The 57,671-nt window shown below is 74.5% G+C and carries 48 protein-coding genes and 2 tRNA genes (1 of these 50 only partly in view); 35 read left to right on the top strand and 15 right to left on the bottom strand.

Annotated features, from left to right (window positions below; translation table 11 throughout):
* From ACWIX6_RS00800 to ACWIX6_RS00765, 8 genes are all read left to right on the top strand, one after another.
* A protein-coding gene (locus ACWIX6_RS00800) for a DUF6049 family protein (protein ID WP_448614942.1) crosses the window boundary here: on the top strand, window positions 1-1,032 show its final stretch. 1,332 nt of this gene lie to the left of the window's left edge; only the last 1,032 of its 2,364 coding nucleotides appear in the window; its start codon lies beyond the left edge, outside the window; it ends in the stop codon at window positions 1,030-1,032.
* Window positions 1,029-3,248, top strand: coding sequence for a murein biosynthesis integral membrane protein MurJ (murJ, locus tag ACWIX6_RS00795; RefSeq protein ID WP_448614941.1), 2,220 nt, complete (start codon window positions 1,029-1,031; stop codon window positions 3,246-3,248). The genes ACWIX6_RS00800 and murJ overlap by 4 nt, the downstream gene beginning before the upstream one ends.
* A 49-nt stretch (window positions 3,249-3,297) precedes the next feature.
* Window positions 3,298-4,935: a hypothetical protein gene (locus tag ACWIX6_RS00790; RefSeq protein WP_448614940.1), complete on the top strand. Its 1,638-nt coding sequence runs from the start codon at window positions 3,298-3,300 to the stop codon at window positions 4,933-4,935.
* Window positions 4,936-4,997: 62 nt separating this feature from the next.
* Window positions 4,998-6,005 (top strand): thioredoxin-disulfide reductase, encoded by a 1,008-nt coding sequence (gene trxB / locus ACWIX6_RS00785; RefSeq protein ID WP_448614939.1) that lies wholly within the window; start codon window positions 4,998-5,000, stop codon window positions 6,003-6,005.
* A gap of 104 nt (window positions 6,006-6,109) precedes the next feature.
* Complete coding sequence (gene trxA, locus ACWIX6_RS00780; RefSeq protein WP_222048381.1) at window positions 6,110-6,436, top strand: thioredoxin; 327 nt, start codon at window positions 6,110-6,112, stop codon at window positions 6,434-6,436.
* 198 nt (window positions 6,437-6,634) lie between these two features.
* A complete protein-coding gene (locus ACWIX6_RS00775) occupies window positions 6,635-7,774 on the top strand; it encodes an N-acetylmuramoyl-L-alanine amidase (protein WP_448614938.1) in 1,140 nt (379 codons plus the stop codon).
* Between the two features lie 75 nt (window positions 7,775-7,849).
* A complete protein-coding gene (locus ACWIX6_RS00770; protein WP_448614937.1) occupies window positions 7,850-9,265 on the top strand; it encodes an aminotransferase-like domain-containing protein in 1,416 nt (471 codons plus the stop codon).
* The gene (locus ACWIX6_RS00765; protein WP_448614936.1) at window positions 9,262-10,260 is read left to right on the top strand and encodes a D-alanine--D-alanine ligase family protein; all 999 of its coding nucleotides are present in this window, start codon (window positions 9,262-9,264) and stop codon (window positions 10,258-10,260) included. The genes ACWIX6_RS00770 and ACWIX6_RS00765 overlap by 4 nt, the downstream gene beginning before the upstream one ends.
* A 73-nt stretch (window positions 10,261-10,333) precedes the next feature.
* Here ACWIX6_RS00765 and ACWIX6_RS00760 read toward each other — a convergent pair whose 3' ends face one another.
* The 8 genes from ACWIX6_RS00760 to rpmH form a co-directional block, all read right to left on the bottom strand.
* The gene (locus ACWIX6_RS00760) at window positions 10,334-11,437 is read right to left on the bottom strand and encodes a ParB/RepB/Spo0J family partition protein (RefSeq protein WP_448614935.1); all 1,104 of its coding nucleotides are present in this window, start codon (window positions 11,435-11,437) and stop codon (window positions 10,334-10,336) included.
* A 28-nt stretch (window positions 11,438-11,465) separates the two neighbouring features.
* Complete coding sequence (locus ACWIX6_RS00755; RefSeq protein ID WP_448614934.1) at window positions 11,466-12,509, bottom strand: ParA family protein; 1,044 nt, start codon at window positions 12,507-12,509, stop codon at window positions 11,466-11,468.
* A gap of 93 nt (window positions 12,510-12,602) precedes the next feature.
* Complete coding sequence (rsmG, locus tag ACWIX6_RS00750) at window positions 12,603-13,217, bottom strand: 16S rRNA (guanine(527)-N(7))-methyltransferase RsmG (RefSeq protein WP_448614933.1); 615 nt, start codon at window positions 13,215-13,217, stop codon at window positions 12,603-12,605.
* 83 nt (window positions 13,218-13,300) lie between these two features.
* Window positions 13,301-13,999 carry a Jag family protein gene (locus ACWIX6_RS00745; protein WP_448614932.1) on the bottom strand — a complete coding sequence of 233 codons (699 nt, stop codon included), beginning with the start codon at window positions 13,997-13,999 and terminating at the stop codon, window positions 13,301-13,303.
* Window positions 14,000-14,092: 93 nt separating this feature from the next.
* Window positions 14,093-15,259 (bottom strand): membrane protein insertase YidC, encoded by a 1,167-nt coding sequence (gene yidC / locus ACWIX6_RS00740; protein WP_448614931.1) that lies wholly within the window; start codon window positions 15,257-15,259, stop codon window positions 14,093-14,095.
* A complete protein-coding gene (yidD, locus tag ACWIX6_RS00735) occupies window positions 15,252-15,635 on the bottom strand; it encodes a membrane protein insertion efficiency factor YidD (RefSeq protein ID WP_448614930.1) in 384 nt (127 codons plus the stop codon). The genes yidC and yidD overlap by 8 nt, the downstream gene beginning before the upstream one ends.
* Window positions 15,632-16,015 carry a ribonuclease P protein component gene (gene rnpA / locus ACWIX6_RS00730; protein ID WP_448614929.1) on the bottom strand — a complete coding sequence of 128 codons (384 nt, stop codon included), beginning with the start codon at window positions 16,013-16,015 and terminating at the stop codon, window positions 15,632-15,634. Before rnpA ends, yidD begins: the two co-directional genes overlap by 4 nt.
* Before the next feature lies 1 nt (window position 16,016).
* Window positions 16,017-16,154, bottom strand: coding sequence for a 50S ribosomal protein L34 (gene rpmH, locus ACWIX6_RS00725; protein WP_056296149.1), 138 nt, complete (start codon window positions 16,152-16,154; stop codon window positions 16,017-16,019).
* 678 nt (window positions 16,155-16,832) lie between these two features.
* Between rpmH and dnaA the strand changes: the two genes are divergently transcribed.
* The 15 genes from dnaA to ACWIX6_RS00650 all read left to right on the top strand — a co-directional run bounded on the left by dnaA (window position 16,833) and on the right by ACWIX6_RS00650 (window position 37,200).
* A complete protein-coding gene (dnaA, locus tag ACWIX6_RS00720; protein WP_448614928.1) occupies window positions 16,833-18,905 on the top strand; it encodes a chromosomal replication initiator protein DnaA in 2,073 nt (690 codons plus the stop codon).
* Between the two features lie 682 nt (window positions 18,906-19,587).
* Window positions 19,588-20,751: a DNA polymerase III subunit beta gene (gene dnaN, locus ACWIX6_RS00715; RefSeq protein WP_448614927.1), complete on the top strand. Its 1,164-nt coding sequence runs from the start codon at window positions 19,588-19,590 to the stop codon at window positions 20,749-20,751.
* 135 nt (window positions 20,752-20,886) lie between these two features.
* Window positions 20,887-21,819, top strand: coding sequence for a phosphogluconate dehydrogenase (NAD(+)-dependent, decarboxylating) (gene gnd, locus ACWIX6_RS00710; protein WP_448614926.1), 933 nt, complete (start codon window positions 20,887-20,889; stop codon window positions 21,817-21,819).
* Between the two features lie 211 nt (window positions 21,820-22,030).
* Window positions 22,031-23,212: a DNA replication/repair protein RecF gene (gene recF / locus ACWIX6_RS00705; protein WP_448614925.1), complete on the top strand. Its 1,182-nt coding sequence runs from the start codon at window positions 22,031-22,033 to the stop codon at window positions 23,210-23,212.
* On the top strand, window positions 23,205-23,705 hold the full coding sequence (locus tag ACWIX6_RS00700) for a DUF721 domain-containing protein (RefSeq protein ID WP_448614924.1): 501 nt from the start codon (window positions 23,205-23,207) through the stop codon (window positions 23,703-23,705). The genes recF and ACWIX6_RS00700 overlap by 8 nt, the downstream gene beginning before the upstream one ends.
* Window positions 23,706-23,715: 10 nt before the next feature.
* Window positions 23,716-24,720 (top strand): hypothetical protein, encoded by a 1,005-nt coding sequence (locus tag ACWIX6_RS00695; RefSeq protein ID WP_448614923.1) that lies wholly within the window; start codon window positions 23,716-23,718, stop codon window positions 24,718-24,720.
* Between the two features lie 12 nt (window positions 24,721-24,732).
* Complete coding sequence (locus ACWIX6_RS00690; RefSeq protein ID WP_448617024.1) at window positions 24,733-26,502, top strand: ABC transporter ATP-binding protein; 1,770 nt, start codon at window positions 24,733-24,735, stop codon at window positions 26,500-26,502.
* Between the two features lie 125 nt (window positions 26,503-26,627).
* On the top strand, window positions 26,628-28,043 hold the full coding sequence (locus ACWIX6_RS00685) for an APC family permease (RefSeq protein WP_448614922.1): 1,416 nt from the start codon (window positions 26,628-26,630) through the stop codon (window positions 28,041-28,043).
* Between the two features lie 307 nt (window positions 28,044-28,350).
* Window positions 28,351-30,396, top strand: coding sequence for a DNA topoisomerase (ATP-hydrolyzing) subunit B (gene gyrB, locus ACWIX6_RS00680; RefSeq protein WP_448614921.1), 2,046 nt, complete (start codon window positions 28,351-28,353; stop codon window positions 30,394-30,396).
* Window positions 30,397-30,502: 106 nt separating this feature from the next.
* A complete protein-coding gene (gene gyrA / locus ACWIX6_RS00675; protein WP_448614920.1) occupies window positions 30,503-34,231 on the top strand; it encodes an intein-containing DNA gyrase subunit A in 3,729 nt (1,242 codons plus the stop codon).
* A gap of 143 nt (window positions 34,232-34,374) precedes the next feature.
* A complete protein-coding gene (locus ACWIX6_RS00670) occupies window positions 34,375-35,142 on the top strand; it encodes a DUF3566 domain-containing protein (protein ID WP_448614919.1) in 768 nt (255 codons plus the stop codon).
* Between the two features lie 203 nt (window positions 35,143-35,345).
* Window positions 35,346-35,419 (top strand) — tRNA-Ile (locus ACWIX6_RS00665).
* A gap of 93 nt (window positions 35,420-35,512) precedes the next feature.
* Window positions 35,513-35,653, top strand: coding sequence for a DLW-39 family protein (locus tag ACWIX6_RS00660; RefSeq protein ID WP_448614918.1), 141 nt, complete (start codon window positions 35,513-35,515; stop codon window positions 35,651-35,653).
* Between the two features lie 31 nt (window positions 35,654-35,684).
* A tRNA-Ala gene (locus ACWIX6_RS00655) sits at window positions 35,685-35,757 on the top strand.
* Window positions 35,758-36,414: 657 nt separating this feature from the next.
* Window positions 36,415-37,200 carry a HAMP domain-containing protein gene (locus ACWIX6_RS00650; RefSeq protein ID WP_448614917.1) on the top strand — a complete coding sequence of 262 codons (786 nt, stop codon included), beginning with the start codon at window positions 36,415-36,417 and terminating at the stop codon, window positions 37,198-37,200.
* Between the two features lie 40 nt (window positions 37,201-37,240).
* Here the strand turns inward: ACWIX6_RS00650 and ACWIX6_RS00645 are convergent, their stop codons facing one another.
* The gene (locus ACWIX6_RS00645; protein ID WP_448614916.1) at window positions 37,241-38,749 is read right to left on the bottom strand and encodes an AMP-binding protein; all 1,509 of its coding nucleotides are present in this window, start codon (window positions 38,747-38,749) and stop codon (window positions 37,241-37,243) included.
* 78 nt (window positions 38,750-38,827) lie between these two features.
* Between ACWIX6_RS00645 and ACWIX6_RS00640 the strand changes: the two genes are divergently transcribed.
* The gene (locus ACWIX6_RS00640; RefSeq protein ID WP_448614915.1) at window positions 38,828-39,484 is read left to right on the top strand and encodes a class II aldolase/adducin family protein; all 657 of its coding nucleotides are present in this window, start codon (window positions 38,828-38,830) and stop codon (window positions 39,482-39,484) included.
* On the top strand, window positions 39,481-40,434 hold the full coding sequence (locus tag ACWIX6_RS00635; RefSeq protein WP_448614914.1) for a carbohydrate kinase family protein: 954 nt from the start codon (window positions 39,481-39,483) through the stop codon (window positions 40,432-40,434). The genes ACWIX6_RS00640 and ACWIX6_RS00635 overlap by 4 nt, the downstream gene beginning before the upstream one ends.
* Window positions 40,435-40,449: 15 nt before the next feature.
* Here the strand turns inward: ACWIX6_RS00635 and ACWIX6_RS00630 are convergent, their stop codons facing one another.
* The 5 genes from ACWIX6_RS00630 to ACWIX6_RS00610 are packed head-to-tail and all read right to left on the bottom strand — an operon-like array spanning window position 40,450 to window position 46,071.
* A complete protein-coding gene (locus tag ACWIX6_RS00630; RefSeq protein ID WP_448614913.1) occupies window positions 40,450-41,466 on the bottom strand; it encodes an alanine racemase in 1,017 nt (338 codons plus the stop codon).
* A gap of 3 nt (window positions 41,467-41,469) precedes the next feature.
* Window positions 41,470-42,834 carry a D-arabinono-1,4-lactone oxidase gene (locus ACWIX6_RS00625; protein WP_448614912.1) on the bottom strand — a complete coding sequence of 455 codons (1,365 nt, stop codon included), beginning with the start codon at window positions 42,832-42,834 and terminating at the stop codon, window positions 41,470-41,472.
* The gene (locus ACWIX6_RS00620) at window positions 42,831-44,069 is read right to left on the bottom strand and encodes an aminotransferase class III-fold pyridoxal phosphate-dependent enzyme (RefSeq protein WP_448614911.1); all 1,239 of its coding nucleotides are present in this window, start codon (window positions 44,067-44,069) and stop codon (window positions 42,831-42,833) included. The genes ACWIX6_RS00625 and ACWIX6_RS00620 overlap by 4 nt, the downstream gene beginning before the upstream one ends.
* The gene (locus ACWIX6_RS00615; RefSeq protein ID WP_448614910.1) at window positions 44,066-45,139 is read right to left on the bottom strand and encodes a transketolase family protein; all 1,074 of its coding nucleotides are present in this window, start codon (window positions 45,137-45,139) and stop codon (window positions 44,066-44,068) included. The genes ACWIX6_RS00620 and ACWIX6_RS00615 overlap by 4 nt, the downstream gene beginning before the upstream one ends.
* Entirely contained in the window at window positions 45,136-46,071 is a 936-nt protein-coding gene (locus tag ACWIX6_RS00610; protein ID WP_448614909.1) for a transketolase, read from the bottom strand. The genes ACWIX6_RS00615 and ACWIX6_RS00610 overlap by 4 nt, the downstream gene beginning before the upstream one ends.
* 96 nt (window positions 46,072-46,167) lie before the next feature.
* On the opposite strand from ACWIX6_RS00610, the gene ACWIX6_RS00605 reads away from it, so the two are divergent.
* The 10 genes from ACWIX6_RS00605 to ACWIX6_RS00560 all read left to right on the top strand — a co-directional run bounded on the left by ACWIX6_RS00605 (window position 46,168) and on the right by ACWIX6_RS00560 (window position 56,939).
* The gene (locus tag ACWIX6_RS00605) at window positions 46,168-47,775 is read left to right on the top strand and encodes an ABC transporter substrate-binding protein (protein ID WP_448614908.1); all 1,608 of its coding nucleotides are present in this window, start codon (window positions 46,168-46,170) and stop codon (window positions 47,773-47,775) included.
* Between the two features lie 70 nt (window positions 47,776-47,845).
* Window positions 47,846-48,871 (top strand): ABC transporter permease, encoded by a 1,026-nt coding sequence (locus tag ACWIX6_RS00600; RefSeq protein ID WP_448614907.1) that lies wholly within the window; start codon window positions 47,846-47,848, stop codon window positions 48,869-48,871.
* On the top strand, window positions 48,871-49,878 hold the full coding sequence (locus ACWIX6_RS00595; protein WP_448614906.1) for an ABC transporter permease: 1,008 nt from the start codon (window positions 48,871-48,873) through the stop codon (window positions 49,876-49,878). The genes ACWIX6_RS00600 and ACWIX6_RS00595 overlap by 1 nt, the downstream gene beginning before the upstream one ends.
* Window positions 49,875-51,002 (top strand): ABC transporter ATP-binding protein, encoded by a 1,128-nt coding sequence (locus tag ACWIX6_RS00590; RefSeq protein WP_448614905.1) that lies wholly within the window; start codon window positions 49,875-49,877, stop codon window positions 51,000-51,002. Before ACWIX6_RS00595 ends, ACWIX6_RS00590 begins: the two co-directional genes overlap by 4 nt.
* Window positions 50,999-52,018: an ABC transporter ATP-binding protein gene (locus ACWIX6_RS00585; protein WP_448614904.1), complete on the top strand. Its 1,020-nt coding sequence runs from the start codon at window positions 50,999-51,001 to the stop codon at window positions 52,016-52,018. Before ACWIX6_RS00590 ends, ACWIX6_RS00585 begins: the two co-directional genes overlap by 4 nt.
* Window positions 52,015-53,256, top strand: a complete 1,242-nt coding sequence (locus ACWIX6_RS00580) for a CaiB/BaiF CoA transferase family protein (protein ID WP_448614903.1) — start codon at window positions 52,015-52,017, stop codon at window positions 53,254-53,256. The genes ACWIX6_RS00585 and ACWIX6_RS00580 overlap by 4 nt, the downstream gene beginning before the upstream one ends.
* The gene (locus ACWIX6_RS00575) at window positions 53,240-54,133 is read left to right on the top strand and encodes a FadR/GntR family transcriptional regulator (RefSeq protein ID WP_448614902.1); all 894 of its coding nucleotides are present in this window, start codon (window positions 53,240-53,242) and stop codon (window positions 54,131-54,133) included. Before ACWIX6_RS00580 ends, ACWIX6_RS00575 begins: the two co-directional genes overlap by 17 nt.
* 88 nt (window positions 54,134-54,221) lie before the next feature.
* Window positions 54,222-55,460 carry a S49 family peptidase gene (locus ACWIX6_RS00570; RefSeq protein ID WP_448614901.1) on the top strand — a complete coding sequence of 413 codons (1,239 nt, stop codon included), beginning with the start codon at window positions 54,222-54,224 and terminating at the stop codon, window positions 55,458-55,460.
* A gap of 61 nt (window positions 55,461-55,521) precedes the next feature.
* On the top strand, window positions 55,522-56,058 hold the full coding sequence (locus ACWIX6_RS00565) for a peptidylprolyl isomerase (protein ID WP_448614900.1): 537 nt from the start codon (window positions 55,522-55,524) through the stop codon (window positions 56,056-56,058).
* A gap of 137 nt (window positions 56,059-56,195) precedes the next feature.
* The gene (locus ACWIX6_RS00560) at window positions 56,196-56,939 is read left to right on the top strand and encodes a rhomboid family intramembrane serine protease (protein WP_448614899.1); all 744 of its coding nucleotides are present in this window, start codon (window positions 56,196-56,198) and stop codon (window positions 56,937-56,939) included.
* Here the strand turns inward: ACWIX6_RS00560 and ACWIX6_RS00555 are convergent.
* The gene (locus tag ACWIX6_RS00555; RefSeq protein ID WP_448614898.1) at window positions 56,936-57,340 is read right to left on the bottom strand and encodes a PH domain-containing protein; all 405 of its coding nucleotides are present in this window, start codon (window positions 57,338-57,340) and stop codon (window positions 56,936-56,938) included. The two genes, ACWIX6_RS00560 and ACWIX6_RS00555, sit on opposite strands and share 4 nt — an antisense overlap.
* Between the last annotated feature and the right edge of the window lie 331 nt (window positions 57,341-57,671).

The raw sequence follows: 57,671 nt of genomic DNA, 5'->3' as shown, positions 1-57,671 counted from the left end.
GTGCCCACCCCCGGCGGGGAGCTGTCGGCGCTGGTCGCCGACGGCGCGCTCGCCGACCTCGTCGCCGCTGCCGGGGCCGACCCGGAGGGCGCGCGGATGGCCGAGCAGCGCTACCTCGCAGAGCTGGGCGTGCTCACCGGCCAGCTGGCCGACGTCGACCCCACCGCGCCGCAGACGGTGCTGGTCGCCCCGCCCCGGCTCCTCGACGCCGACCCGGCCTGGGCCGGCGCGATGATCAGGGACACCGTGACCGAGCCCTGGCTGGGTGCGGTCTCGGTGTCCGGGCTGGCCGCCGGCCCGGTCCGCGACGCCGGGGAGCTGCAGTCCCCCGACGGCGACGGGGCCGGCCTGCTGCCGGAGGCCGGGCTGGTCGAGATCGCCCGGACCGCCGCCGTGCGGGACGACTTCGCCGCCGCCGTGGTCGGCGATCCGGCCACCGTGCTCGCCGGGTACGACGCCGCGCTGGCCCGGGCCGGCTCCGCCGCGTGGCGCACCGACCCGGAGGGCTTCGTCTACGCCACCGACGACCTGCGCGCGACGGTGGCCGACCTGCGCGACCAGGTCAGGCTGGTCGACCCCGCCGAGGGCACCTACAGCCTGGCGTCCCGCGACGCACCGCTGGTGCTCACCGTGCAGAACGACCTGCCGTTCGCCGTCGACGTGCGGGTGGACCTGCGGGCGCGGGCCAACGTGGGGCTGACCACCGAGGACGTCGGGGTCACCCGGCTGGAGCCGCAGTCCCGCACCACGGTCCAGGTGGCCACCGAGGTCCGGCAGTCCGGTGGCTTCACCGTCACCGCCACGCTCACCACCCCGGCCGGGGGTGCCCTGGGCGACCCGGTCCAGCTGCAGGTGAAGAGCACCGCCTACGGCACGATCACGCTGGCCATCACGCTGGGCGCCGGGGTGCTGCTCGGCCTGCTCTTCCTGCGCCGGCTGGTGCGCTTCCTGCTCGTCCGCCGCCGCGGCGCGGCCGCAGCCGGGGAACCGGCCGAGCCGGTCGCGCTGCCGCCGGTGCGGAGCCCGGTGTGAGCTCCGGCCCCTGGGCCGGCTCCGCGGAGCACCGACGCGCAGGGGACGGCGGAGGTCAGGACGACCGGCAGGACGACGACCGGCACGACGACGCGCGCCGGGAGTCCCCGCGCCCGGCACCGCTGCCCCCGCCGCCCTACCGCGCCGCTCCCCCGCCCGGTCAGGCACCCGCGGTGGGGGAGGCGCCGGTCCGGACGCCCCGGGTGTGGCCGCCACCCCCGCCGCCGGCGCGCCCGCCCGGCGGCCCGGTCTCCCGCCCCACGCCGGCACAGCAACCGGCCGTCCAGCCGGGCGCGGCCCCGCAGCCGGTCCCCGGGCCGCCGTCCGGTCAGCGCCCGCGGCCACCGGTGCCGCCGCTGCCCTCCGGCGGGCCTCCGTCCGGGCAGCAGCCGGCCTGGTCCGCCGCGGCCCCGCCGGTCGGCCGGCCGCGCCCGGTGCTGCCCCCGGTGCCGCCGCCCCGGTCGCGGTTCGTGCCGGGTCCGGACGACACGCAGCTGATCCCGACGCTGCCGCCGGTCCCCGCCCACGGCGAGGAGACCGCCGAGGAGGTCGAGGAGCGCGAGGGCGCCCCCGGCGGCAGCCGGGGCATCCTCCGCGCGGCCGGGACGATGGCGGTGGCCACGCTGGTCAGCCGGCTCACCGGCTTCCTGCGCACCGTCGTGCTCACCGCGGTCCTCGGGCTGGCGGCGGTCGGCGACGCCTACACGGTGGCCAACACGCTGCCCAACCTCGTCTACGAGCTGCTGCTCGGCGGCGTGCTCACCTCGGTCCTGGTGCCCCTGCTGGTCGGGGCGCAGGAGAAGGACGCCGACGGCGGGGTGCGCTACGCGCAACGGCTGCTCACCCTCGCCGTGGCCGGGCTCAGCGTGCTCACCGTCGTCGCGGTGCTCGCCGCGCCCGCCCTGACCTGGCTGATGGGGATCCGCGAGGGGTCCTCCGCCCCCGGGCAGGTCGAGCTGGCCACCTGGCTGGCCCGGATCCTGCTGGTGGAGATCGTCTTCTACGGGGTGGGCGCGCTGGCCACCGCGGTGCTCAACGCCCGCGGGGTCTTCGGGGCCCCGGCCTGGGCGCCGGTGCTGAACAACGTCGTCGTCATCGCCACCGGGGCGCTGTTCGTGCTGACCAGCGGGCCCGGCGAGCTCACCCCGCTGACCATCACCCCGACCCAGGTGTGGCTGCTGGGCATCGGGACGACGCTGGGGATCGCCGTGCAGGCGCTGGTCCTGGTCCCGCTGCTGCCCCGGCACGGCGTGCCGCTGCGGCCGCGCTGGGGACTGCGCGGCACCGGGCTGAGCGAGGTCGGCACGCTGGGCCTGTGGGTGGTCGGCTACGTGCTGGTCAGCCAGGTCGGCGTCGTCGTCACCAGCCGGGTCGCCAACCGGGCGGCGGACGAGGGCGGCCTGGGCCCGCTGGCGCTCAGCAACGCCAGCCTGCTGTTCCAGATGCCCTACGGGATCATCGGCGTCGCGCTGCTCACCGCACTGCTGCCCCGGATGAGCCGCGCGGCGTCCCGGGGCGACGTCGACGGCGTGATCGCCGACCTGTCACTGGGCACCCGGCTGTCCGCGGTGGGGCTGCTGCCGGTCACCGCGGTGCTCGTCGTCCTCGGGCCGGCGCTGGCCACCGTGGCGTTCGCGCGCGGCAACGCCAGCCTGGAGGACGCCCGCGGCGTCGGGACGGCGCTGGCCATCGGCGCGGTCGGGCTGCTGCCGATGGCGGTCACCCTGCTGCAGCTGCGGGTGTTCTACGCCATGAAGGACGCCCGCACCCCCACGCTGGTCCAGCTGGTGATGGTCGCCGTCCGGGTGCCGCTGGTCCTGCTGGTGCCCGTCGTCGTCGCACCGGACCACGTGGTGGCCGGGCTCATGCTGGTGACCAGCATCACCTTCGTCGTCGGCTGGGTCGTCGGTGACGTGGCCCTGCGCCGTCGGCTGGGCACCCTCCGCGGCCGCCGCGTGCTGGGGAGCCTCCTGCGGCTCGCAGCGGTGTCCCTGGTCGCCGGGCTGCTCGGCTGGGCCGCCGTGGCCGGCGTCGAGGACGTCCTGGGGCGCTCGGTGGTGGGGTCGCTCGGAGCCCTGCTCGTCGGTACCGTGGTCATCGGCATCGCGGTGGTCGCGGGAGCCGTGGCGGCGAGGGTCCCCGAGGTCACCGGGGCACTCGCCGGCGTCCGGGCGCGACTCGGCCGGGGACGCGGCCCGGACCGTCCCGGTGCCTGACCCGGGGACGCCGTCCCCGGCCGGAACGAGCAGGGGGTCGGCAGCGTCCGTGACGTCGACGACCACCGGCCTGCCCGACCGCTACCGCCCGATCGACCAGTCCGCACCGGACGAGGTGACCCGGACCGGCGTCATCCGGTCCTGGCGGGCCCGGGACCGGGTGCTCAACCGCGACGTCGCGCTGCGCGTGCACACCCCCGGTGGGCCGGCCGCCCGGGAGTGGATCACCCGGGCGCTGACCGCGGGCGGCCTGGCCACCCCCGCGCTCGCCATGGTCTACGACGCCGCGGAGGGCACCGGGGCCGACGGCCCGGGCGGCGCGGCGTACGTCGTCAACGAGTGGCTCGAGGGCGTCACGCTGCGGGAGCGGCTGGCGTCCGAGGGCCCGCTCCCCGAGCGGGACGCCTGTGCGCTGGTCCGCCGGCTGGCCGAGGGCGTCGCCGAGGCGCACCGGGTGGGCCTGGCCGTCGGCGGCCTCACCCCCGACCACGTCGTGCTGCGGCCCGGCGGCCTGGCCGGCCTGCTGTCGGTCCCGGCGGCCTCCGGCACCATGGACGGCGACATCGCCGCGCTCGGCGCGCTGCTGGAGCTGGCCCTGACCGGAGGCCCCGGCGCCGACGGCACCGTGCCGCCCGTCGCGTCCCCGGACCTCGCCGCCCTGGTGCGCCGGGCCCGGTCCACGGACCAGGCCAGCCGGCTGGCCAGCGCGGCGACCATGGTCACCCTGCTCGCCGAGCGGCCGCGCACCGGCCCCCAGGACCAGCAGCGCCCCGACGCCCTCAATGACAGCGGATGGCTGCGCCGGATGCGCGAGCGGCGGGACCTCCCCGAGGTCGCCGACGCCGCCGACCACACGGTGGCCGCCCCGGACGCCGGCGAGCGGTCCGTCCGGCTGCCCCGCGGGCTGCCCCCGGTGCCGGGGACCGGCGGCCCGCGGCCCGCGCTCCGCCGGCCGGCCGAGGAGGACGAGGACGACCTCGACTGGGACTCGACCTTCGTCCCGGACGACCACCCCGGCGACGGGCCCGCCGCGGACCCGGACACGGGCCGGTCGAACCGCCGGCGGCTGGCCATGGTCGGCCTGCCCCTGCTGGCCCTGGCCGTCGTCGTGGCCGTCGCGCTCTGGTTCGGCAACAACGTGCTGGACGTCGCGGCGTCCGTCGACACGACCGAGGGCAGCACACCGTCCATCAGCTCGTCGGCGGCACCGCCGGCCGAGGAGGAGCCCCCGCCGGCCACCGCCCCGGCCCAGGTCGCCGGGGCCGCCCTGTTCAACCCGTTCGGGGACGGCGACCCGGAGAACGACGACGAGGTCGGCCTGACCTTCGACGGCGACCCGGGCACCGCCTGGTCCACGGTTACCTACCGGGGTTCGGCGGCCTTCGGCAACCTCAAGCCCGGCGTGGGCGTGCTGTACGACCTGGGCAGCGAGCAGCGGTTGGCCGGCGTCACGGTGACCACCCCCACGCCCGGCGCCACGGTCGAGGTGCGCACCGGCGGGTCGGGGGACGGCGCGCTCGACGACTACGCCGTGGCGGCCAACGGCACGCTGACCGGCACCGACGAGCTGACCTTCGCCGAACCGGTGACCACCCGCTGGGTGCTGGTGTGGGTCACCGGGCTGGTCGAGTCCGGCGACGGGTTCAGCGCCGGCATCGCCGAGGTCGCCCCGCTCGCGGCCACCTGACGGGGGGCCGGAGGGCGCCGTCCCCCGGGAATGCCCGCCCCACCTCGTCCGTTGTGCCGCCCGTGACGACAGACCAGCCCACTCCCGGCCCCGCCGTCTCCACCGACGGGCCGCCGGCGATCCCGCCGGCCGAGCGCGACGGCGTCCGCGACCTGATCATCATCGGGTCCGGCCCGGCCGGGTACACCGCCGCCACCTACGCCGCGCGCGCGAACCTCCACCCGCTGGTGTTCGAGGGGTCGCAGTTCGGCGGCGCGCTCATGACCACCACCGAGGTGGAGAACTTCCCCGGGTTCCCCGAGGGCATCCAGGGCCCGCAGCTCATGATGGACATGCGCACCCAGGCCGAGCGCTTCGGCGCCGAGCTGGTCGCCCGCGACGTCAGCGAGGTCGACCTCGAGGCCACCCCGAAGGTGGTCAAGGTCGGCGACGAGGTGCACCTGGCGCACGCCGTCATCGTCGCCACCGGGTCGAAGTACCGGTACCTGGGCCTGGACAACGAGCAGCGGCTGCTCGGCCACGGCGTCTCCGCCTGTGCCACCTGCGACGGCTTCTTCTTCCGCGACCAGGACATCGTCGTGGTCGGCGGCGGCGACTCCGCGATGGAGGAGGCCACCTTCCTCACCCGGTTCGCCAAGTCGGTGACCGTGGTGCACCGACGCGCCGAGCTCCGGGCGTCGAAGATCATGGTCAAGCGCGCGCAGGACAACGAGAAGATCCGCTGGGCGCTGGGCAAGCAGGTGACCGACGTGCGCGGCGAGAACGCGGTGTCCGCGGTCGAGCTGACCGACGTCGCCACCGGGACCACCGAGGAGCTCCCGGTGACCGGCCTGTTCGTCGCCATCGGCCACGACCCGCGGACCGAGCTGTTCGTCGGTCAGTTGAAGCTGGACGACGAGGGGTACGTGGTCGTCGACCACCCGACCACCCGGACCAACATCGACGGCGTGTTCGCCTGCGGCGACGTCGTCGACCACATCTACCGCCAGGCGATCACCTCGGCCGGCACCGGTGCCGCCGCCGCGATCGACGCCGAGCGGTGGCTGGCCGACACGTTCGGCGAGCGGTAAGTAGAAGGACCCCGCTGCCTCCCACCGCTCGCGAGCTCGCGGCGGGGCCCTGCAGCGGGGCCGACCACAGGCTCTCCCATCCCATCCCACAGAAGGAGCTCCACATGGCAGGCAACACCGTGAAGGTCACCGACGACAGCTTCGCTGCTGACGTCCTGGGCAGCGACAAGCCCGTGCTGGTCGACTTCTGGGCCGAGTGGTGCGGACCGTGCAAGATGGTCGCCCCGGTGCTGGAGGAGATCGCCGCCGAGCACGGCGACAAGCTCACCATCGCCAAGCTCAACATCGACGAGAACCCGCAGATCGCCCGTGACTACCAGGTCATGTCGATCCCGACCATGACGGTCTTCTCCGGTGGGAAGCCGGTCAAGAGCATCATCGGGGCCAAGCCCAAGGGCGCGATCCTCTCGGACCTCTCCGACTACATCTGAGGAAGGACCCCGCTGCCCCCCACCGCTCGCAGGCTCGCGGCGGGACCCTGAACGGGGCCTGATGACCGGCCGGAGGCCCGCTCGTCCGATGGACGGGCGGGCCTCGTCGTCCGTGCGTCCCCCGGTGCGCGGGCGGCGACGGGGGCGGGACACAATCGACGCCGACACGTCCCGTCCCCCGAGGAGGAGCGGCCCCGTATGGAGATCCTGCGTCCCGGCAGCTCCGGTCCGGCCGTGGCCGAGGTGCGCGCCGTGCTGCGCGCGCTGGGCCTGCTCACGGTGGCCGCCGACATGGACGGCGACCAGGGGCCGGCGGTCTTCGACGCGGCGACCGAGCTCGCCGTCCGGCACTTCCAGCAGATCCGTGGCCTGTCCGTGGACGGCCGGGTGGGGGAGGAGACCTACCGGGCGCTCAACGAGGCCCGCTGGTCGCTGGGGGACCGGCTGCTCCGGTACGACCCCGAGCGCCCGGCCCGCGGCGACGACGTGCGCCGGCTGCAGGAGCTGCTGCTGGAGCTGGGCTACGACGCCGGCCGCGCGGACGGGATCCTCGGCCCGGAGACGGAGTCCGGGCTGCGCGACTTCCAGCGGGACTACGGGCTGAACGCCGACGGCACCTGCGGCCCGGCCACCCTGCGGGCGCTCAAGCAGCTGGGCCGCCGGGTCACCGGCGGCCGGCCGCAGCTGCTGCGGCAGAGCGCCTCCCTGGTCGACTCCGGCCCGCACCTGATCGGCCGGGTGGTCGTCATCGACCCCGGCCACGGCGGCGCGGACACCGGGTACACGGCGGGGGAGACCACCGAGGCCGACCTGGTGTTCGACCTGGCCTCCCGGATCGAGGGCCGGCTGGCCGCCGCCGGTGCCCGGGTGTACCTGACCCGCGGGCGGACCGGCGGTCCCGGCCCGGAGGAGCGCACCGCGTTCGCGAACGACGCCCGGGCCGACCTGTTCCTCTCGCTGCACATGGAGGCGCACGGCTCGGCGCACGCCCGCGGCGTGGCCAGCTACTACTACGGCACCGGGTCCGGGGCGAGCTCCACGGTGGGCGAGCAGTTCGCGAACCTGGCCCGCCGCGAGATCATCGCCCGGACCGGCATGCTGGACTGCGGGTCGCACGCCAAGACGTGGGACATCCTGCGGATGACCCGGATGCCGTCCGTCCGGGTCGACTGCGGGTACCTGTCCCACCCCGTCGACCGCCTGCTGCTGCTCGACGCGCGGCTGCGCAGCACGATCGCCCAGGCCATCGTCGCCTCGGTGCAGCGGCTCTTCCTGCCCGCCGAGGCCGACCCGCCCACCGGCACCTTCCTCCTGCCCGCGGGTCAGCGGGCCCCGTGAGGTGGATGTGACGGGACGGTCACTCACAGCGCGTCCCGCGCGGGTCCAGGAACAGAGCCGCCTAGACTCCGACGGGTGACCCCGAAAGCGTCCGACCCGACGGTCGGCTCAGGTCAGGTCGGGGCGCACTCCGCCGGTGCGTCCCCGCACGTCCACCACCGCCACCCGCGGCTGGACCCCCTGGCAGACCGCTACGCGGCCCGCACCCACGGGATGAAGAGCTCGGAGATCCGGGCGCTGTTCTCCGTGGTGAGCCGGCCCGAGGTCGTCTCGCTGGCCGGCGGCATGCCCGCGGTCACCGCCCTGCCGCTGGACGCGGTCGGCTCGATGATCGGCGACCTGGTCTCCGGCATGGGCGCACAGACCCTGCAGTACGGCTCGGGCCAGGGCGACCCCCGGCTGCGCGAGCGGATCTGCGACGTGATGGCCCTGGAGGGCATCACCGACGCCTCGCCCAGCGAGGTCGTGGTGACCGTCGGCTCCCAGCAGGGCCTGGACCTGGTCACCCGGGTCTTCGTCGACCCGGGCGACGTCGTCCTGGCCGAGGCGCCGTCCTACGTCGGTGCGCTGGGGGTCTTCCAGGCCGCCCAGGCCCGGGTGCGACACGTCGCGATGGACGACCAGGGCCTGATCCCGGAGGCGCTGGAGCAAGCGCTGCGGGAGTGCCGGGCCGCGGGGGAGCGGGTCAAGTTCCTCTACACGGTGCCCAACTTCCACAACCCCGCCGGCGTGACGCTGACCGAGCCACGCCGCGAGGCGGTCATCGCGCTGGCCGAGCAGTACGACCTGCTGGTCATCGAGGACAACCCCTACGGCCTGCTCGGCTTCGACCACGAGCCGATGCGCGCCCTGCGCGCCCGCAACGAGGACCGGGTCATCTACCTCGGCTCGTTCTCCAAGACGTTCTCCCCGGGCCTGCGGGTGGGCTGGGTGCTGGCCCCGCTGGCGGTCCGCGAGAAGCTCGTGCTGGCCACCGAGGCGCAGGTGCTCTGCCCGCCGTCGCTCACCCAGTACGCGGTCGCCCGCTACCTGGACACCCAGCCGTGGCGCGAGCAGATCAAGGTCTTCACCGAGCTCTACCGGGAGCGTCGCGACGCCACCCTGGAGTCGCTGCAGGCGCTGATGCCGGCCGGCACGACCTGGACCCGCCCGGACGGCGGGTTCTACGTCTGGCTGAAGCTGCCGCACGGCCTGGACGCCAAGCTCATGCAGCCGCGTGCGGTCGCCGCACACGTGGCCTACGTCCCCGGGATCGGCTTCTACGCCGACGGGAGCGGCCAGGAGTACATGCGGCTGTCCTACTGCTACCCCGAGCCCGATCGCATCCGCGAGGGCGTGCGGCGGCTGGCGCGGGTGATCGAGGCCGAGCTGGACCTGCACGCCACCTTCGACGCCGTGGACACCGGCACGTTCGCCGCCGTCCGGCCCGCTCCCGCTCCTCCGCCGGTCATCGGGCCGGCCAACAGCGACCAGACCGAGGACTCCGTATGAGCGACCCGGCCGCGGCCGCCGTCGACGGTGCCGCCCGCGGGGAGCACCCGCTGCGGGCACTGGTGCTGGCCGGCGGGCTCACCTTCGAACGCGAGGTGAGCCTGTCCTCCGCCGGCCAGGTGATGGAGGCGCTGCACCGGTCGCACGTGGAGGCCGAGCTGCACGACGCGGACGCCGAGCTGCTGCCCGGCCTGTCGGCGCACCCCGCCGACGCGGTGTTCATCGCGCTGCACGGCGCGACCGGCGAGGACGGCGCCCTCCGCGCGGTGCTCGACCTGGCCGGGGTCCCCTACGTCGGTTCCCCCGCGGCGGCCTGCCGGCTCGCCTGGGACAAGCCGGCGGCCAAGTCCGTCATCCGGAGCGCCGGGGTGACCACGCCGGACTGGGTGGCGCTGCCGCACAGCACCTTCCGTGAGCTCGGCGCCGGGGCCGTGCTGGACCTGATCGTGGCCCGGCTCGGGTTGCCGCTGATGGTCAAGCCGGCCTCCGGCGGGTCCTCGCTCGGTGCCCAGAAGATCAGCCGGGTCGAGGACCTGCCGGCGGCCATGGTGAGCTCCTTCGCCTACGGCGACACCGTGCTGGTCGAGCGCTTCGTCGAGGGCGTCGAGCTTGCCCTGTCGGTGGTCGACCTCGGCGAGGGGCCACAGGCGCTGCCCGCGGTGGAGATCGCGCCCGAGTCCGGCGTCTTCGACTACACGTCGCGGTACACCCCGGGGCTCACCGAGTACCACGCACCGGCCCGGCTGCCCGAGGACGTGGCTGCCCGGGCGGCGGAGGTCGCCCTGGCGGCGCACCGGGCGCTGGGGCTGGCCGACCTGTCCCGGACCGACGCCATCGTCACGCCGGACGGGGCGGTGCACTTCCTCGAGGTGAACGTGTCCCCCGGGCTCACCGAGACCTCGATGTTCCCGATGGCCCTGGAGGCCGCCGGGCTCGACCTCGGCGACGTCCTCACCCGACTGCTGACGCGACGCGCGAGCACGTCGTCGTCCTGACGGACAGCGCGGCCACCCGTCCGTCCCTCCTCAGGCCTTTTCCGTCAGTGACGCAACGGGCCTGAGGAGCTGCTCATTCGGTCGACGGGCCGTTGCCGCGCCCGGAGAGGTCCGGGGCCATCATGCCGATGATCCGCTGCAGGTCGTCGACGGACCCGAACTCCACCACGATCCGGCCCTTGGCCCGGCCGATCTGCACCTTGACCTTGGTCTCGAAGACGTCGGACAGCCGGCCGGCGAGGTCCTCCACGCCCGGCGCGTTGAGCCGGCGGTTGGTCCGGCGGGCCGCCGTCGGCGACGCGGCCACGGCGAGGGACACCGCCTCCTCCGTGGCCCGGACCGACATGCCCTCGGCCACGATCCGGGCAGCCAGCGCGTCCTGCGCGTCGGCCTCCGGGAGGCCGAGCAGGGCCCGGGCGTGGCCGGCGGAGAGCACGCCGGCGGCCACCCGGGTCTGCACCTTCACCGGGAGCTTCAGCAGCCGGATGGTGTTGGTGACCTGCGACCGGCTGCGGCCGATCCGGCCGGCCAGCTCCTCGTGGGTGGCGCCGAACTCCTCCAGCAGCTGCTGGTAGGCCGCCGCCTCCTCCAGCGGGTTGAGCTGGACCCGGTGGATGTTCTCCAGCAGGGCGTCGCGGAGCATCGCGTCGTCGGAGGTGAAGCGGACGATCGCCGGCACGGACTGCAGCCCCGCGGACCGGGCGGCCCGCAGTCGCCGCTCGCCCATGATGAGCTCGTAGCCGCCCTCGGGCGCCTCGCGGACCACGATCGGCTGGAGCAGCCCGAACTCGCGCACGGAGTGGGTGAGCTCCTCGAGCGCCTCGTCGTCGAAGACCGTCCGCGGCTGCTTGGGGTTGGGGACGACGTCGTCCACCGGGACCTCGCGCAGCTGCGCTCCGGGGACGCCCTGGACGCGCTCCAGCTCGGTGGCCTCGCCCGGCGCCGGCACCCGCTCGACGACGTCCGCCGGTCCCGTCGGCGAGGGGGCCGGCGGCGTGGCCCGCTCCGTCCAGCCCTGCGGCCCGGACGGCGCCGGGTCCGGCCGTTCCACCGTCCCGACGGCGGAGCCCGACTCGGCCGCCTCGGCCGCGCGGGCCGCGGGGGTGGCCGTGGGCGCCGGCGCGCTGGTGGGGATGAGGGCCGCCAGGCCCCGGCCGAGGCCGCCGCGCTTCGTCACGTGTAGATCTCCTCGATGTCGGTTGCCGTCACGCGCCGTGCCTGCCGGTGAGACCGGGGGTGGACACCGGTTCGCCCAGCACCAGGGCGGCCACCGGCGGGGCCGGCGGTGGCGGCGGCGGGGGAGGCGGCGCCGGGGTCAGCCGCGCGCCGCGCTCGGCGAGCTCCTTGGCCGCCTCGACGTAGCTGGTCGCGCCGCGGGACCCGGGGTCGTAGGTGAGCACCGACTGCCCGTAGCCGGGCGCCTCGCTCACCCGGACGTTGCGCGGGATGACGGCGTCCAGCACCAGGTCGCCGAAGTGGTTGCGGACCTCGTCGGCCACCTGGTCGGCCAGCTTCGTCCGGCCGTCGTACATGGTCAGCAGGATCGTGCTCACCGAGATGCCCGGGTTGAGGTGCGCCCGGACCAGGTCGATGTTGGACAGCAGCTGCCCGAGGCCCTCCAGCGCGTAGTACTCGCACTGGATCGGGATGAGCACCTCGTCCCCGGCCACCAGGGCGTTCAGGGTCAACAGGCCCAGGGACGGCGGGCAGTCGATGAGCACGTAGTGCGGGCGCAGGTCGGCGGGGGCGTCGGCCAGGTGAGCCTCGATGGCCCGGCGGAGCCGGTGCTCGCGGGCCACCATCGAGACCAGCTCGATCTCCGCCCCTGCCAGGTCGATCGTCGCCGGTACGCAGTGCAGGAGCGGGCTCGCCGTGGTCCGCGCGGCCACCTCCAGCAGCGGCGTCTCACCGACCAGGGTGTCGTAGATCGACGGCGTCCCGACGGTGTGCTCGACGCCCAGCGCCGTGCTGGTGTTCCCCTGGGGGTCGAGGTCGATGACCAGGGTCCGCAGCCCGTACATGGCCAGGGCGACGCCGAGGTTCACCGTGGACGTGGTCTTACCGACCCCGCCCTTCTGGTTGGCGACGGTGATCACCCGGATCCGCCCGGGCGCCGGGAAGGGGTCCTGGTGGGCCGCGTGCAGCACGCGGGTGGCCCGCATCGCCTCCATGGCGATCGGGCTGTCGAACTCGGCGGGGCCCTGCTCGGCGGTGAGGCTGTGCCGCAACCGCTCGCCCGGGTCGGTCATCGGTGCGTCCCCCTCACCGCCGTGTTCCACGTGGAACGCGCACGTCGTGCTGCTGTTCCACGTGGAACGGTTCGTGCCGGCCGCGGAGCGCGGTCACCGGCCACTCCGGGTCATGACCACCACGGTAGTGGCTGCCGCGCCCAGCCCGACACCGACGGCCCGGGTCCGCACGTCCCGCATCCCGGCGGCCTCGAGTTGCGGCACGAGCCCGGGCACCTCGGCTGCGGCGCGGGCACCGACCAGGGCGACCAGCTGGGCGCCGGGCCGCAGCAGCCCGCGACACCAGCCGACCAGCCGGGGCAGCGGGGCGACCGCCCGGGCGGTGACCACGTCCACCGGGCCCACGGCCCGGACGACCGACCGTTCCTCCGCCCGGCCACGCACCACCCGCCACGACGCGCCCAGCGTCGCCGTCACGTCCTCGAGGAACTCCACCCGCCGGGCCATCGGCTCCACCAGCGTCACCGCGAGGTCGCGGCGGGCCAGGGCGAGCGGGATGCCGGGCAGCCCGGCGCCGCTGCCCACGTCGACCACCCGTGCGCCGGCCGGCACGGCCTCGGCCATGGCGGCGCTGTTGAGCACGTGCCGGTCCCAGAGCCGCGGCACCTCGCGAGGGCCGATCAGGCCACGCACCACGCCGTCGCCGGCCAGCATCCCGACGTACCGGACGGCGTCGTCGAGGGCGTCGCCGAAGACCTCCCGCGCCACCTTAGGTGGTTCCGGAACGACAACGTCCGTACTGGGCCCGACCTGCGCGTCCTGCTGCTCGTCGCGGCCCGGGACCTCCTCGTTCACGCGTCGGGCAGGACCACGACGCGGCGGTTCGGCTCCTCGCCCTCCGACTCGCTGCGCACCCCGGGAGCCGCGGCGATGACGTCGTGGACGACCTTGCGCTCGAAGGGGTTCATCGCCGCCATCCGCTCGGGCTGCCGGCTCTGCGCGACCCTGGCGGCGGCCTCGGTGGCCAGCGCCGTCAGGTCGGCCCGCCGCTTGGCCCGGAAGCCGCCGATGTCCAGCATCAGCCGGCTGCGGACCCCGGTGGACTGGGCGACCGCGAGCCGGGTCAGCTCCTGCAGCGCCTCCAGGGTGGCCCCGTCGGGCCCGATCAGCGTCTTGAGCTGCCCGCCGACGACCGCGACCGACGCCCGGTCGCCCTCGACGTCCAGGTCGATGTCGCCGTCCACGTCCAGGATGTCCAGCAGCCGCTCGAGGTAGTCGCCGGCGACGTCGCCCTCGCGGACCAGCAGGCTGTCCCCGGTCTCGTCGTCCTCGTCGTCGTCCTCGTCGTCGTCCTCCTCGTCCGCGTCGTCCGCGTCGTCCTCGTCGTCGTCCTCGAGGACGTCGATCGGCTCGACCAGGGCGTCGGTGGACGCGTCGTCGGCGTCGGGGAGCGCCGGGCTGTCCGCGCCGTCGGTCGGCTCGCCGCGGGTCAGCACCGCGTCGGAGGTCGCCTCGGCGGTGGTGGCGGTGTCGTTGTCGGGTGCACTCACGGTGGTTCCTCCCAGGATCGTGCAGGCGGCCGGGCTGGCCCGGTGGTCGAGGGGCCGGCGGGGCCGTTCGCGGCCGCGCCGCCGGCCGGCGGGTCAGCGGCGCTTGCGCTTCCCCCGGTTGGCCGGGGCCTGGCCGGAGCCGCCGCGGGGCCGCGCGGCCCCCGAGGGGCGGCTGCCGGTGCTGCCGGCAGCGGTGGACCCGGTGCTCCGTCCGGGCACGCCGTCGTCCAGGCCGCCGTCCGGGACGCCGTCCGGGACGCCGTCCGGGACGCCGTCCAGCGGCTGACCGGTGTCCGCGGCCCCCCCGGCCGGTGCCGTGCCGTCGGGGCCGACCGTGGACTCCGGGGCGACGGTGGGGGAGGCGGGACGACCGGGCTTCGGGCGGACCGGCTTCGCGCCGGGCCGGGGCGCCAGGGCCTTGGGGTCGATCGCCGGCTTGTCCGCGGCGGCCTTGGCCAGGGCCGCGGGCGATCCGGGCGGGGGCAGCTTCTTGAGGATGTAGAACTGCTGGCCCAGGGTCCACAGGTTGTTGGTGAACCAGTAGAGGAGCACCCCGACCGGGAAGAAGAAGCCGGTGACGAAGAGGCTCAGCGGCATGCCGTAGAGCAGCAGCTTCTGGACCATCGCGGCCTGGCCCTCGACCGGGCCGGAGCGCCGCATGATCTGCCGCTGCGTGTAGTACGTCGTCGCGCACATGATCACGATCAGGATGAACGAGACGACCCGGATGCTGGTGTAGCCGACCCCCGGCAGCGCCAGGATCGCCTGCTCCTTGGCGCCGTCCATGTTGAACGACGAGGAGATCGGTGCGCCGAACAGCGAGGCCGAGGCGGCCTGGTCGGTGAGCTGGTCGTCCCAGCTGTAGAGCCCCTCCTTGCCGGGGGCGAGCCGGCGCAGCACGTGGAACAGCGAGATGAAGACCGGGATCTGCGGCAGGATCGGCAGGCAGCCGGCCAGCGGGTTGACCCCGCGCTCCTTCTGCAGGGCCATCATCGCCTGGCTGAAGCCCTGCTTGTCGTTGCCGTACTGCTTGCGCAGCTTCTGGATCTCCGGCTGGATCTCCTGCATCGCCCGCTGGGACTTCACCTGCTTGACGAACAGCCGGAACAGCAGCAGCCGGATCGTCACGACGAGGAACACGATGGACAGCGCCCAGGTGATGCCGCTGGCCGGGTCCAGGAAGGTGGAGAACAGCGTGTGCCACTGCTTCATCACCCAGGCGATGGCGGTGTAGAACCAGTTCAGGTTGATGTCAAACAACGCCAGCCTCCTGCGGCGGGGTCCGGCCGGGAGCCGGCCGGGGAGCACGATGGGGAGCCTCGGGGAGATCCGGCGCCGCTGTGCTCGACGAACGGACGGGGTCCGGTGTCCCGGCCGGACCGGCCGGGACGGACGCGTGGGACGGCGGCACCAGGTCGACGCCGCCCGGGTGCCAGGGAGCGCACTTCGCCAGCCGCCGCAGGGCCAGCCAGCTGCCCCGGGCCGCCCCGTGCGCCTCCAGCGCCTCGACGGCGTAGGCGCTGCAGGTGGGCTGGAAGCGGCAGCGCGGCGGCAGCACCGGGCTCACGGCGTGCTGGTAGAAGCCGACGCAGGCCAGCAGCGCACGGGCGACCGGCCCACGGGGACGGATGGTCACGAGCGGGGCGCCCGGTCGCCGAGCAACCGGTCCAGGCCGGCGTCCAGGTCGCGGCCGAGCACCGCGGACGCGGCACCGGCGGCCTCCGGCCGGGCCCGCACGACGAGGTCGGCGGTGCCGGGCAGGCGGTGCAGCCGCGCGCGGACCAGGGAACGCAGCTGCCGGGTCACCCGGTGCCGGCAGACCGAGTTGCCCACGGCCTTGCCGACCACGAAACCGGCCCGTGGCCCGGGCGGGGGGTCGCTGGGACCCCCGGCCTGGGCGACGGGCCGTACGGGGAGGTAGTGCAGCACCATCGTCGGCCGACCGGCGCGGCGACCGGTCCGGACGACCACGGTGAAGTCCGGCCGCCGGCGCAGGCGTGCCTGCGCTGGCAGCACCTCAGGCGGAGAGCTTGTCGCGACCCTTGCGCCGGCGGCCGGCGAGGATGGCGCGGCCGGCACGGGTGCGCATCCGCAGCCGGAAGCCGTGGGTCTTGGACCGCCGGCGGTTGTTCGGCTGGAACGTGCGCTTGCTCACGAGGGACTCCCACTGACTGACGACGTCGGCGCGGCGCTGCCCGGGATCGGGCCTCACACGCGTGCGGGCGCAGGCTGGTCGCGAGGACCGCGACCGCACCTGAGCCCGAGGCTGGTGTGCCGTGGACGGCGACCGGGTGACCGCGAGCTCGCACGGGCACACCGGTCCGCTGTCCACAGACGCCGACCAGCATAGCCGAGTCCCGCCGGCCACCGCGCCGTGCCCGCCGAACCGGCCGACCCGTCATGCTGCACCCACCGGAGCACCGGCCGGCACGGACACGCCGCCGCGGCCGGCGGACCCGGGGACGGACTCCCCGGTCCTCGTTGCCGGGCTGTGGACGGGGCTGTTAGCGTCGCCGTCGCTCCGCGGTGGACCGGACGGTCCCACCAGGGGCGACGACCTGGCCGGCGAGCCGGCCGCACGACGACCCCGGCGGATGCCCGAGGACCGGGCTGACCTGCGAGGACGGCATCCGGGCGGGACCGGTCCGGATCGGTGTCCGCGCGACCGGCCCGGAGCCGTGCACACTCTGTGGACACCGGTGTGGACCGAGCGCGGTTGGATGTCCACAACTGGGGACCGGCCGGGGGACCGGCGGTCCCCGGGACGGGCGGGGCGCCGAGGCGGACCGTCGAGGCGTTCCGGAGCCGAGCGCAGGAAGAGGGGACACAGTCGATGGCCGACTCCACGGTCGACCTGGCGACGGTCTGGGACCAGATCCGCGACCGGCTCGCCACCAGTCTGTCCCCGCAGCAGAACGCGATGCTGAACCTCACCCGGCCGCTGGGCCTGGTGGAGGACACCGCCGTCCTGGCCGCCCCCAACGAGTTCACCCAGACCGTGCTCGAGTCGCGGATGCGGCTGGTGCTGGCCGAGGCGCTGTCCGAGCAGTTCGGGCGGGCCATCCGGGTCGCCGTCCAGTTGGAGGACGCCCCCGCGCAGCCGGCGGCCGCGCCGGCCACCGATCCCGCCGACGCCCAGCAGCCGCTGGACCCGCGGTGGGGAGCGGGGGCGGCGGCCGACCGCGAGCGCGCGCCCGCCCGGGACGGTGCCCGGCCCGCTCCGGCCCGGCCCGCCGACCGCTTCGAGTCCTACGTCCAGCAGCGGCTGCCCGAGGACCGCTACGCCGCCGACCGGTTCTCCCCCGAGGGGTTCGGCGGGGACCAGTTCGGCGGGGACCAGTTCGCCGGGGACCAGTTCAGCGGGGACCGCTTCGCCTCCGGCACCCCGGCACCGGAGCCCTTCACCGACGAACGGTTCAGCGACGAGCGCTACGGCTCGGGCTTCCCGGCCGGCCGCACCGACGACGACCGCGCCGCACGTGAGCGCGCCGCCCGGGACCGGGCCGCGCAGGACCGGGCCGAGGAGGACCGGGCGGCCCGCGACCGCGCCGACGACGGGCGCAGTGCGTTCGGCGTGCGCAGCGACGCGGTCCGCAGCGACGTCTGGCTGCCCGAGTCCGGCGACGGACGGGACTGGTCGCGCGGTGCGGCCGCCCCCGACCGACCGGAGCAGGACGCTGCCGGGTCGGGGCCGCCGCGCTCGGCCGGCCCGGCTGGGCAGCCGGCCGAGGACGGCCGGCGGGGAGTGGCCCCGTGGGACGCCGACCCCGCCGATCGGACGGGAGCCGACCGGCGTTCCAGCGACCGCCCGCAGTCCCGGGGGTCCGGCGCCGTCCCGCTGTTCGCCGACCGGCACCGCCCGGCCGGCCTGGACCCGGGGCTGAACCCCAAGTACGTCTTCGACTCCTTCGTCATCGGCAACAGCAACCGGTTCGCCCACGCCGCGGCGGTGGCCGTCGCCGAGGCGCCGGCGCGGGCCTACAACCCGCTGTTCATCTACGGGGACTCCGGGCTGGGCAAGACCCACCTGCTGCACGCCATCGGGCACTACGCCGCCCGGATGTTCCCCAACGTGCGGGTGCGTTACGTCAGTACGGAGGAGTTCACCAACGAGTTCATCAACCTGGTGCACTCCGGCCGGGCCGAGGACTTCCGGCGCCGCTACCGGGACATCGACTTCCTGCTGATCGACGACATCCAGTTCCTGGAGCGCGCCGAGCGCACCCAGGAGGAGTTCTTCCACACCTTCAACACCCTGCACAACGCCAGCAAGCAGATCGTCATCACCTCCGACCGGGCGCCGAAGAAGCTCACGACGCTGGAGGACCGGCTGCGGACCCGCTTCGAGTGGGGGCTGATCACCGACGTGCAGGCGCCGGACCTGGAGACCCGCATCGCCATCCTGCGCAAGAAGGCGTGGGGCGAGCGCCTGCAGGCCCCGGACGCCGTGCTGGAGTTCATCGCCAGCAAGGTGCAGACCAACATCCGCGAGCTCGAGGGCGCGCTCATCCGGGTGACCGCCTTCGCCAGCCTGAACAAGCAGCCGGTCGACCTGGCGCTCGCCGAGCTGGTGCTCAAGGACCTGATCAGCGACGAGCAGGGCCCGCAGATCACCGCAGCGATCATCATGGCCGCGACCGCGGAGTACTTCTCCGTGACGATGGAGGAGCTGCAGGGCGCCAACCGCAGCCGCACCCTGGTCAACGCCCGGCAGATCGCCATGTACCTGTGCCGGGAGCTCACCGAGCTGTCCCTGCCGCGGATCGGCGCCTCGTTCGGCGGCAAGGACCACACCACGGTCATGCACGCGGTCAAGAAGATCACCGGCCTGATGAGCGAGCGCCGGGCCACCTACACCCAGGTCACCGAGCTCACCGCCCGGATCAAGAGCCGCGCGCGGTCGTGACACGACGGCCGGTGACCGACCTGCCGGGCCGGTGACCGTCCTCCCCGTGTCCCCTTGTCCCCAGGACTGTGCACAGGTTGGGGAGATCTCCGCTCCTCCCGCCGATGCCCAGGACGTCCACCGCCGCGGGGTCCGCCTCCACCCCTCTGCGGGGCGCTGACCTGCGACGTCCCCCGTCCGGGGAGCAGCTGTCCACACACTGCGGACGCCGGTCGCCGCCGTCCCCCACTCCCCAGCTGGGGGCACGGGGTGGGGACGGACCTGCGCGCCGGCAGGGGACGTGGGGTGGACACCGCCCGCCGGCGGTGCACAGCGGTCGAGTTGTCCACGTGTCGACACAGGACGACGGTCACCAGCCCACAGCGGGCCAACAGGGCCGGACGGGGACTGACCTGCGCCGACGGGCCCGGTCCCCAGCTTCCACACCTGTGATGACGAAGATGAGGTACTTCTCCCAGGGTTGTCTCGAACCACACTCCCGATGGGGACCGCCCGGCCCGGCCCGCTCCGCGACCACCGGGGCCGGACGAGGGCACCGATCAGCGACAGGGCTGTCCGCGGGGGCACCTGGCACGGCACGATGAGCGGCGCAGGGGAGGATGAGCGCCGCACGCGGTGCCCGCCGGCCGCACGCACCAGCAGCGCAGACAGCAGTACGGACGAGCATGGGGTGGATCTCGAGATGAAGTTCCGGGTGGCACGTGAGGTGCTCGCCGAGGCCGTTGCCTGGACGGCGCGCAGCCTGCCGCCGCGGCCCTCGGTGCCGGTCCTGGCCGGGATCATGCTGGAGGTCGAGGGCTCCCAGCTGTCGGTCTCCGGGTTCGACTACGAGGTCTCGGCCCGCTCGGAGATCGACGTCCAGTCCACCGAGGGCGGCCGCACCCTGGTGCCCGGCCGGCTGCTGGCCGAGATCACCCGGGCCCTGCCCCCGCACCCGGTCGAGATCGTCGCCGAGGGCGCGCGGCTGTCGATCAGCTGCGGCAACGCCCGGTTCTCGCTGCCCACGCTCCCGGTGGAGGACTACCCGTCCCTGCCGTCGATGCCGTCCACCGCCGGCACGGTGGACAGCGACGCCTTCGCCGAGGCGGTCGGCCAGGTCGCGGTGGCCGCCGGCCGCGACGACACCCTCCCGATGCTCACCGGCGTCCGGCTGGAGATCGAGGACGACCTGGTCACCCTGGCCGCCACCGACCGGTACCGGCTCGCCGTCCGGGAGTTCGCCTGGCGCCCGGAGACCCCGGGGCTCACCGCGGCCGTGCTGGTGCCCGCGCGCACCCTCGCCGACGCCGCCAAGACGCTGACCAGCGGCCCCGAGGTCGTGCTGTCGCTGTCCTCGGGCGGCTCCGGCGAGGGCATCCTGGGCCTGTCGGGCAAGGACCGGCAGACCACCACCCGGCTGCTGGACGCCGAGTTCGTCAAGTACCGCGCGATCATGCCCAGCGAGTCGACGTCCAGCGCCCTGCTGCCGGTGGGGCTGTTCACCGACGCGGCCAAGCGGGTCGCGCTGGTCGCCGAGCGCGGGACGCCGTTGCGCTGCGAGTTCACCCCCGGCCAGGTCACGCTGCGGGCCGGCGGCAGCGACGAGGAGGGCCAGGCCGAGGAGCGGTGCGACGTCGAGTTCGACGGGGACGCGCTGACCATCGGCTTCAACCCGACGTTCCTGCTCGACGGGCTGGCCGCGGTGCACACCGACCGCGCCCGGATGGACTTCACCACCGCGCTCAAGCCCGCGGTGCTGTCCGGCGTCGAGGAGCCCGCGGCCGACGACGACGGCGCCCCGCAGCGTCCCGCCGAGCGCCCGGGCAGCTACCGCTACCTGATCATGCCGGTGCGCCTCCCCGGTTAAAGGACCCTCCTGCCCCCCACCCGCTCGCAGGCTCGCGGGCGGGCCCCTGCAGGAGGGCCACCCCGGTCGGGCGGGCGCGCGGCTGGTCGAGCACGATGGGCCGCGGACGGACGTCGACGTTGAGGAGGACCAGCCGTGCAGCTGGGGATGGTCGGGCTGGGCAAGATGGGCGGCAACATGACCGAGCGGCTGCGCCGCGCCGGTCACGAGGTGGTCGGCTACGACCACTCGTCGCCCAAACGGGACGTCGACAGCCTCGAGGCGCTGGTCCAGGCGCTCGAGGCGCCGCGCGTCGTCTGGGTGATGGTGCCGTCCGGCGAGCCGACCCGGGCCACCGTCAAGGAGCTGGCCGAGCTGCTCAGCCCCGAGGACGTCATCGTCGACGGCGGCAACTCGAAGTACACCGACGACCAGCTCCACGACGTCCTGTGCCGGGAGAAGGGCATCGGGTACGTCGACGCCGGCGTCTCCGGCGGGGTGTGGGGCCTGGAGAACGGCTACGCCCTGATGGTCGGCGGCACGAAGGAGGACGTCGCCAAGGTGCAGCCGGTGTTCGACGCGCTCCGGCCCCCCGCGCCGAAGGACGAGTCCGGCCAGGAGATGCCCGGCGCGGGCTTCGTGCACGCCGGCCCGGTCGGCGCCGGCCACTTCAGCAAGATGGTCCACAACGGCATCGAGTACGCGCTGATGCAGGCATACGGCGAGGGCTACGAGCTGCTGGCCGCCGTCGACCTGATCGAGGACGTCCCCGGCGTCATCGCCTCGTGGACCCAGGGGACCGTCATCCGCTCCTGGCTCTTGGACCTGCTGGTCCGCGCGCTGGAGGAGGACCCGGCGCTGGAGAAGACCAGCGGCTACGCCGAGGACTCCGGCGAGGGCCGGTGGACCGTCGAGCAGGCCATCGAGAACGCCGTCCCGATGCCCACGATCGCCGCCTCGCTGTTCGCCCGGTTCTCCTCCCGGCAGGAGGACTCCCCGACGATGAAGGCCGTCGCCGCGCTGCGCAACCAGTTCGGCGGGCACGCCGTCCGGGCGATCCAGGCGCAGGAGGCCGAGGAGCCCGCCTGAAGAAGGACCCCCTTGCCCCCCACCACTCGCGAGCTCGCGGCGGGACCCTGCAAGGGGGCCTGACCCCCCACGCCTCGCGAGCTCGCGGCGGGACCCTGCAAGGGGGCCTGACCCCCCGCCACTCGCGAGCTCGCGGCGGGACCCTGCAAGGGGGCCTGACACGGGGGCCGCCCGAACGGTCAGTGAACGGTCCGCTGGGAGGCTGGAGAACGTGTACGTCCGGCACCTGCAGGTCGGGCAGTTCCGCAGCTGGGAGTCCGCCGACCTGGCGCTGACACCCGGCCCGACCGTACTGGTCGGCCGCAACGGCCAGGGCAAGACCAACCTGGTCGAGGCGGTCGGCTACCTGGCCACGCTGGGCAGCCACCGGGTCTCCTCGGACGCGCCGCTGGTGCGGCACGGCGCCGCCCAGGCGGTGGTCCGGGCGGCGCTGCGGCGCGACGAGCGCGAGCTGCTGGTCGAGGTGGAGATCAACCCGGGCCGGGCCAACCGGGTCCGGGTGAACCGCTCGCCGCTGCCCCGCCCCCGGGAGCTGATCGGCCTGGTCAAGACGGTGCTGTTCGCCCCCGAGGACCTGGCGCTGGTCCGCGGCGACCCGGCCGAGCGGCGCCGGTTCCTCGACGACCTGCTGGTCAGCCGCACCCCGCGGCTGGCCGGCGTGCGCAGCGACTACGACCGGGTGCTCAAGCAGCGCAACGCGCTGCTGAAGACGGCGCGGCTGGCCCGCGGCAACGCGCTGGCCACCCTGGACGTCTGGGACGGCCACCTCACCGAGCTGGGCGGCCAGCTGCTGGCCGCCCGGCTGCGGCTGGTCACCGACCTGGCGCCCTACGTCGCCGAGGCCTACGCGGGGGTGGCCGGTCCCGGGGCGGACGCCGCGGCGCTGGGCTACCTGAGCACGGTGCCGCTGGCCGGGGACGGCGACCCGGTGGATCCGGCCCGTCCGCTGCCGGGGGCCGAGGAGCTGGCCGCGGCCCTGCAGGCGCAGGTGGCGCAGCGGCGGGCCGAGGAGGTCGACCGCGGGGTGACGCTGGTCGGTCCGCACCGCGACGACCTGGTGCTGCACCTGGGGCCGGCGCCGGCCAAGGGCTACGCCAGCCACGGGGAGTCCTGGTCGTACGCGCTGGCGCTGAAGCTGGCCTGCTTCGCGCTGCTCCGAGCCGAGGGGGAGGACCCGATCCTGGTGCTGGACGACGTGTTCGCCGAGCTGGACGCCGGCCGCCGCACCGCGCTGGCCGCGGTCGCCGCGGGCGCCGAGCAGACGCTGGTCACCGCCGCGGTGGCCGAGGACGTGCCCGCGGCGCTGCGCGGCACCCGGGTGCTGGTCGCCGACGGCCACGCCCGGGTGCTCGTGCCCGAGGTCGGCGTGGAACTGGAGCCGGCCGGTGACTGACGAGCGGCCGGCCCGGCCCTCCGACATCGCCCGCGCCGCGCTGGACGCCGCCCGGGCCGCCTCGGCCGCCCGGCCCCAGCCGACCCGGCGGCGGGTGGCCGGCCCCCGGCGCCGGTGGACCGGGCCGCACCCGGGCGCCGACGACCCCCAGCCGCTGGGCTCGCTGGTCGAGTCGCTGGTCAGCCAGCAGGACTGGACGGCGCACACCCGGGTCGGCTCGGTGTTCGGCCGCTGGGACGCCCTGGTCGGTCCGGACATCGCCGAGCACTGCCGGCCGCAGACGCTGTCGGAGGGGGAGCTGCTGGTGGTGGCCGAGTCCACCGCCTGGGCCACCCAGCTGCGGCTGCTGGCCCCCTCCATCCTCGCCAAGCTGCACGCCCAGGTCGGCGGGGACGTCGTGACCCGGCTGCGCGTTGTCGGTCCGACGGCCCCGAACTGGAAGAAGGGGCCCCGCACCGTCCGCGGACGCGGACCGCGGGACACGTACGGATGAGAGGGACGCGATGAGCAGCCCACGGGACGGCGACCGGGACGAGACCGGGGACGCCGGCCGGGACGGTCAGGGCTGGCAGGAGCCGGCCCACCTGGGACGCCCCGACGACGGCACCGGCGAGCCGGCCGGCCCGTCGTCCGGTTCGTCCGGCTCGTCGGCCTGGCAGCCGCCGGGCTGGGACCTGCCGGCCGTCGAGCCAGACCGGCCGCGGGGCGGGCCCGACGGGCCGGTCCCGCCTGCCGTGCCCCCTGCCGTGCCGTCTGCGGCGGCGCCCGCACCGGAGCAGCGCCCGGACCCGGGCTGGGAGGCCCCGGTCGGCGACGAGCGGCAGGGCGAGGCGGCCCCGGACACCGAGCAGGACCCGCGGGCCGGTCGGCGCGGGCTGTTCGGCGGTCCGCGCCGCCCCCGCCGGCCGACGGAGCTCGAGCAGGTGTTCCGGCGCGAGGACGACCCGGTGGGGCTGCAGGCCTGGGGGCTGCACCACGGCTGGGTGCCCTCGGACGGCACCGCTCCGGAGGACGGGCCGCTCGCCGAGCTGGTCCGGTCGGCGCCGGTGCGGCCCACCCGAGACCACCGGCCGGGCAACGTGCTGCGCGGCCGCGGGATGGGGCTGGACCTGGTGGCCTTCGACGTCGTCTACGCCTCGGGGCGGTACCAGGTGCCGCAGTGGGCGGTGACCGCGGCGCCGGTGCTGGGCGAGGCGCCGGCCTTCCGGCTGTCGCCCGCCCGGCTGTGGAAGCACGGCACCGGCGGTCTGCTGCAGGTCCCCAGCGGCGACGCCGAGTTCGACACCCGCTGGGTGCTGCTGGCCGCCGCCGACGGGCCGCAGGTGCGCCGGCTGGTCGAGGACCCGGTGGTCCGGCAGCTGCTGCTGGGGACCGACGACGGCGACGAGCTCTGGTCGGCCGCCGGGTTCGTGGCCGCGATCCGGCCGGACGGGCACCGCCCGCAGCTGGTCGAGCACCACGCCCGGGTGCTGTCCGTGGTGGTCGGTGCGCTGGCCGTGGCCGGCTGAGCCGGTGCGGCCCTGACCGCCGCGGAGGACGGCGCCCCGCCGACCGCCGGGCTGCGCGAGCTGCTGCCGCTGCTGCACCCGCACCGCCGGGCGCTGGCCGGTGCGGCGGCACTGTCGCTCGTCTCGGCCGCCGCCGCCCTCGCCCAGCCCGCGGTGATCGGCCGGGTGATCTCCGCGGTCGGGGAGGGGCGGGCGGTGCTGCCCGGCGTGGTGCTGCTCGTCGCCGTCCTGGTCGCCGCCGCCGTCCTGGGCGCGGGCCAGCAGTACCTGCTGCAGCGCACCGCCGAGGGCGTGGTGCTGTCCACCCGGCGGCGCCTGGTGGACCGTCTGCTGCGGCTGCCGGTCGCCGAGTACGACCGCCGGCGCACCGGGGACCTGATGTCGCGGGTCGGCTCGGACACCACACTGCTGCGCGCCGCGGTGACCAGCGGCGTGGTGGAGATCGTCGGGTCGGTCGTGGTCGGGGTGGGTGCCCTGGTCGCCATGGCGCTGGTCGACGTCTGGCTGCTGCTGGTCACCGTGCTGGCCGTCGGCGTCGGCGTCACCACCGCGGTGGTCGCCGCCCGCCGGGTCCGGGCGTACTCCCGCCAGGCGCAGGAGGAGGTCGGCGCGATGAGCGCCGCGGTGGAGCGGGCGCTGTCGGCGGTGCGCACCATCCGGGCCAGCGGTGCCACCGCCCGGGAGGTCGCCGCGGTCGGCCTGAGCGCCGAGCGCGCCTTCACCGCCGGCGTCCGGGTCGCCCGGCTGGAGGCGCTGGTGGCCCCGGCCGGCTCGATCGCGGTGCAGGGCGCGTTCCTCGCCGTCCTCGGCCTGGGCGGCTACCGGGTGGCCACGGGCTCCATCTCCGTCGGCGACCTGGTGGCCTTCATCCTGTACCTGCTCCTGCTGGTCATGCCGCTGGGCCGGCTGATCGGCTCCTGGACCCAGCTGCAGACCGGGCTGGGCGCGCTGGCCCGGGTCCAGGAGGTCCTCGCGCTGGACCCCGAGCACGACGAGCGGCCCGAGCGGCCGTCCGCCGGCGTCTGGCCCCGGGTGCCCGCGGCGGGCGACCCGGTGCCGCTGCTGGAGCTGTCCGGCGTGGACTTCGGCTACCCGGACGGGACGACGGTGCTTCGTGGGGTGTCCTTCACCGTGCCCGCCGGCAGCCGGACGGCGCTGGTCGGACCGTCGGGCGCAGGGAAGTCCACGGTGCTGGCGCTGGTCGAGGGCTTCTACCCGCTGTCCGGCGGCGTCGTCCGCTGGGCCGGCACCGACGTGCGCGAGCTGCCCCGGGCGGCGCTGCGGGCCCGGATCGGCTACGTCGAGCAGGAGGCGCCGGTCCTGGCGGGCACCATCCGGGAGAACCTGCTGCTCGCCGCACCGGACACCCCGGAGGAGCGGCTGTGGGCGGTGCTGGCCGAGGTGGGCCTGACCGGGGTGGTGCAGCGCTCCCCGCGCGGCCTGGACGTCGCGGTCGGGGACGACGGGGTGCTGCTGTCCGGCGGGGAGCGGCAGCGGCTGGCCATCGCCCGGTCGCTGCTGGCCTCCCCCGCGCTGCTGCTGCTGGACGAGCCGACGGCCAGCCTGGACGCCCGCAACGAGGGCCTGCTGCGCCGGACGCTGGCCGCCGCGTCCGCCGACCGGGCGCTGCTGGTGGTCGCCCACCGGCTGTCCACGGTGCTGGACAGCGACCAGATCGTGGTGCTGGACGGCGGACGGGTGACCGCGGTCGGCACCCACGCGGAGCTGCTGGACAGCAGCCCGCTGTACCGGGAGCTCGCCGAGGCCCAGCTGCTCGCCTGAAGCAGGACCCTCTGTCTGGTTCCACGTGGAACGAGCTGCGGGGTGGACAGCGTGTCCGGGGGGCACGACGATCACGGCACCGGCCAACGACGGTCGTCCCGGACACCCTCTCGCTGGAGGCCCCGATGGCCGACACCGTGCGCACCGACGAGCTGACCGTCGACGGTCAGCCCAGCCTCAAGCGGGTGATGGGCCCGGGCCTGCTGCTGCTCTTCATCGTCGGCGACATCCTGGGCACCGGCATCTACGCGCTCACCGGCCAGGTCGCCGCACAGGTGGGCGGGGTGGTGTGGCTGCCGTTCCTGGTCGCCTTCCTGGTCGCGCTGGTCACCGCCTTCAGCTACCTGGAGCTGGTCACCAAGTACCCGCAGGCCGCCGGCGCGGCGCTGTACACGCACAAGGCCTTCGGCATCCACTTCGTGACGTTCCTGGTCGCCTTCGCGGTGATGAGCTCCGGGATCACCTCGGCGTCCACGGCGGCCCGGGCCTTCAGCGCCAACGCGGCCAGCGTGTTCGGCCTGCGCATCGAGGACGGCATCGGGATCACGCTGATCGGGCTGGGGTTCATGGGCCTGGTGGCGGCGATCAACAACCGCGGGGTGGGCGAGAGCGTCAAGACCAACGTGGTGCTCACCTGCGTGGAGCTGTCCGGGCTGCTCATCGTGATCGGCGTGGGCCTGTGGGCCCTGGGGCTGGGCGAGGGCGACTTCTCCCGCGTCACCGAGTTCGACACCGGTGACCGCTCGGTGGTCGGTGGGGTCATCGCCGCGACCGGCCTGGCGTTCTTCGCGATGGTGGGCTTCGAGGACTCGGTCAACATGGCCGAGGAGTGCAAGGAGCCACGGAAGATCTTCCCCAAGGTGCTGCTCGCCGGCCTGCTGGCCACCGGCCTGATCTACGTGCTGGTGTCGATCTCGGCGATCGCGCTGGTGCCCGCCGACGAGCTCAGTCAGGGCGACACCCCGCTGCTGCAGGTGGTCGAGGCCGGTGCCCCGGGCTTCCCGATCGGCCTGTTCGGCGTGATCACCATGTTCGCCGTCGCCAACTCGGCGCTGATCAACATGCTGATGGCCAGCCGGCTGGTCTACGGGATGAGCCGCCAGCACGTGCTGCCGCCGCTGCTCGGCAAGGTCCACCCGAAGCGGCGCACGCCGACGACGGCGATCCTGTTCACCACCGCGCTGGCCTTCGGGCTGATCACGTTCGTCGGCGCGGTGCCGGCGCTGGGCGGCACCACCGCGCTGCTGCTGCTGATCGTGTTCACCGTGGTCAACGTGGCGGTGCTGGTGCTGCGCAAGGACCCGGTCGACGCCGACCACTTCCGCACCCCGACCGTGCTGCCCGTCGTCGGTGCGCTGGCCTGTGCGTTCCTGGCCACGCCGTGGGCCGGCCGGCCGACCGAGCAGTACCGGATCGCGGGCGTGCTGCTGGCCATCGGCGTCGTCCTCTGGGGGGTCACGGTGCTGATCAACCGGCGCACCGGCCCGGCGGTCCCGGCGCTCGACCCCGAGCGGTTCACCAAGGGCGGCCCGGTGAACTGAGGAAGGACCCCATCGCCCCCCACCCCTCGCTCCGCTCGGCGCGGGCCGCTGCGAGGGGCGTGACCAGCTCACCGCTCAGCGGACCCAGGACGGCGTGTCGGGCCGGGGGGCAACACGGGTGGTAACGCGTGTTCCGGGAGAGGCTCTGGCGCGACGTCAGGGCGTGGAACGCGAGGTCCTGTCGTCACCACCCGGTAAGCTGGAGGCGACACACCGCCAGCAGCCCGCTGAGAGCCGCTCTGCGCCCCGCCGCCTCCGTCGTCGGTACCGCGCGCCCGGCTGCGGCTGCGCGAGAGAAGGGCCCCCAGTGGTCGCAGCACCCAGCACCCCGGCAGCCGAGAACACCTACTCCGGCAGCTCGATCACCGTCCTCGAGGGTCTGGAGGCGGTCCGCAAGCGCCCCGGCATGTACATCGGCTCCACCGGCGAGCGCGGCCTGCACCACATGGTGTGGGAGGTCGTGGACAACGCCGTGGACGAGGCGCTGGCCGGGTACTGCGACACGGTCAAGGTGACCCTGCTGGCCGACGGCGGTGTCCGGGTCGAGGACAACGGCCGTGGCATCCCGGTCGACATGCACCCGGTCGAGAAGCGGCCCACGGTCGAGGTCGTCCTGACGATCCTGCACGCCGGCGGCAAGTTCGACGGCAAGAGCTACGGCGTCTCCGGTGGTCTGCACGGCGTCGGCGTCACCGTGGTCAACGCGCTGTCCACCGAGCTGGACGTGACCATCTGGACCAAGGGCACCGAGTGGCGGCAGCGGTACGCCGAGGCCAAGCCCGGCCCGCTCCAGGAGGTCGGCCCCACCGACAGGCGCGGCACGTCGATCACCTTCTGGGCCGACCCGTCCATCTTCGAGACGACGGTCTACTCGTTCGACACGATCAACCGCCGGCTCCAGGAGATGGCCTTCCTCAACAGGGGCCTGACCATCGTGCTGCGCGACGAGCGTCCCGGGCACGGCAAGGCCGACACCGGCCTGGCCGACGAGACCTCGGTCGCCGAGGAGGCCCCGGCCGCCGGGCACGAGAGCGAGGCCTTCGAGCCGACCGAGGTCACCTACCGCTACGACGGCGGCCTGGTCGACTACGTCACCCACATCAACCGCCGCAAGAGCCCGATCCACCGCTCGGTGATCAGCTTCTCCGCGGAGGGCGTCGGCAAGAACGACACGGCGATGTCGCTGGAAGTGGCGATGCAGTGGTCGGATGCCTACTCCGAGTCGGTGCACACCTTCGCGAACATCATCAACACCCATGAGGGCGGCACCCACGAGGAGGGCTTCCGTGCGGCGCTGACCTCCATCGTGAACAAGTACGCGGTGGACAAGAAGCTGCTCAAGGAGAAGGACGACAAGCTCACCGGCGACGACATCCGCGAGGGCCTGGCGGCCATCGTGTCGGTGAAGCTCGGCGACCCGCAGTTCGAGGGCCAGACGAAGACCAAGCTCGGCAACACCGAGGTCAAGGGCTTCGTGCAGAAGGTCTGCAACGACCAGATCAGCCACTGGTTCGAGTCCAACCCGGGCGAGGCCAAGACCATCATCACCAAGGCCGCGTCGGCGGCCCGGGCCCGCCGCGCCGCCCAGGACGCCCGCAAGCTGGCCCGCAAGAACCTGCTCAGCAACAACTCGCTGCCGGGCAAGCTGGCCGACTGCCGCTCCAGTGACCCGCGCAACTCCGAGGTCTACATCGTCGAGGGCGACTCGGCCGGCGGGTCGGCGAAGTCCGGGCGCGACTCGATGTTCCAGGCCATCCTGCCGATCCGCGGGAAGATCATCAACGTCGAGAAGGCGCGTATCGACCGGGTGCTGAAGAACACCGAGGTCCAGTCGATGATCACCGCCTTCGGCACCGGCATCCACGACGAGTTCGACGTCACCAAGCTCCGCTATCACAAGATCGTGCTGATGGCCGACGCCGACGTCGACGGCCAGCACATCCGCACGCTGCTGCTGACCCTGCTGTTCCGGTTCATGCGCCCGCTGGTCGAGGGCGGCTTCGTCTACCTGGCCAACCCGCCGCTGTACAAGATCAAGTGGGGTGGCAAGTTCGGGGACGAGTACGTCTACACCGACCGCGAGCGCGACGCCGTGCTCAAGGCCGGCGCCGAGGCCGGCCGGAAGCTCCCCAAGGACGACGCCATCCAGCGGTTCAAGGGCCTGGGCGAGATGGACGCCAAGGAGCTGTGGGAGACCACGATGAACCCGGAGTCCCGGATCCTGTCGCAGGTCACCCTCGAGGACGCCGCCGCCGCGGACGAGCTGTTCAGCGTGCTCATGGGCGAGGACGTCGTCGCCCGGCGCAGCTTCATCACCCGCAACGCCAAGGACGTCCGCTTCCTCGACGTCTGAGGAAGGACCCCCCTGCCCCCCGCCGCTCGCGAGCTCGCGGCGGGCCCCTGCAGGGGGGCCACTGACGTACTCGCCTTGACGCACGACCCCTCCGGAGAGAGAAACCGTGACCGAGACACCCAGCCGCGACCGCGTCGAGCCGGTCGACCTCCAGCAGGAGATGCAGCGCAGCTACATCGACTACGCGATGTCGGTCATCGTCGGCCGCGCGCTCCCCGACGTGCGCGACGGCCTCAAGCCGGTGCACCGCCGGGTGCTGTACGCGATGTTCGACCAGGGCTTCCGCCCGGACCGGGCGACGGTCAAGTGCGCCCGCGTGGTCGGCGAGGTGATGGGCAACTACCACCCGCACGGTGACTCGTCGATCTACGACGCCCTGGTGCGGCTGGCCCAGCCCTGGGCGATGCGCTACCCGCTGATCGACGGCCAGGGCAACTTCGGGTCACCGGGCAACGACCCGGCCGCGGCCATGCGCTACTGCGTCACCGGGAACACGCTCGTCCGAACGGTCGAGGGCACGGTCACCCTGGACGAGCTCGCCGAGGGCATGGCCCCGAACAGCGAGCGTGAGCTCGGCCTCAAGGTGCTCGACCGCAACGGCGATCCCGTGCTGGCCAGCACGCTCTTCCACTCCGGCGTGCACCCGGTCACGAAGCTGACCACCACCGGTGGCTTCGAGCTGACCGGCACCGGCAACCACCCGGTGCTCTGCCTGGTCAGCGTGCTCGGAGTCCCCACCCTGCAGTGGAAGCTGCTGGACGAGGTCCGACCGGGCGACCGCGTCGTCCTCCAGCGCCAGCCCCGCGAGGAGGTCGACGTCCCGTCGACCGGCGACGCCGATGCCGCGCTGCTGGCCGGCGCCTTCGTGAGCGAGGGATGGGTCTCCGATCGGCGGGCGGGCTTCAACAACGTCGACCGCGACTACTTCGACGCTGTCCTGTCCGCCTACGACCGGCACGTCGGTGGAGCGCGGTACGTGTCGTCCCGGGTCATCGCGTCCGGCAGCACGCTGCACGAGCTCGACGTCCAGGACCTGACGGCTCTGCGCCGGACCGACCTCGCCGAGATGACCGGTCAGCGCAGCGCGGCCAAGGCGGTCCCGGCGTTCATCTGGCAGTCCACCACCGGCACCCGGCGGGTCTTTCTGCAGGCGCTGTTCGAGGGCGACGGCTCCTCATCGCTGCTGCCGCGCAACACCATCCAGATCAGCTACTCGACCCGCAGCGACCGGCTGGCCCGCGAGGTCCAGCAGCTGCTGCTGGAGTTCGGCGTCGTCTCCAGCCTCTGCCGGTACGAGGGCGGCGAGATCAAGGTGGTCGTCACCAACCGCCGGGATGCCCGGTTGTTCGCCGCGAACGTCGGGTTCCTCGGCCGGAAGCAGCAGAAGCTGCAGACCGAGCTGGCTCAGGTGCCGGTGACGTCCACCGCGATGTCGGCCGACCACGTGCCGTTCGTCGCCGAGTTCCTCCGTGCCACCGGTGCCGACCGCTGGACCGAGCGCGACTGGCTGCGCCGCCACAACATCGACCGGGTGGAGCGGTGGGAACGCGACCGCGACCTGATCGAGGCCCGCATCACCAACGCCGAGGCGCTCGCGGTCGTGGCCCCGCTGGTCGACGGCCGCTTCCACTACGCCGAGGTCGCCTCCGTGGTGGACGCCGGGCGGGCGCCGGTCTTCTCCCTGAAGGTGGAGAGCGACGACCACTCCTTCCTCACCAACGGGTTCGTCAGCCACAACACCGAAGCCCGGCTGACGCCGCTGGCCATGGAGATGCTGCGGGACATCGACGAGGACACCGTCGACTTCCAGCCCAACTACGACGGCAAGAACCTCGAGCCGCTGGTCCTGCCGTCGCGCATCCCGAACCTGCTGGTCAACGGCTCGGCCGGGATCGCGGTCGGCATGGCCACCAACATGCCGCCGCACAACCTGCGCGAGGTCGCCGACGCCGTCTTCTGGATGCTGGAGCACCCCGAGGCCGAGGCTGAGGAGGCGCTCGCCGCCTGCATGCAGCGGGTCAAGGGCCCCGACTTCCCGACGCACGGCCTCATCGTCGGCCGCGAGGGCATCGAGGACGCCTACCGCACCGGGCGCGGCTCGGTCCGGATGCGGGCCGTGGTCACCGTCGAGGAGGACGCCCGCGGCCGGGTGCAGCTGGTGGTCACCGAGCTGCCCTACCAGGTCAACCCGGACAACCTGGCCGAGGCGATCGCCGACGCCGTCCGGGACGGCCGGCTGCAGGGCATCAGCGAGATCGCCGACGAGTCCAGCGACCGGGTCGGCCGCCGGCTGGTGATCACGCTGCGCCGGGACGCGGTCGCCAAGGTCGTGCTGAACAACCTCTACAAGCACACCCAGCTGCAGACCACCTTCGGCTGCAACATGCTCTCCATCGTCGACGGCGTCCCCCGGACGCTGCGGCTCGACGAGCTGGTCCGGCTCTGGGTGGCCCACCAGATCGAGGTCATCGTCCGGCGCACCCGCTACCGGCTGCGCAAGGCCGAGGAGCGCGCCCACATCCTGCGCGGCTACGCCAAGGCCCTGGACCACCTGGACGAGGTCATCGCCCTCATCCGGCGCAGCGAGTCCGCGGAGGCCGCGCGCACCGGCCTGATGGAGCTGCTGGACGTCGACGAGATCCAGGCCGTCGCGATCCTGGACCTCCAGCTGCGCCGGCTGGCCGCCCTGGAGCGGCAGCGGATCCTCGACGAGCTGGCCGAGATCGAGGCCCGGATCGCCGACCTGCTGGCGATCCTGGACTCCCCCGCGCGGCAGCGGCAGATCATCCGCGACGAGCTGGCCGAGATCGTGGAGAAGTACGGCGACGACCGGCGCACCCAGTTCGTGGCCAACGACGGTGACGTGTCCATGGAGGACCTCATCGCCCAGGAGGAGGTGGTCGTCACGATCACCCGCACCGGGTACGCCAAGCGCACCAAGAGCGACCTCTACCGCAGCCAGCGCCGCGGCGGCAAGGGCGTCATGGGCGCCACGCTCAAGCAGGACGACCTGGTGCAGCAGTTCTTCGTGGGCTCAACCCACGACTGGATCCTGTTCTTCACCAACAAGGGCCGGGTCTACCGGGCCAAGGCCTACGAGCTGCCCGAGGCCGCCCGAAACGCCCGCGGCGCGCACGTGGCCAACATCCTGGCCTTCCAGCCGGACGAGAAGATCGCCCAGGTCATCCAGATCAAGGACTACTCGGTGGCGCCGTACCTGGTGCTGGCCACCGCGCGGGGCCAGGTGAAGAAGACCCGGCTCACCGACTTCGACTCCCCCCGCAGCGGCGGCGTCATCGCGATCAACCTGCGGGAGAACGACGAGCTGGTCGGCGCCGCGCTGATCAGCCCGGACCAGAACCTGCTGCTGGTCACCCGCAAGGCCATGTCCATCTGCTTCAAGGCCAACGACGAGCAGCTGCGGCCGATGGGGCGGGCGACGGAGGGCGTGCGGGGGATCTCGCTGTCCGACGACGACACCCTGCTGTCCATGATCGTCGTCCAGGAGGGCGTCGACGTGCTGGTGGCCACCGAGGGCGGCTACGCCAAGCGCACCGGCATCGAGCACTACCCGGACCAGAACCGCGGCGGCAAGGGCGTGCTCACCGCCGACCCGAAGGCGCGCAAGGGCGCGCTGGTCGGCGCCCTGGCCGTCGTGCTCGGCGACGAGCTGTACGCGATCACCTCCGGGGGCGGCGTCATCCGGACGCCGGTCAACGGCGTGCGGCACACCCGGGACCGGGCCACCATGGGCGTCAAGCTCATGAACTTGCCTGAGGACGTCTCGATCGTGGCGATCGCGCGTACGACGGACAACGACGAGCCCGACGCCTAGGCTGAGGCCGATGCCGCACCCGTGACCGGGTCCTGTCGTCCCAGGTCACGGGTGTGCAACGACCACGGCACTGACCGGCGCGACGCCTGCCCGGCGACGGCCACAGCGAAGCGGCACACGCCGCTGGGGGACGGGAGACAGGCATGAGCGACCGGACGAGGGGTGCGGTGCGTACCGGCTTCCGGGACGACGCCAGGGTGGTCGAGGCCCCGGCCGGCCCGCCGGCGGACGACGCCCGCCCGGCGAGCACGGGTCCGGTGAGCTCGGCGGGAGTCGGTCCGGTCGCCGGTCCGCCCGGCGCCGGTCCCCGGTCCGCAGCCGAGGAGCCCGCCGGCGGCGCGGCCGGCGGCCCCGACGTGGGCTCCCGGCCCTCCGGTGCCCCCTCCCGGCCCGCCGGAGCCGACAACACCGTCGCGGTCGGCCCGGCGAACGCGGCCGGCCCGGCCGGCGCAGCCGGCGCGGCGGCGGCTGCCCAGCGCCCCTCCGGTGCCAAGACCGGCGGCGGCGGCAAGGCGCGCGGCACCGCCGGCCGCGGTCCCCGCCGGGCGCGGCTGCAGCTGCGGCACATCGACACCTGGTCGGCGCTGAAGATCTCCCTCGTCGTCTCCATCGCCCTGTTCTTCGTCTGGATGGTGGCCGTCGGCGTCCTGTTCGGGGTGCTCAACGGCCTCGGGGTGTTCGACACGCTCAACAACCTGTTCGGGCAGCTGGGCAGCGTCTCCGCAGAGGGGGGCGAGGCCGCGGGGGGCAGCGAGGTCATCACCGCGGGCGTCGTCTTCGGTGGTGCCGCGGTGATCGGCCTGGTGAACATCGTGCTGCTGACGGCGCTGTGCACGGTCGGCGCGGTGGTCTACAACCTCTGCTCGGACCTGGTCGGCGGCGTGGAGGTCACCCTCTCCGAGCGTGAGTGAGAGGAAGGACCCTCCTACCCCCCACCGCTCGCCAGCTCGCGGCGGGCCCCTGTAGGAGGGCCGACCGCCCTCCTCACCCCTCGCACGCTCGGGGCGAGCCTCGGGACGGGGCCTGACCCTGCCCCCCCACCGCTCGCCAGCTCGCGGCGGGCCCCTGCAGGAAGGCCCCGCACCCCGGCCAGGTAAGCTCTTCCTCGGTCCACGGGCCTGTAGCTCAGACGGTTAGAGCGCATCCCTGATAAGGATGAGGCCGGAGGTTCAAGTCCTCCCAGGCCCACCCGTGCACCGGTGACCGGACGACGGCGCCGCGGCGACGGACACCGGTCGCCGCGGCCGCGGCGACCGACACCGTTCGAGGAGGTCACCCCGCGTGCTGAAGAAGCTGGCCCTGGCGGCACTCGCCGCCGGTGCGGTGGCCGCCGTCCGCAAGCGCAGCACCGGCAAGGGCGAGGCCGACCTGTGGGCCGAGGCCACCCGCGGGCCGGGAGCGGTCAGCAACCCCCGGCCGTGACGCCCGGTGCGGCCCGCCGCACCACCACCTCGGGGACGTAGCTCAATTGGCAGAGCACCGCCTTTGCAAGGCGGGGGTTAGGGGTTCGATTCCCCTCGTCTCCACTCACCACCCGTGCGGACCGGCCGCGGTCAGGGGCCTGTGACGGAGCCTCCGACGGGCCCCCAGTACGCCGCGGTCCGCAGCTCGTCCGCTGATGCGGCCGCAGTGTGTCCAGCCGGTCTGCCCCGTCGTGCACACGTCGTCGTGGACAGGCCGGCTCCTCGGCGGGAGCAACTCGTGCCGCATCGTCGTCGCGTCCTCGTCCTGCCGCGACAGGCACTCGGGCGAGGCTCCCGACGCATCTCCTCCCGGCAGGCCTCCGAAAAGGCCATTCACCCGTACAGGAGAAATGGTCCATGGCGGTTCCCGGTCGACGGTGAGAGCGATCGAACGGATCAAGAAAGAACATTCGACGACAAGTCGACCGGGCGCATTTCTGCCCGTTGCAACAATTGGATAAAGTGCGTGGCGTGTTCCCAGGAGTCACTTCCGTCCCGGGCGCATCCTCATCGCGGGCGCCCTGGAGTGCCCGGCCTTCGCAATGACGCAGAGGGCCACTGCCTCACGATGAGGGAAAGACAATGGCCATTTCGGTCCCCCCGCCGCCCCGCGCCCGCGCCGCCCGCTCGACGTCCTCCGACAGGCGGACCGGCACGACACTGCTCATCGCCTTCGTCCTCGCCCGCATGTCGCTCCTGCTGCTCACGAGGAGGGCCTCAGTGGACGCGGCGTGCGTGGGCCACTGCTCCTCGGTCACCAGCCAGGACGACGACCTGGCCGCCATCGACGCGGCACGCAAGGCGGTCACCGGTGACGTCCACACCGCGCCGACGCTGACCGACGACGCCCCCCTCCAGCTTCGGCGCACGCCGTCGCTGGACCGGCCTCTGCGGGCCGAGGTACGTCCGCTCGGCGTCCCCCGGGCCGGCTCAGCCACGGCGACGCGGACGATGAGCAGCACGCTGGTCCTCGCCGGCCTGATCGGGCTGCTCGGCGTGTGCGGGGCAGCAGCCTCCATCGTCCACACCGTCACCGGACCGGTCCGCCGCGCGGTACGCGTCCTGCAGGCACCGGAGAAGGGCCGCCCGGGCCGCCGCTTCCGGCCGACCACCCTCCGCGAGCTCCAGGACATGTCCCGGGCGGTGGACACCGCTGGTCACGACCCCTTCAGCGCGGCCCGAGCGATCGGAGCCGACGCGCGGAGCCTGTCACCGGCCTCCGAGGGGCCGACGGCGACGTCGGGCCCGCCGTCCTCCGGCGCCGTGGAGCTCCCCACCCCGGCCGCGGGCTCCGTGACGACGACCCGCTACGCCGCTGCCCGTAGCCGGGCGTTCGGGCCCACGACGGCCCTGTGGCACGCCGTGGAGCTCGATCGGCTGGCCGGCGCGAGCCGGGGGGCCTGCGAGACCACCGTCTGCGGGTCCCTGGTCCGGATGAGCACCGAACAGAGCTGGCCGGTCCCCGCCCGTGACGTCTGCCCGGCCTGCTCGACCCTCGCGCACTGACGACCACCGCCGGGTGGGACCGCTGTCGACCGGGGCTGGTCTAGGACGTCCGCTGCGCCCGCAGCGCGCTGCGCCGCACCTTGCCGTCGTCCCCGCGCAGCGGTTCCCGGACCAGCTCGATCGTCCGGGGCACCTTGTAGCCCACCAGCCGCGCCGCGACGTGCCGCCGCAGCTCCTCGGCGTCCACGTCGCCGTCCCGGCCGCCCACGTCGACGATCGCGTGCACGCGCTCACCGAGGTCCTCGTCCGGCAGGCCGATGACCGCGCTCGACCGGACCGCGGGGTGCGCGTCCAGCGCCGCCTCCACCTCCGCCGGGTACACGTTCGCCCCGCCGCACAGGACGACGTCGGCGCTGCGGTCGGTGAGGTACAGGTAGCCCTCCTCGTCGAGCCGGCCCAGGTCGCCGAGGGACTCCCAGCCGTCGACCGAGCGGGCCTGCGCCCCCAGGTAACGGTAGGTGGAGCCCGGTCCGCCGGCCGGCATCATGAACACCTCCCCGACCTCCCCCGGCGGCAGCTCCTGTCCGTCCGGGCCGAGCACCCGGAACCGCGAGCCCAGCGCGGCCCGGCCCACCGACCCGCGGTGCTCCAGCCACTCCGGGCCGGTGATGACCGAGATGCCCTGGGACTCGGTGCCGGCGTAGACCTCCGTCACCCGCTCCGGACCCAGCCACCCCAGCCAGGCCTCCTTGAGCCAGGGCGGGCAGGGGGCACCCAGGTGCAGCACCGTCCGGAGGCTGGACAGGTCGTAGGCCGCCCGGACCTCGGTGGGCAGCCGCCAGATCCGGTGCATCATCGTCGGCACCAGCAGCACCCAGGTGATCCGGTGGGCCTCGACGAGCCGCAGCACCTCCTCGGCGTCGAAGCGGTCCATCACGGTCAGCGTCTGCCCGGTGAACAGGCCCCGCATGGAGTAGATGAACGGGCCGTTGTGGAACAGCGGGCCGGGCACCAGCTGGGCGCCCTCCACCGGCAGGAAGGGGACGGCGGGCGTGGTCGGGTCGACGACGCCCGGGGTCCCGGACAGGATGATCTTCGGCCGGCCGGTGCTGCCGCCGGAGGTGGGCGCCTTCCACGACGCGGCCACCCGGTCGGGCAGCGGCGCGTCGGACACGTCGGGGGGTGCGGTGAACCCCGCGGGCAGGGCCGGCCGCCCGCCCGTCCCCGTCGTCGTCCCCACCACCAGCGCCGGGTCGGCGAGCTCGAGCAGCGCCGCGCGCTCGGCGTCGGGCAGCGTGGCGGCCACCGGGGCCGGGGTGGCGCCGAGCTTCCAGGCCGCGGCGCAGGCCAGGTAGAAGTCGATCCCGTTGGGCAGCGCGACCTGCACCAGGTCGTCCTGCCGCACGCCCAGGTCGGCGTAGCAGCGCGCCAGCCGGTTGCTGTCCCGGTCCAGCTGCCGGCGGGTCAGGCTGCGGCGCGGGTCGCGGACGGCGACGCGGTCGGGGTCCTGCTCGGCCAGCCAGGACAGCGCCCGGCCCAGGGACATCGGCGTCCGGGGGAGGACGCCGACCGCGGCCGGGGAGGGGGTCGAGGTGCCGATGCGGGGCAACCTACTCCAGCCCGGGGCCCCGTCCGGGGCTCCCGGACCGACCGCTGCGGCATCGTGATCGGTAGCATCCACGCCCTCATGGGCGACGCGGAGCAGGCCGGGACGCGCGAGGACGTCGTCCGGACGGCCCGCCGGATGCTGGCCGAGGGCCTGGTCACCGGGACGTCGGGCAACCTCAGCGTCCGTTGCGGCGACGCGGTGCTGATCACGCCGTCCTCGGTCGACTACACCGGGCTGACCCCGGCCGACCTGGTGCTGGTCGGCCTGGACGGCACGGTCCGGGACGCCGGGAGGACCGACCGGCTCCCGTCCTCCGAGCTCCCGCTGCACCTGGCCGTCTACGCCTCCACGCCGGACGCGGCCGCGGTCGTGCACACCCACTCCCGCTTCGCCACCGCCGTGGGCCTGGTCCTCGACGAGCTGCCGGCGGTGCACTACGCGGTCAACGGGCTGGGCGGCCGGGTGCGCGTGGCCCCCTACGCGACGTTCGGGTCGGCCGAGCTGGCCGCCGGGGTGGCCGCGGCGCTGGACGGGCGGACCGGCGCGCTGATGCGCAACCACGGTGCGGTGACCGTCGGCCCGACGCTGGCCGCCGCCTACGACGACACCGTCCGGCTGGAGTGGCTCTGTGAGCTGTGGTGGCGGGCGCGTCAGGTGGGCGAGCCGGCCCTGCTCACCGACGACCAGCTGGCCGCCGCCCGGGAGCAGGCCCGGCTCAGGAGGTACCGCTCGTGACCGCCCCGATCAGCGTCGTCACCCTCGGCACGCACGTCCTGGACGTGCTGGGTCGCCCGGTCGACGCCGTCCCGCCCGGGCAGGCGAGCGTCCTGCTGGAGGAGATCCGGATGACCGCCGCCGGGACGGCGGCCGGCGTGGCGGTCGACCTGGCCCGGCTGGGCGCCACTGTCGCCACGGTCGGCGCGGTCGGCACCGACACGGTCGGCGACCTGCTCACCGGGCTGCTCCGCGGGCACGGCGTGGACACCCGCGCACTCACCCGGCTCCCGCGGGCGCAGACCTCGGCGTCGATGCTGCCGATCCGGTCCAACGGCGAGCGCCCGGCCCTGCACGTCCCGGGCGCCAACGCCGCGGTGACCCTGGCCGAGCTGGACCTCACGCCGCTGGCGGGCGCCCGCGCGGTGCACCTGGGCGGCCTGGACACCATGGCCGGCCTCGACGCCGCCGACCTGCAGGTACTGCTGACCCGGGTCCGCCGGGAGGGGCCGCTGGTGACGATGGACGTGCAGTCCGGGAACCAGGCGGCGCGGGCGCGGCGCACCCGGGACCTGCTGCCGATGGTCGACGTCTTCCTGCCCAACCTCGACCAGGCCGTCGGCCTGACCGGCTGCACCGACCCGGCGGACGCGGCCGCGGCGCTCCACGGCGACGGCGCCGCGGCGGTGGTGCTCACGCTGGGCGCCGAGGGCAGCCTGTACGTCTCCGCCGCCGAGACCGTGCACACCCCGGCGTTGCGCTGCGACGTCCGGGACACCACCGGCTGCGGCGACGCGTTCACCGCCGGGTTCGTCGTGGCGACGCTGCGCGGGCTGCCGGTGCGGGAGGCGCTGCGCCGGGCCACCGCGGCCGCGACGCTGGTCGCCGGCGGCCTGGGGTCCGACGCCGGGCTCGTCGACTGGGCGCACCTGGAGGACTTCCTCGCGACGGCGGAGCCGCTCGTCCCCTGACCCGGGCGGGCCGGGTCACCAGCCCCGCAGGTCCACCGCCCACCGGTCGACGACGGTCTCGCCGTCGGCCACCCACATCGCCTCGTGCAGGGCCACGGTCGGGTCCACGTGCGCCGGGAGCGCGTGCACCCGGTCGCCGACCCGCACGGACCCGGGGACGGCCGGCACGAAGGTGGTGTGCTCGTCGCTGCAGAACAGCACCTCGCCGCCGGGCACCGTCGGGTTGCCGTGGTCCATGCCCAGCGACTTCAGCCCGAAGTCGGCCACCGCCCAGCCGGGGCTCACCGACACCACCGTGCCCAGCACCGACAGCGCCTGGGCGAAGGGCAGCCCGAGCCGCCCGTACGCGGTGTCCATCAGCGCGTAGGAGCCGGCCTGGATCTCGGTGGCACCGGTGTTCTCCGCGTAGGTGCCGGTGCCCCCCGCGCTGACCACCTCCCCGCCGACCTCGGCGTGCGCGCCGAGCAGCAGCTCCATCGCCTCGGCGGTGAGCCGGCCCCGCTCGGCCGCGGGCTCGACCATCATCAGGTGGCCCTCGTAGCCCATGACCCCGCGGACGGCGAGGCCCCGGGCCCGGGCCAGGTCGGCGATGCGGGCGGCGTCCCGCGGGGCGCACCCGCACCGGGGCAGGCCGATGTTGACGTCGACCAGCACCTCCCGGACGCCGCCCCGGGCCGCCGCGTCCACGGTCTCCGCGGAGTCGACGGCGACGGTGACCCGCGAGCCGCCGGCCACCACCGCCCCGAGCCGGCGGGCGTCCAGGACCTCGTTGGCCAGCAGCAGGTCCGCGCCCAGCCCCGCGGCGGCCATCCCCTCCACCTCGGCGACGGTGGCGCAGGTGAAGGCGGTGTGGCCGCGCGCCGCCTGCTGCCGGGCCAGCGCCGTGCTCTTGTGCGCCTTGACGTGCGGCCGGAGCCGGGCGCCGGGCAACGCCGCGCTCATCGTCGCCAGGTTGGCCTGCACCAGCCCGGCGTCGACGACCAGGGCCGGGGTCTGCAGGTCCGACAGCACGGCCGGGTCGGCGGAGGGCACGGCTCAGGCCCCTGGCGGGCCGAGGACCCGGTCGAGGTGGGCGTTGGCGAACCGGCCGTCGGGGTCGCAGGCGTCCCGGACGGCGAGGAACTCGTCGAAGCGCGGGTACCGGGTGCGCAGCGCGGCGGCGTCCTGGGAGTGCAGCTTGCCCCAGTGCGGACGGCCGTCGAGGACTCCCATCACCTGCTCCACCGCGTCGAAGTAGCCCTGGTACGGCTCGCCGACGGCCATGTGCACGGCCAGGTAGGCGGTGTCCCGGCCGTAGGCCGTCGACAGCGGGACGTCGTCCCCGGCGGTGAACCGGACCTCGACCGGGAACGACACCCGGAAGCCCCCCACGTCGACCGCCCGGCGGATGCCGGCCAGGGCCTCCCGCACGGCGGCCGCGGGGACGGCGTACTCCATCTCCAGGAACCGCACCCGGCGGGTGGAGACGAAGACCCGGTGCGAGACGTCGGTGTACTCGCGGTCGCCGAGCAGCTGGGCCATGGCGCCGTTGATCCGCGGCACCCACGCCGGCCGCGCCCGCCCCAGCCGGCAGGCCAGGCCGTGCACCGTGTTGCCCACCACCTCGTCCTCGAGGAACGTCCGCACCGGCGGCAGCGGGCTGGTCGTCCCGCCCGGCACCCGGTTGTTCCGCTTGGTGAGCGTGCGCTCGGTGTGCGGGAACCAGAAGAACTCGAAGTGGTCGTTGGCCGCCACCAGGTCGTCGATCTCCTCGACCACCCGGCCATAGGACATCGGGCGTTCCTGGGCGTGCAGCACGAACGCCGGCTCGGCCTGCAGGGTCACCGCGGTGACGACCCCGAGGGCGCCCAGGCCCACCCGCGCCGCGCTGAAGAGCTCGGGCCGTTCGGTCGCGCTGCAGGAGACCAGCGAGCCGTCGGCGAGCACGAGCTCCAGCCCGCGGACCTGGGTGGCCAGCCCGCCCAGCGCCCGCCCGGTGCCGTGCGTGCCGGTGGACAGCGCCCCGGCCACGGTCTGCCGGTCGATGTCGCCGAGGTTGGACAGCCCCAGCCCGAGCTGGTCCAGCAGCCGGTTGAGCAGGTGCAGCGGCGTGCCCGCCCCCACGGTGACCAGGCCGGTCCGCCGGTCGGCCGACTCCAGCCCGGACAGCGCGGAGAGGTCGAGCTGGACGTCCTCGGCGACGGCGATGGCGGTGAACGAGTGCCCGCTGCCCACCGCCTTGACCCGCTGCCCGGCGGCGGCCGCGGCGGTGACCGCCTCGGCGACCTCGCCGGCGTCCCGCGGACGGACCACGACGGCCGGGCGGACCCGCTGGTTGCCGGCCCAGTTCCGCCAGGTGCCGGCGCGGGGTGCCGGGGTGCGGCGTTCCGTGGTGCGGCGACCGGTCGTGCCGGCCGTCACGGGTGCCGGTGGGCGAGGGCGGCGAACGCCTCGTCGGTGCGCTCGAGGGCGTGGGCGACCACCTCGGGGGAGTGCGCCGCGGACGTGAACCAGTTGTGCCAGGGGTGCAGGTAGACGCCCCGCCGCACGGCCTCGCCCGCGAAGGCCGTGGCCAGCGCCAGGTCGGTGTCCCCGGCGAAGCTCAGCAGCGGCATCTGCACCGGGCCGGTCTGGGTGACGTCGAAGCCGTGCGCCACCGCCTGCGCGGCCAGGCCGTCGCGCAGCTGCTGTCCGGCGGCGGCCATCCGGGGCAGCGCGTCGGTGTCCCGGAGCTCGGTGATGGTGGCCACCGCGGCCGCCATCGGCGCCGCGGTGTACCAGAACGAGCCGGTCACGTAGATGCTGGAGGAGGCCTCGCGGAACGCGTCGGTCCCGGTGACCGCCGCCAGGGGATGGCCGTTGGCGATGGCCTTGGACCAGGCGGACAGGTCGGGCTCCACGCCCAGCGGAGCCCAGCTGCCGCGCAGGTCGAGCCGGAACCCGCACCGGACGTCGTCGACGATCAGCGCCGCCCCGGCGGCGTCGCACAGCTCGCGGGCGGCCCGGGCGAAGGCGGGGTCGGCCAGCTCCTGGTGCCGGCGGACGTCCTGGCGGACCGGGGAGACCACGACGGCGGCCAGGTCGTCCCCGGCCTCGGCCACCGCCGCGCGCAGCGACGCCACGTCGTTGTACTCGAAGTGCGCCAGGTGGGCACGGTCCTCGGGGAGCACCCCCGCCGGCCGGGGCGTGCACCACGGCGCGGCCCCGTGGTAGGCGCCGCGGGCGACGAGCACCCGGCGCCGTCCGGTGCCGGCCCGCGCGATGGTCACGCAGGCGGTGGTGGCGTCGGTGCCGTTCTTGGCCAGCATCGCCCAGTCGGCGTGCGGCAGGGTGTCGACCAGCAGCTCGGCCAGCTCGACCATGACCGGCCCCGGGCCGTTGAAGCAGTCGCCCTGGGCGAGCTGGGCGGCGACGGCCTCCTCCACCCGCGGGTGCCGGCGGCCCAGCACGACCGGTCCCCAGCCGCACATGAAGTCGACGTAGTCGTTGCCGTCGACGTCGCGCAGCCAGGCGCCCTCGCCGCCGGCCATGAACTGCGGGTAGCCCGGGGGCAGGCTCCCGGCGTCCATGTGCCCGTACATGCCGCCGGGGATGACGGCGCGGGCGCGGGCGCGCAGGGTGGCGTCGCCGGTCAGCCGGTTCTCCACGGTGGTCATCGCAGCAGCTCCTGGGCGACGGCGGCCACGCCGGCGGCATCGAGTCGGTAGTGGGCGTACAGCGCGGCCGGCGGCCCGACCGGCACGTGCTCGTCGGGGATGCCGTGCCGCCGGAAGCGGACCCCGCCGGCGCCGGACTCCACCAGCACCTCGGCCACCGCGGTGCCCAGCCCGTTGCTGACGTTGCCCTCCTCCACGGTGAGGACGGCGCCGGTCTCCCCGGCCGCGGCCAGCACCTCGGCCACGTCCAGCGGCTTGACCGTGAACACGTCCACCACCCGGGTGGACACCCCGGCGGCTGCCAGCAGCTCCGCGGCGTCCAGGCAGGCCCGCACCTGGGTGCCGGTGGACAGGATGGTCAGGTCGGTGCCCTCGCGCAGCCGGATCGCGGTCCCGATCCGCAGCTCGGGGACCTCCGGGTACACCTCCGGGTCGCGACCCCGGCCCAGCCGGACGTACATCGCGCCGGGGTGGTCCAGCGAGGCCCGCAGCACCGCCCGCAGGTGGTTGGCGTCGGTGGCGCAGACGACGGTGAGGTCGGCGATGCTGCGCATGATGCCGAGGTCCTCGAGGCTGTGGTGGCTGGTGCCGTAGAAGCCCATCGACATGCCGGAGTGGTGGCCGACGATCCGCACCGGCATCCGCGGGTAGGCGCAGTCGGTGCGGATCTGCTCGCAGCCCAGCAGCGCCGCGAAGGAGGCGAAGGTGGCCGCGAACGGCACGTAGCCGCAGCTGGCCATGCCCGCGGCGACGGTGATCATGTTCTTCTCGGCGATGCCGACGTTGACGTACCGGCCCGGGTGCCGGGCGGCGAAGTCGGTGGCCCGGTTGGCCCGGGCCAGGTCCGCGGTGAGGACGACGACCCTCGGGTCGACGTCGGCGAGGTCGGCGAGCTCCTCCCCGAAGACGAAGGCCGGGATGGCCCGGACGTCGGTGCCGTCGCTGGACCGGGTGTCCTTCAGCGCGTTCCGCTGCGCCGTGCCGTTGAAGATCTCCGACTGGTCCTGGCTGGTGGCGGAGTCGGGGGCCAGGCCCTCGGGCAGGGTGCCGGTCTCCTCGGTGGTGCTCATCGGGCGCCTCCCGCCGGTCGGGGCCGCAGGCCGGCGGCGAGCTCGGCCAGCACGTCGTCGTAGTCCTGGCCCTCCAGGTTGCCCACGTGCCAGTCCGGGCTCAGCTCCATCCGGGCCACCCCGCGTCCCTTCACGGTGTCGGCCACCACCAGCTGCGGCGGGCCGTCGTCGGAGTCGGGGAGGGCGCGCAGGCAGTCCCGCAAGGCGGCGACGTCGTGCCCGTCGACCCGGCGGGTCTGCCAGCCGAAGGCCCGGAAGCGCTCCTCGATCGGCTCCACCGCCATCACGTCGGAGGTGAAGCCGTCGATGGACAGCTGGTTCGCGTCGACCACGGCGACCAGCCGGCCCAGCCGGTAGTGGCTGGCGGTCATCGCCGCCTCCCACACCTGCCCCTCGCACAGCTCGCCGTCCCCGAGCAGGGCCCAGGACCGGTAGGCCAGGCCGGAGACCCGCCCGGCCAGCGCCATCCCGGTGGCTACGGACAGCCCGTGGCCCAGCGACCCGGAGCTGAAGTCGACGCCGGGGACCTTCTTCATGTCCGGGTGGTCACCGAAGGGGCTGCCCAGCCGGGTGTAGGTGTCCAGGTCCGAGGGCGGGAAGTACCCCAGGTCGGCCAGCACCGGGTACAGGCCGATGGCGATGTGCCCCTTGCCCAGCACCAGCCGGTCGCGGTCGGGACGCTGCGGCTGCCGGGGGTCCAGCCGCAGCTGGTCGTAGTAGAGGACGGCGAGCAGCTCGGCGGCGGAGAAGACCGAGGAGTAGTGCCCGGCCCCGGCGATACGGGCCAGCCGCACGGTCTCGGTCCGGATGAACCGGGCCTTCTCCTCCAGCCGGGCGATCAGCGCGGCATCCGCCTCGGCATCGCCCCGCGGGGCGGCCGGGGGGCTCACGGCAGCGTCGTCGGGCACCACCTGGCTGGTCGTTCCCTGCATCGTCGGCTCCTGTGAGGACGGGGTCCAGGGTGGTTGACGTCACACTGACCATAGGGATACTCATTGCCCCAAAGCAAGCACCCCCCAGGAGGTCAGATGTCGAGTGCCGTGCGTCGTCGCGCTGGGGGACTGGTGACCGCCCTGGTCGCCACCGTCGCCCTGGCTGCCTGCGGGGGTGGCGGGGGCGAGTCCAGTGCGCCGGCCGAGGCCGAGACCTCGGACCTCCGGATCGGGATCGCGCTGGGCGACCTCTCCACGCTGGACCCGGCGACCGAGATCGCCGACGCCTCGCAGCTGGTCCACCCGCTCTACGGCGACATGCTGGTCGACGTCGACAGCGCCGACCCGACCCAGGTGGTGCCCCGGCTCGCCGAGTCCTGGGAGGTCAACCAGGACGCCACCCAGTACACCTTCACGCTGCGCGAGGGCGTGACCTTCTCGACCGGCAAGGAGCTGACGGCGCAGGACGTGGTCACCAGCTTCGACCGGCTGCGTTACTTCGCCGGCCCGCCGGCCTTCCTGCTCGACACCGTCTCGGCCATCACCGCGGTGGACGACGGGACGGTGCAGTTCACCCTCACCGGGCCGGACAGCGCCTTCCTCTCCAAGCTCGCCGCGCCCTACCTCGTGGTGCTGGACGGGGACGAGCTCACCGCCAACGGCGGCGTCGCGGACGCGTCGGCACCGACCGCGGACAAGGCCCAGGCCTTCCTGGACGAGAACACGATCGGCACCGGTCCCTACGTGCTGGACAGCTGGAACCGCAACGAGCAGCTGACGTTCACCCGCAACCCGGACTACTGGGGCGAGGAGCCGGCCTTCGAGCAGGTGACCGTGCTCGACATCCGGGAGTCCGCGACCCAGCGACAGCTGCTGGAGCGGGGCGACCTGGACATCGCGATGGACCTGGACCCCGACACGGCCAAGGCGCTCGAGGGCAGCTCCGCGGTCTCGGTGACCTCGACCCCGTCCCTGAACCTGATCTACCTGGCGCTGAACAACGCCGCCCCCAACGCCCCGCAGCTGGCCGACGTCCGCGTCCGGAAGGCGATCCAGCTGGCGGTGGACTACGAGGGCATCAGCTCGGGGCTGGCCGGTGGCGCCCCGCGGCCGGCGGCGGTGGCCCCGCTGGGCCTGCAGGGCACCGACGAGGTCGAGCCCGTGCAGACCGACCCCCAGGCGGCCCGTGACCTGCTGGCCGAGGCGGGCGTGACCGACCTGCAGCTGGAGGTGACCTTCGCCAACCAGACGCTGTACGGCATCCCGCTGACCACGCTGTGGGAGAAGCTGCAGGCCGACCTCTCCGAGGTGGGCATCACCCTGACGCTCCGGCCGGTCGAGTACGACCAGTGGATCGCCGCGTTCCGGGAGGGCTCGCTGGGCCTGACCACGTCCCTGTGGGCGCCGGACTACATCGACACGGCCACGTACCTGGACATCTTCGGCCGGGACGAGGGCCTGGTGGTCGGCCGGGTGAAGGCCTCGCTGCCCGAGGGTGAGGCGTTGTACCAGCAGTACCTCGCCGCCACGGACGAGGAGGCCCGGGTGGCCACGGCGGTGCAGGCCCTCGAGGCCATGCGCGAGGACGCGTCGCTGATCCCGGTGACGCAGCCGAACAAGATCCTCGGCTTCGGCTCGTCGATCCAGGGCGTCGCGTACAGCCCGAACAAGCAGATCGACGTCAACGCCATCACGGCGGGCTGACCGACCCGGGCCGGGGACCGCGCGGTCCCCGGCCCGGCTGCCGTCCGGTCGGCACAGGAGAGGGGGACGAGTGGGGCTCACCCGGTTCGCCGCGCGGCGGCTGCTGGTCGCCGTCCCGACGCTGTTCGGCCTGCTGGTGGTGACCTTCCTGCTGGCCAACTACCTGCCCGGTGACTCGCTGTCCCGGCTGCTCGGCGACCGGGCGGCCAGCGACCCGGAGATCGCCGCGGCCTACCGCGCCAAGTGGGGGCTGGACCAGCCGCTTCCGGTGCGGTTCTGGACCTACCTGCAGAACCTGGTCAGCGGCGACCTCGGCCAGTCGGTCGTCAGCCGCCGCGGCGTCGCCGAGGACCTGGCCGACGCCCTGCCGGCGACGATCGAGCTGGCCGTGGCCGCCATCCTCGTCGCCGGGCTGACCGGCCTGGTCCTCGGCATCACGGCCGCCTACTGCCACCGCCGCTGGCCCGACCTCGTCGTCCGGCTGATCGCCCTGGTCGCCTCCGGCGTCCCGGTGTTCTGGCTGGGCCTGCTGCTGCTGCAGGTGCTGTACCTCAACCTCGGCTGGTTCCCCGGCCCGGAGGGCCGGCTCGGCGCCGGCTCCACCGTGCCGCCGACGGTCACCGGCGCCTACACCGTCGACGCCCTGCTGGCCGGGCAGTGGGCGACCTTCGGGGACGCCGTCGCGCACCTGCTGCTGCCCGCGCTCACGCTCGGGTCGTTCTTCGTCGGCCTGCTGGCCCGGATCACCCGCGCCTCGATGCTGGACGTGCTGCGCGCGCCCTACCTGGTGACCGCCCGGTCCAAGGGCCTGTCGCCCCGGCAGGTGCTGGTGGTGCACTCGCTGCCCAACGCGCTGCTGCCGACGGTCACCATCCTGGGCCTCGCCGTCGGCGGGCTGCTGGCCGGCGCCGTCCTCACCGAGTCGGTCTTCTCCTGGCCGGGCATCGGCCGGTACGCCGTGGACGCCGCCCGCGCCCTGGACTACCAGGCCATCCTCGGCGTCACCCTGCTGATCGGGGCCGTCTACGTGCTCACCAACGCCGTGGTCGACATCGCCTACGCCGCCCTCGACCCGCGCATCCGGCTGGGGGCCTGATGACCCTCTCCCGCGGGACCAACCCGCTCGACCCGCTCGGCGACCCGGGGGCCACCGACCCCGACCCCGGAGTCACCGGACCCGGCGCCGCCGCGCCGGCGCGCGGCACGACCGCGGCGCCGCGCAACTGGGACGCCGCGCTGTGGATCGGGGGCGCGCTGGTGCTCGGCTGGGTGCTGGTCGCGATCACCGTCCCGTGGTGGACGCCGTTCGACCCGATCACCGACCAGGACATCGCCAACCGGTTCACCGGGCCCGACGGCACCCACCTGTTCGGCACCGACACCCTGGGCCGGGACGTGTTCGCCCGGGTCATGTACGGCGCCCGGCTGTCGCTGCCGATCGCCGTCAGCGCGGTGGCGATCTCGGTGCTCGTCGGCGTCACGCTCGGCGCCGTCGCCGGTTTCGCCGGCGGCTGGGTGGACGAGGTGGTCATGCGGATCAGCGACGTCTTCCTCGCCTTCCCCGCGATGGTGCTCGCGCTGGCCATCGCCGCGGCGCTGGGGCCCAGCGGCCGCAACGTGGTCATCGCGATCGCCGTGGTCACCTGGCCGGAGTACACCCGGCTGACCCGCGGCCAGGTGCTGGCCACCCGCGCCGACCTGCACGTCACCGCCGCGGAGTCGGTGGGCTGCAGCCCGGTGCGGGTGTTCCGCCGGCACGTGCTGCCCTTCGCCACCCCGGCGATCACCGTCAAGATGACCGTCGACCTGGGCATGGCGATCCTGCTGGCCGCCGGGCTCAGCTTCATCGGCGTCGGCGCGGCGCCGCCCACGCCGGAGTGGGGCTCCATGGTCAGCGAGGCGCGGAACTTCATCGACCAGTGGTGGCTCGGGCTCTTCCCCGGCCTTGCCATCCTCAGCATCGTGCTGGCCTTCAACTTCCTCGGTGACGCGCTGCGCGACCGGTACGACCCACGGATGCGGGCCCAGCGGGGGCACCGTTCCGCCGGGACGATGTGGCGCCGGCTGCTGGTGGGCGGGCGTCGACGGGAGGACGCACTGTGACGACGGCCCTGCCGCCGACCGGCCTGCCGCCCACCGGGTCGCCGGCGACCGCCCCGGTCCTGTTCGAGGTGCAGGACCTCTCGGTGGAGTTCCGCACCGGCGCCCGGGTGGCCCGGGCGGTCAACGGGGTCTCCTTCGCCGTCCGGGCCGGGGAGCGGGTCGGCATCGTCGGGGAGTCCGGCTGCGGCAAGACCGCCAGCCTGCTGGCCGCGCTGCGGCTGCTGCCCACCCCGCCGGCGGTGGTCACCAGCGGCCGCGTGCTGCTGGACGGCACCGACCTGCTGGCCCTGCCGGCGCGGGAGCTGCGGGAGGTGCTCGGCCGGGACGTGGCGATGGTCTTCCAGGACGCGCTGAGCTCGTTCAACCCGGTGCTCCGGATCGGCCGGCAGGTCGCCGAGGGCGCCCGGCGGCACGAGGGCCTGGGCCGGGCGGAGGCCCGGGAGCGGGCGGTGTCGATGCTGCGGCGGGTCGGCATCCCCGACCCGGGCACCCGGGTGGACCAGTACCCGCACCAGCTCTCCGGGGGCATGCGGCAGCGGGCGATGATCGCCATGGCGCTGGCGTCCTCGCCACGGCTGCTGGTGGCCGACGAGCCGACCACGGCCCTCGACGTCACCGTGCAGGCCCAGGTGCTGGACATGGTCCGCGACCTGACCGACCTCGGGCTGATCTGGGTCTCCCACGACCTCGGGGTGGTCGCCGGCCTGGCCGACCGGGTCGTGGTCATGTACGCCGGCTCCGTGGTCGAGGAGGGCGACGTCCGGCAGGTCTTCCACCGGCCGCGGCACCCCTACACCCAGGGCCTGCTGGACTCCGTGCCGCGGTTCCGCGACCCGGAGCGCAGCCGGCTGCGCGCCATCCCCGGCCTGCCCCCGGACCTGACCGCGCTGCCCCCGGGCTGCGCCTTCTACGACCGCTGCCCCGCGCGCCAGGACGTCTGCCGCACCGAACGGCCGCAGCTGGTCGAGGTGGCCGTCGGCCACCGCGCTGCCTGCTGGGTGGAGGCCCCGCCCGGCCCCGACCCGGCCTCCCGCCCCGGGTCCGTGGCCTCGCCCGGTTCCGTGCCCTCGCCGGGAGCCGTGTCCTCGACGGGTGCCGCATCGGGCAGCGGGGTGTCCGGGTGACCGCGCCGCTGCTGGAGGTGCAGGACCTGCAGGTGCACTTCCCGGTCCGCTCCGGTGCCGGCCGGTCGAAGGCGGTGGTCAAGGCGGTCGACCACGTCTCGTTCACCATCGGGGCCGGCCAGACCCTCGGCCTGGTCGGCGAGTCCGGGTGCGGCAAGTCGACGACCGGCATGGCGGTGCAGGGACTGACCGCGGCCACCGGCGGCCGGATCGTGCTCGAGGGCGCCGACCTGACGACGCTGCGGGGCGCCCACCGGCGTCAGGCGCGGCGCCGCACGCAGATGGTCTTCCAGGACCCCACCTCGTCACTGAACAGCCGGATGACGATCGGCCAGATCCTGGAGGAGCCCCTGGTGGTGCACTCGGTGGTCCGGCCGGGGGAGCGGCGGGACCGGGTGCACCAGCTGCTGGAGCAGGTGGGCATGCCCGCCTACGCCGCGGAGCGCTTCCCGCACGAGTTCTCCGGCGGGCAGCGGCAGCGCGTGGCGATCGCCCGGGCGCTGGCGGTCGAGCCGGCGCTGATCGTCTGCGACGAGCCGGTCGCCGCCCTGGACGTGTCGATCCGCGCGCAGGTGCTGAACCTGTTCCGGGACCTGCAGGACCAGCGGGAGCTCTCGTACCTGTTCATCTCGCACGACCTGTCGGCGGTCCACCACGTCGCCGACCAGATCCTGGTGATGTACCTCGGGCGGCCGATGGAGCTGACCGACCGGGAGACGCTGTACCAGCGGCCGCGGCACCCCTACACCGGCGCGCTGCTCTCCGCCGTCCCGGTGCCCGACCCCGACGTGGAGCAGACCCGGGAACGGATCCTGCTCACCGGCGACGTGCCCAGCCCGGTCGACCCGCCCAGCGGGTGCGTGTTCCGCACCCGGTGCCCGATGGCCCAGGACGTGTGCGCCACCGAGGTGCCCGCCTGGCGCGACATCGGCGGGGCCGGCCGCCCGCACCTGGTCGCCTGCCACTTCGCCGAGGCCACCGCCGAGGTCCTCCCCGACCCGGTGGACGTGCGATGACGCCCGTCCCGCCCGTGCCGCCCGGGCCGGCCGGGGAGGGTGCCGGCTGGCCGGCCGGGCCGGTCCGGGACGGACCGCTGAGCGGACTGCGGGTGCTCGACCTGACCCGGGTCCTCGCCGGCCCCTTCGCCACCATGCAGCTGGCCGACCTGGGCGCCGACGTCGTCAAGGTGGAGACCCCGGGCCGCGGCGACGAGACCCGGCACTGGGGGCCGCCGTTCACCCCGGCCGGGATTAGCTCGTACTACCTGGCGGTCAACCACGGCAAGCGGTCGCTCACGCTGGCCCTGGACGACCCCCGGGCGCGCGCCGTCGCCCGGCGGCTCGCGCTGGCCGCCGACGTCGTCGTGGACAACTTCCTCCCCGGCCGGCTGGCCGACTTCGGACTGGACCGGGCGTCGCTGGCCGCGGACAACCCCGGCGTCATCACCTGCACGGTCACCGGGTTCGGGTCGGGCAACCCCTACTCCGATCGGCCGGGCTACGACTTCGTCGCCCAGGCGATGGGCGGCTTCATGTCCGTGACCGGCCAGCCCGGCGGGCCGCCCACCCGCGCCGGCGTGGCGATCACCGACATCGTGTCCGGGCTGCAGATGGACACCGGCGTCCTGGCGGCGCTGGTCGAGCGCGGGCGCACCGGCGTGGGCCGGCACATCGAGGTGGCCCTGCTGGACAGCCAGGTGTCGCTGCTGGTCAACCTGGCGTCGGGCTGGCTCACCGCCGAGGCGCACCCGGCGCTGTTCGGCAACGCCCACCCGAGCATCTGCCCGTACGAGACGCTCGCGACCGCCGACGGCGAGCTCGCCTTCGCGGTCGGCACCGACCGGCAGTTCAGCCGGCTGGTGACCGGGCTCGGCGCCCCGGAGCTGGCGACCGACCCGCGGTTCGCCACGAACACCGAGCGGGTGCGGCACCGTCCGGTGCTCCGCGCGGAGCTCGAGGACCGCCTGCGGGAGCACCCGCGGGCCCACTGGCTGGACCTGCTCGTCGGCCTGGGTGTCCCGGTGGGGCCGGTCAACGACCTCGCCGAGGTGTTCGCCGACCCGGTCGTCACCGAGCGGATGGTGGTGGAGGTGGACGGCGTCCGGCAGCTGCGCACCCCCATCCGGCTCGACGGGCGACCGCTGGACGTGCACACCTCCCCGCCCGCGCTCGGGCAGCACACCGGTGCGATCCTCGGGGCCATGGGCCTGTCCGAGCAGGAGGTCTCGGAGATGCGCGATGCCGGCGTCGTCTGACCGACCGGACGGCGCGGCGGCACAGCCGGCCGTGGTGGTGGGGTGGGGCACCAGGCCGACCATCCCGAAGGCCTCCTCCATCCTGGCCGACGAGATCCGCGACCAGATCGTCCGGGGACGGCTGCCCCGGGGCACCGAGCTGCCCAACGAGAGCGAGCTGATCGAGAGCTCGGGGTTCAGCCGGGCGACCGTGCGGGAGGCGCTCCGGCTGCTGGAGTCACAGGGGCTGATCGCCATCCGCCGGGGGTCGCGCGGGGGGATCCGGGTCGACCGGCCCGACATCGGCCACGTGACCCGGTCCACCGCCCTGCTGCTCGCCCTCTCCGACGCCCGGCTGGAGGACCTCTTCGAGTTCCGGCGGCTGCTGGAGCCGGCCGCCGCCAGCCTCGCCGCCCGCAACGCCACCTCGGCGCAGCGGGCCCACCTGCTCGCGGTGACGAGCGCGAACGCCGACGAGCGCCTGATCGACACGGTCGGCTTCCACGGGCTGGTGGCCGACGCCAGCGGGAACGAGTTCCACCGGGTCACGCTGCTGGGCGTGCTGCAGATCGCCGCCTGGCACGCCCCCGCCGGAGGGCACTCGCACGACGAGCTCGGCGACGCCCGGCGGGCGCACCGCCGGGTGGCGGAGTGCATCAGCGACGGGGACGGCGACGGCGCCGCCCAGGCCATGGGCCGGCACCTGGCCGCGTTCGAGGCCGTGGTGGGCCGGGACGGGGCCCTGGACAGCCCCATCTTCGACTCCCCGGCGGCCCGCACCGGCCTGTCCGCACACCTCCCGGGCGGAGGCCCCCGGCACGGCGACGCCGGGGCGGACCGGTCCGTCCCACCCTGCGGGTCGGCCGAGCTCCGGTCGGCCGAGGACCCCCGGACCTGAGCGGACCGCCCGGCGCGGGAACGGCGTGCGGCTGACGTCCACGGCTACCGTCGGCGTCTCGCCGTCCCGAGATCCGGAAGGACCCCAGATGAGCACGCAGCCGCCGGCACCCGACGCGCAGCCGCCGGCATCGGAGGCACCGATGCCGGCGTCGCCGCCGCCGATGCCGCCGTCGCCGCTGCAGCTGCCGCCGTCACCGCCTCCGCCCGCCTGGCAGCCGGCCCCGCCGGTGCGCGAGCGGGGCTCCTTCCGCCGCGGTTTCGCCCTCGGGTTCGGGGCGAGCCTGGGCGCGGGCGTGGTGCTGGGCGTGGTCGCCCTCGGACTGGCGGTGGTGATGGTGCTGGCCCTGGTCGGGCTGACCGCCGCGGCCGGCGACAGCACGCCCAGCGGGCCGACGACGGAGACGGTGTGGGGTGCGCCGGAGGCGACGGCGAGGCTGGTCGCCGTCCCGGTCACCGGCGTCATCCTGGGCGGCGAGAGCGACGGCAGCACCTTCGGCGGCGCGACCTACGGGTACGACGTCGCGGAGACCATCGACGACCTGGAGGCCGACGACGCCGACGGGCTCGTCCTGGAGCTCAACACCCCCGGCGGCACGATCTACGGCTCGCGCGCCATCGCCGACGCCGTCGAGCGCTACCAGAAGCGCACCGGCAACCAGGTGATGGCGTACGTGCAGGGCCTGTCCGCCTCGGGCGGGATGTACGCCATGGCGGGGGCCGACCAGATCGTGGCCGACCACGGCAGCCTGGTCGGCAGCATCGGCGTGATCATGGGCCCGTTCCAGCGCTACCGGGACGTCACCGGCATCCCCGGCTCGCTGCTGGAGCCGGGCATCACGACCGAGGGCGGCATCACCGAGGAGTACCTGAGCCGGGGCCGCGGCAAGGACTTCGGGAACCCCTACCGGGACATGACCGAGGAGGAGCGGGCGGTGCTGGGCGCGGGCCTGGACCGCGAGTACGGCGAGTTCGTCGGCTGGGTGTCCCAGGCGCGGGGCATCCCGGCGCAGACGATCGTCGACGAGCTGGGTGCCTTCGTCTTCGACGGCTACACCGCCGTCGACCGGGGCCTGGTGGACCGGGTGCTCGGCCGCGAGGACGCCTACCGGTACGCCGCCGAGATGAACGGCGTCGACCCCGAGGACACCCGCGTGGACCGGCTGGTCGGACCGGGCTTCCTGGAGTCCTTCCTGGGCGCCGAGTCACCGGTCGGCGGCACCGGTGCCGGCGCGGTGGCGGTCGAGCCCGGCCGCAGCGTCGTGTGCACCGGCGCCCCGCTGGTGCTGGCCTACCACGGGGAGCTGTCGGCGGCCTGCACCCGCTGAGGGACGGGACCGCACCCACCGCCCCCCGACGCCGCTCCGCCTCCAGTGGGAGAGTGGGCCCGTGACCGACCAGACCCCCGCCGCACGGCGTGCCGTCCTGCACACCAACCACGGCGACATCACCGTCGACCTGTTCCCCGACCACGCCCCGAAGACGGTGGCGAACTTCGCCGACCTCGCCGAGGGCGCCCGTGAGTGGACGCACCCGGCGACCCGGCAGAAGACCACCGACCGGCTCTACGACGGGACGGTCTTCCACCGCGTCATCAGCGGGTTCATGATCCAGGGCGGCGACCCGCTCGGGCAGGGGACCGGCGGCCCGGGCTACCAGTTCGGCGACGAGTTCCACCCCGAGCTGTCCTTCGACCGCCCCTACCTGCTGGCCATGGCGAACGCCGGCCCGGGGACCAACGGCTCCCAGTTCTTCATCACCGTCGGCCCGACCCCGCACCTGAACCGCCGGCACACGATCTTCGGTGAGGTGGCCGACGACGCCAGTCGCCAGGTCGTGGACGCCATCGCCACGGTGCCCACCGCCCGCGGGGACCGCCCGAAGGAGGACGTGGTGATCACGTCCGTCGAGGTGCAGCGCAGCTGACCACGCCCGACGCGCCTGGGGGTGCCGGCGCGGGTGACCCGCGTCCGGCGCCCCCGCCGGCGACCTGCCACCGGCACCCGGACCGGCCCACCGGGGTCTCCTGCGTCCGCTGCGGGCGCCCGATCTGCCCCGAGTGCATGACGCCCGCCTCGGTGGGCTTCCAGTGCCCGGAGTGCGTGCGCGCCGGGAACGCCGGCGTCCGCCGTCCGCGGCGCGGCAGCGGGGTGCGCAGCGCGGGCCGCCGGTTCGGCCCGGTCACGCTCGGCCTCATCGCGCTCAACGTCGCGGTGGGCCTGGCCACCGCCGTCTCCGCGGTGCTCGTGGGCGTCGACCCGCTGCGCAGTTTCGCCTCCCCGCTGCAGAACGCCTTCGCCGTCAGCCCCGCCGCGGTCGACGCCGGGGAGTGGTGGCGGGTCGTCACCAGCGCCTTCACCCACGTCGGGCCGATCCACCTGGCGCTGAACATGCTGGCCCTGCTGTTGTTCGGGTCCGAGCTCGAGCGGCAGCTGGGCCGCGCCCGGTACCTCACCGTCTACCTCGTCTCCGCCCTCGGCGGCTCGGTGGCGCTGCAGCTGTTCGGCTCCTATCACCAGGGGGCCGTGGGGGCCTCGGCGGCCATCTACGGCCTGCTGGGGGCCTTCGGCGTCGTGCTGGTCCAGCAGCGGCAGGACCTGCGGGGGCTGCTCACCCTGCTCGCGATCAACCTGGCGATCAGCTTCCTGCCGGGCATCTCCCTGCTGGGCCACCTGGGCGGCCTGGTCGCCGGTGCCGCGGTGGCGGCCGTGCTGGTCACCGCCCGCCGGCGGCTGCCCGTGGCGGTGGCCGGGACCGCCGTGCTGGTCCTGGTCCTGCTCGTCCTGCTCTTCGCCGGCCTGCGCTAGCCGGGCCGCCCGCCGTCGGCCCGCAGGGCCACGGCCACGGCGTCGGGGTCGGTCCCCAGGTCGCGGCGGCCGAGGACGAGCAGGACGGCGTCGTCGCGGGCGTCCTCGAGCTCCAGCGTCCGGCTGAGCACGCCCAGCCGGCGGGTTCCCCGGACCCGCACCCGCAGCGCCGGCCACGGGATGGTGGTGCGGCCGGTCAGGGTCCGCACGGTCACGCCGGTGCCGTCGGTCGACACCCGCGGGCGCAGCAGCAGGTCGCGGGCGGCCACCGCCACCAGCACCGCGGCGGCGGTCCCCACCAGCAGCCGGCCCACCGGGTCCGCGAGCAGCGCGGCCCCGGCCAGGACCGCCGCGACGACGACGGCGCCCGCGGTCTCGCCGCTCCGGGTGGACCACCGCACCCGACCAGCGTGCCAGCACCGGCCGAGCGCGCGCGGGCGGTCGCCGTGTCGACCTGCGCGGGACGGTCGCCGGTCGCCGTCCACCGCCGTCGAGTCGACTTCTCCACAAGTGTGTGCACAGCTGGGGATGGACTTGCACGGGTGTAGTTACCGTTGTGCCGTTTCCGCCCCATGAGTCACACGGGCGGGATCCGTGCTGGTCAGCGCCCCGGCGGAGACGGCGCGGAGCGCACATGTGGTGGACAACGCTGAGGACGGCGACCGGTCGGGGCTGTGGAACGCGCCGTGGGCTGTGCACAGTCCGGGCGCTGGGGACCGGACCGGTTCCCGA

Source organism: Modestobacter sp. URMC 112 (genome assembly GCF_053502575.1).
Note: the sequence above shows the minus strand (reverse complement) of the source record. Positions and strands in the feature narration are given on the sequence as shown.

What these genes read in the sequence shown, in the direction of transcription:
- ACWIX6_RS00670 (WP_448614919.1), top strand. Translation starts at nt 34,375, where the DNA reads ATGAGCGACCGGACGAGGGGTGCGGTGCGTACCGGCTTCCGGGACGAC.
- trxA (WP_222048381.1), top strand. Translation starts at nt 6,110, where the DNA reads ATGGCAGGCAACACCGTGAAGGTCACCGACGACAGCTTCGCTGCTGAC.
- ACWIX6_RS00775 (WP_448614938.1), top strand. Translation starts at nt 6,635, where the DNA reads ATGGAGATCCTGCGTCCCGGCAGCTCCGGTCCGGCCGTGGCCGAGGTG.
- ACWIX6_RS00620 (WP_448614911.1), bottom strand. Translation starts at nt 44,069, where the DNA reads ATGACCACCGTGGAGAACCGGCTGACCGGCGACGCCACCCTGCGCGCC.
- dnaN (WP_448614927.1), top strand. Translation starts at nt 19,588, where the DNA reads ATGAAGTTCCGGGTGGCACGTGAGGTGCTCGCCGAGGCCGTTGCCTGG.
- ACWIX6_RS00685 (WP_448614922.1), top strand. Translation starts at nt 26,628, where the DNA reads ATGGCCGACACCGTGCGCACCGACGAGCTGACCGTCGACGGTCAGCCC.
- ACWIX6_RS00605 (WP_448614908.1), top strand. Translation starts at nt 46,168, where the DNA reads ATGTCGAGTGCCGTGCGTCGTCGCGCTGGGGGACTGGTGACCGCCCTG.
- ACWIX6_RS00560 (WP_448614899.1), top strand. Translation starts at nt 56,196, where the DNA reads ATGACGCCCGCCTCGGTGGGCTTCCAGTGCCCGGAGTGCGTGCGCGCC.
- ACWIX6_RS00765 (WP_448614936.1), top strand. Translation starts at nt 9,262, where the DNA reads ATGAGCGACCCGGCCGCGGCCGCCGTCGACGGTGCCGCCCGCGGGGAG.
- ACWIX6_RS00595 (WP_448614906.1), top strand. Translation starts at nt 48,871, where the DNA reads ATGACCCTCTCCCGCGGGACCAACCCGCTCGACCCGCTCGGCGACCCG.
- ACWIX6_RS00695 (WP_448614923.1), top strand. Translation starts at nt 23,716, where the DNA reads ATGAGCAGCCCACGGGACGGCGACCGGGACGAGACCGGGGACGCCGGC.
- ACWIX6_RS00615 (WP_448614910.1), bottom strand. Translation starts at nt 45,139, where the DNA reads ATGAGCACCACCGAGGAGACCGGCACCCTGCCCGAGGGCCTGGCCCCC.
- dnaA (WP_448614928.1), top strand. Translation starts at nt 16,833, where the DNA reads ATGGCCGACTCCACGGTCGACCTGGCGACGGTCTGGGACCAGATCCGC.
- ACWIX6_RS00575 (WP_448614902.1), top strand. Translation starts at nt 53,240, where the DNA reads ATGCCGGCGTCGTCTGACCGACCGGACGGCGCGGCGGCACAGCCGGCC.
- ACWIX6_RS00610 (WP_448614909.1), bottom strand. Translation starts at nt 46,071, where the DNA reads ATGCAGGGAACGACCAGCCAGGTGGTGCCCGACGACGCTGCCGTGAGC.
- ACWIX6_RS00580 (WP_448614903.1), top strand. Translation starts at nt 52,015, where the DNA reads ATGACGCCCGTCCCGCCCGTGCCGCCCGGGCCGGCCGGGGAGGGTGCC.
- ACWIX6_RS00570 (WP_448614901.1), top strand. Translation starts at nt 54,222, where the DNA reads ATGAGCACGCAGCCGCCGGCACCCGACGCGCAGCCGCCGGCATCGGAG.
- ACWIX6_RS00755 (WP_448614934.1), bottom strand. Translation starts at nt 12,509, where the DNA reads ATGACCGACCCGGGCGAGCGGTTGCGGCACAGCCTCACCGCCGAGCAG.
- ACWIX6_RS00640 (WP_448614915.1), top strand. Translation starts at nt 38,828, where the DNA reads ATGGGCGACGCGGAGCAGGCCGGGACGCGCGAGGACGTCGTCCGGACG.